The sequence below is a fragment of the Streptomyces sp. NPDC060064 genome, assembly GCF_042736455.1.
Taxonomy (GTDB): domain Bacteria; phylum Actinomycetota; class Actinomycetes; order Streptomycetales; family Streptomycetaceae; genus Streptomyces.
The window spans coordinates 54,869-112,410 of the sequence record NZ_JBHWWF010000017.1 but is presented as its reverse complement, the minus strand read 5'-3'; the positions used below and the strand labels follow the sequence as shown (position 1 = coordinate 112,410).

The 57,542-nt window shown below is 69.4% G+C and carries 51 protein-coding genes and 1 pseudogene (2 of these 52 running past the window's edge); 37 read left to right on the top strand and 15 right to left on the bottom strand.

Translation table 11 applies throughout. The annotated features are described in order from the left end of the window. From ACFWDI_RS21305 to ACFWDI_RS21295, 3 genes are all read left to right on the top strand, one after another. Nucleotides 1-463: the 3' portion of a menaquinone biosynthesis decarboxylase gene (locus ACFWDI_RS21305; RefSeq protein ID WP_385305988.1), read on the top strand. It extends 989 nt beyond the left edge of the window; 463 of the gene's 1,452 nt are visible here — the last part of the coding sequence; its start codon lies beyond the left edge, outside the window; the stop codon is at nt 461-463. Next, a complete protein-coding gene (mqnP, locus tag ACFWDI_RS21300; RefSeq protein ID WP_385305987.1) occupies nt 460-1,362 on the top strand; it encodes a menaquinone biosynthesis prenyltransferase MqnP in 903 nt (300 codons plus the stop codon). The genes ACFWDI_RS21305 and mqnP overlap by 4 nt, the downstream gene beginning before the upstream one ends. A 68-nt stretch (nt 1,363-1,430) precedes the next feature. Further along, a complete protein-coding gene (locus ACFWDI_RS21295) occupies nt 1,431-2,090 on the top strand; it encodes a UbiX family flavin prenyltransferase (protein ID WP_385306091.1) in 660 nt (219 codons plus the stop codon). Nucleotides 2,091-2,096: 6 nt separating this feature from the next. Here ACFWDI_RS21295 and ACFWDI_RS21290 read toward each other — a convergent pair whose 3' ends face one another. Then, on the bottom strand, nt 2,097-2,231 hold the full coding sequence (locus ACFWDI_RS21290) for a hypothetical protein (protein ID WP_385305985.1): 135 nt from the start codon (nt 2,229-2,231) through the stop codon (nt 2,097-2,099). Nucleotides 2,232-2,360: 129 nt separating this feature from the next. Between ACFWDI_RS21290 and ACFWDI_RS21285 the strand changes: the two genes are divergently transcribed. The 5 genes from ACFWDI_RS21285 to ACFWDI_RS21265 all read left to right on the top strand — a co-directional run bounded on the left by ACFWDI_RS21285 (nt 2,361) and on the right by ACFWDI_RS21265 (nt 6,788). After that, the gene (locus tag ACFWDI_RS21285) at nt 2,361-2,816 is read left to right on the top strand and encodes an Lrp/AsnC family transcriptional regulator (RefSeq protein ID WP_327325384.1); all 456 of its coding nucleotides are present in this window, start codon (nt 2,361-2,363) and stop codon (nt 2,814-2,816) included. Between the two features lie 94 nt (nt 2,817-2,910). Continuing rightward, the gene (mqnE, locus tag ACFWDI_RS21280; protein ID WP_327328444.1) at nt 2,911-4,077 is read left to right on the top strand and encodes an aminofutalosine synthase MqnE; all 1,167 of its coding nucleotides are present in this window, start codon (nt 2,911-2,913) and stop codon (nt 4,075-4,077) included. Nucleotides 4,078-4,187: 110 nt separating this feature from the next. Then, nucleotides 4,188-4,712: a GNAT family N-acetyltransferase gene (locus ACFWDI_RS21275; protein ID WP_327325385.1), complete on the top strand. Its 525-nt coding sequence runs from the start codon at nt 4,188-4,190 to the stop codon at nt 4,710-4,712. A 77-nt stretch (nt 4,713-4,789) separates the two neighbouring features. Then, complete coding sequence (locus ACFWDI_RS21270) at nt 4,790-5,086, top strand: DUF4229 domain-containing protein (RefSeq protein WP_385305983.1); 297 nt, start codon at nt 4,790-4,792, stop codon at nt 5,084-5,086. A gap of 352 nt (nt 5,087-5,438) precedes the next feature. Continuing rightward, the gene (locus tag ACFWDI_RS21265) at nt 5,439-6,788 is read left to right on the top strand and encodes a dicarboxylate/amino acid:cation symporter (RefSeq protein ID WP_385305981.1); all 1,350 of its coding nucleotides are present in this window, start codon (nt 5,439-5,441) and stop codon (nt 6,786-6,788) included. Between the two features lie 110 nt (nt 6,789-6,898). Here the strand turns inward: ACFWDI_RS21265 and ACFWDI_RS21260 are convergent, their stop codons facing one another. After that, on the bottom strand, nt 6,899-8,029 hold the full coding sequence (locus ACFWDI_RS21260; protein WP_385305979.1) for a glycosyltransferase: 1,131 nt from the start codon (nt 8,027-8,029) through the stop codon (nt 6,899-6,901). 1,198 nt (nt 8,030-9,227) lie between these two features. On the opposite strand from ACFWDI_RS21260, the gene ACFWDI_RS21255 reads away from it, so the two are divergent. Together ACFWDI_RS21255 and ACFWDI_RS21250 are read left to right on the top strand one after the other, a co-directional pair. Further along, on the top strand, nt 9,228-9,560 hold the full coding sequence (locus tag ACFWDI_RS21255) for a hypothetical protein (RefSeq protein ID WP_385305977.1): 333 nt from the start codon (nt 9,228-9,230) through the stop codon (nt 9,558-9,560). Nucleotides 9,561-9,764: 204 nt separating this feature from the next. Further along, complete coding sequence (locus ACFWDI_RS21250) at nt 9,765-10,412, top strand: TetR/AcrR family transcriptional regulator (RefSeq protein ID WP_385305976.1); 648 nt, start codon at nt 9,765-9,767, stop codon at nt 10,410-10,412. Here the strand turns inward: ACFWDI_RS21250 and ACFWDI_RS21245 are convergent. After that, nucleotides 10,381-11,202 carry a MaoC family dehydratase gene (locus tag ACFWDI_RS21245; protein ID WP_385306089.1) on the bottom strand — a complete coding sequence of 274 codons (822 nt, stop codon included), beginning with the start codon at nt 11,200-11,202 and terminating at the stop codon, nt 10,381-10,383. The two genes, ACFWDI_RS21250 and ACFWDI_RS21245, sit on opposite strands and share 32 nt — an antisense overlap. 789 nt (nt 11,203-11,991) lie before the next feature. Between ACFWDI_RS21245 and ACFWDI_RS21240 the strand changes: the two genes are divergently transcribed. Together ACFWDI_RS21240 and ACFWDI_RS21235 are read left to right on the top strand one after the other, a co-directional pair. Beyond that, nucleotides 11,992-16,353: a Pls/PosA family non-ribosomal peptide synthetase gene (locus ACFWDI_RS21240; RefSeq protein ID WP_385305974.1), complete on the top strand. Its 4,362-nt coding sequence runs from the start codon at nt 11,992-11,994 to the stop codon at nt 16,351-16,353. An 83-nt stretch (nt 16,354-16,436) separates the two neighbouring features. Next, nucleotides 16,437-17,744, top strand: coding sequence for a M1 family metallopeptidase (locus ACFWDI_RS21235; RefSeq protein WP_385305972.1), 1,308 nt, complete (start codon nt 16,437-16,439; stop codon nt 17,742-17,744). Nucleotides 17,745-17,854: 110 nt separating this feature from the next. Here ACFWDI_RS21235 and ACFWDI_RS21230 read toward each other — a convergent pair whose 3' ends face one another. Beyond that, nucleotides 17,855-18,253: a DUF1992 domain-containing protein gene (locus tag ACFWDI_RS21230; RefSeq protein WP_385305970.1), complete on the bottom strand. Its 399-nt coding sequence runs from the start codon at nt 18,251-18,253 to the stop codon at nt 17,855-17,857. Between the two features lie 161 nt (nt 18,254-18,414). Beyond that, nucleotides 18,415-18,618 (bottom strand): cold-shock protein, encoded by a 204-nt coding sequence (locus ACFWDI_RS21225; protein ID WP_003967102.1) that lies wholly within the window; start codon nt 18,616-18,618, stop codon nt 18,415-18,417. Between the two features lie 298 nt (nt 18,619-18,916). Here ACFWDI_RS21225 and ACFWDI_RS21220 point away from each other — a divergent pair, with 298 nt between their 5' ends. Further along, a complete protein-coding gene (locus ACFWDI_RS21220) occupies nt 18,917-19,789 on the top strand; it encodes a menaquinone biosynthetic enzyme MqnA/MqnD family protein (RefSeq protein WP_385305968.1) in 873 nt (290 codons plus the stop codon). A 47-nt stretch (nt 19,790-19,836) separates the two neighbouring features. Here the strand turns inward: ACFWDI_RS21220 and ACFWDI_RS21215 are convergent, their stop codons facing one another. After that, complete coding sequence (locus tag ACFWDI_RS21215) at nt 19,837-20,889, bottom strand: alpha/beta hydrolase (RefSeq protein ID WP_385305966.1); 1,053 nt, start codon at nt 20,887-20,889, stop codon at nt 19,837-19,839. A 203-nt stretch (nt 20,890-21,092) separates the two neighbouring features. Here ACFWDI_RS21215 and ACFWDI_RS21210 point away from each other — a divergent pair, with 203 nt between their 5' ends. The 6 genes from ACFWDI_RS21210 (at nt 21,093) to ACFWDI_RS21185 (ending at nt 29,116) form a co-directional block, all read left to right on the top strand. Continuing rightward, the gene (locus ACFWDI_RS21210) at nt 21,093-22,727 is read left to right on the top strand and encodes a serine/threonine-protein kinase (RefSeq protein ID WP_385305965.1); all 1,635 of its coding nucleotides are present in this window, start codon (nt 21,093-21,095) and stop codon (nt 22,725-22,727) included. A gap of 139 nt (nt 22,728-22,866) precedes the next feature. After that, nucleotides 22,867-24,066 (top strand): cyclic dehypoxanthinyl futalosine synthase, encoded by a 1,200-nt coding sequence (mqnC, locus tag ACFWDI_RS21205; RefSeq protein WP_327325397.1) that lies wholly within the window; start codon nt 22,867-22,869, stop codon nt 24,064-24,066. Between the two features lie 7 nt (nt 24,067-24,073). Beyond that, entirely contained in the window at nt 24,074-24,721 is a 648-nt protein-coding gene (locus ACFWDI_RS21200; RefSeq protein WP_385305962.1) for a hypothetical protein, read from the top strand. Between the two features lie 122 nt (nt 24,722-24,843). Next, nucleotides 24,844-25,581: a demethylmenaquinone methyltransferase gene (locus tag ACFWDI_RS21195; protein ID WP_385305960.1), complete on the top strand. Its 738-nt coding sequence runs from the start codon at nt 24,844-24,846 to the stop codon at nt 25,579-25,581. 6 nt (nt 25,582-25,587) lie between these two features. Continuing rightward, nucleotides 25,588-26,499: a glutaminase gene (locus tag ACFWDI_RS21190; protein ID WP_385305958.1), complete on the top strand. Its 912-nt coding sequence runs from the start codon at nt 25,588-25,590 to the stop codon at nt 26,497-26,499. Between the two features lie 154 nt (nt 26,500-26,653). Then, entirely contained in the window at nt 26,654-29,116 is a 2,463-nt protein-coding gene (locus ACFWDI_RS21185; protein WP_385305956.1) for a zinc ribbon domain-containing protein, read from the top strand. Nucleotides 29,117-29,125: 9 nt separating this feature from the next. Here the strand turns inward: ACFWDI_RS21185 and ACFWDI_RS21180 are convergent, their stop codons facing one another. Beyond that, the gene (locus ACFWDI_RS21180; RefSeq protein WP_327325401.1) at nt 29,126-29,644 is read right to left on the bottom strand and encodes a GNAT family N-acetyltransferase; all 519 of its coding nucleotides are present in this window, start codon (nt 29,642-29,644) and stop codon (nt 29,126-29,128) included. A 99-nt stretch (nt 29,645-29,743) separates the two neighbouring features. On the opposite strand from ACFWDI_RS21180, the gene ACFWDI_RS21175 reads away from it, so the two are divergent. After that, entirely contained in the window at nt 29,744-31,027 is a 1,284-nt protein-coding gene (locus ACFWDI_RS21175; RefSeq protein WP_385305954.1) for a geranylgeranyl reductase family protein, read from the top strand. Nucleotides 31,028-31,158: 131 nt separating this feature from the next. Here ACFWDI_RS21175 and ACFWDI_RS21170 read toward each other — a convergent pair whose 3' ends face one another. Next, nucleotides 31,159-31,953 (bottom strand): C40 family peptidase, encoded by a 795-nt coding sequence (locus ACFWDI_RS21170; protein WP_385305953.1) that lies wholly within the window; start codon nt 31,951-31,953, stop codon nt 31,159-31,161. A gap of 692 nt (nt 31,954-32,645) precedes the next feature. On the opposite strand from ACFWDI_RS21170, the gene ACFWDI_RS21165 reads away from it, so the two are divergent. From ACFWDI_RS21165 to nuoN, 14 genes are all read left to right on the top strand, one after another. Further along, on the top strand, nt 32,646-33,005 hold the full coding sequence (locus ACFWDI_RS21165) for an NADH-quinone oxidoreductase subunit A (protein WP_030494815.1): 360 nt from the start codon (nt 32,646-32,648) through the stop codon (nt 33,003-33,005). A gap of 19 nt (nt 33,006-33,024) precedes the next feature. Then, nucleotides 33,025-33,579 (top strand): NuoB/complex I 20 kDa subunit family protein, encoded by a 555-nt coding sequence (locus ACFWDI_RS21160; RefSeq protein WP_385305951.1) that lies wholly within the window; start codon nt 33,025-33,027, stop codon nt 33,577-33,579. After that, nucleotides 33,576-34,292, top strand: coding sequence for an NADH-quinone oxidoreductase subunit C (locus ACFWDI_RS21155; protein WP_385305949.1), 717 nt, complete (start codon nt 33,576-33,578; stop codon nt 34,290-34,292). The genes ACFWDI_RS21160 and ACFWDI_RS21155 overlap by 4 nt, the downstream gene beginning before the upstream one ends. Next, nucleotides 34,292-35,626 carry an NADH-quinone oxidoreductase subunit D gene (locus ACFWDI_RS21150; protein WP_385305948.1) on the top strand — a complete coding sequence of 445 codons (1,335 nt, stop codon included), beginning with the start codon at nt 34,292-34,294 and terminating at the stop codon, nt 35,624-35,626. Before ACFWDI_RS21155 ends, ACFWDI_RS21150 begins: the two co-directional genes overlap by 1 nt. Before the next feature lie 17 nt (nt 35,627-35,643). Beyond that, on the top strand, nt 35,644-36,456 hold the full coding sequence (nuoE, locus tag ACFWDI_RS21145) for an NADH-quinone oxidoreductase subunit NuoE (RefSeq protein ID WP_385306088.1): 813 nt from the start codon (nt 35,644-35,646) through the stop codon (nt 36,454-36,456). After that, entirely contained in the window at nt 36,456-37,805 is a 1,350-nt protein-coding gene (nuoF, locus tag ACFWDI_RS21140) for an NADH-quinone oxidoreductase subunit NuoF (RefSeq protein ID WP_327325414.1), read from the top strand. Before nuoE ends, nuoF begins: the two co-directional genes overlap by 1 nt. A gap of 97 nt (nt 37,806-37,902) precedes the next feature. After that, nucleotides 37,903-40,404: an NADH-quinone oxidoreductase subunit G gene (locus tag ACFWDI_RS21135; protein ID WP_385305947.1), complete on the top strand. Its 2,502-nt coding sequence runs from the start codon at nt 37,903-37,905 to the stop codon at nt 40,402-40,404. 112 nt (nt 40,405-40,516) lie between these two features. Beyond that, the gene (gene nuoH, locus ACFWDI_RS21130; RefSeq protein ID WP_385305945.1) at nt 40,517-41,914 is read left to right on the top strand and encodes an NADH-quinone oxidoreductase subunit NuoH; all 1,398 of its coding nucleotides are present in this window, start codon (nt 40,517-40,519) and stop codon (nt 41,912-41,914) included. Then, nucleotides 41,907-42,494 carry an NADH-quinone oxidoreductase subunit NuoI gene (nuoI, locus tag ACFWDI_RS21125; protein ID WP_385305944.1) on the top strand — a complete coding sequence of 196 codons (588 nt, stop codon included), beginning with the start codon at nt 41,907-41,909 and terminating at the stop codon, nt 42,492-42,494. The genes nuoH and nuoI overlap by 8 nt, the downstream gene beginning before the upstream one ends. Beyond that, nucleotides 42,491-43,345: an NADH-quinone oxidoreductase subunit J gene (locus ACFWDI_RS21120; RefSeq protein WP_385305942.1), complete on the top strand. Its 855-nt coding sequence runs from the start codon at nt 42,491-42,493 to the stop codon at nt 43,343-43,345. The genes nuoI and ACFWDI_RS21120 overlap by 4 nt, the downstream gene beginning before the upstream one ends. Further along, complete coding sequence (nuoK, locus tag ACFWDI_RS21115; protein ID WP_069927518.1) at nt 43,342-43,641, top strand: NADH-quinone oxidoreductase subunit NuoK; 300 nt, start codon at nt 43,342-43,344, stop codon at nt 43,639-43,641. The genes ACFWDI_RS21120 and nuoK overlap by 4 nt, the downstream gene beginning before the upstream one ends. Nucleotides 43,642-43,655: 14 nt before the next feature. Then, nucleotides 43,656-45,551 carry an NADH-quinone oxidoreductase subunit L gene (nuoL, locus tag ACFWDI_RS21110; protein WP_385305940.1) on the top strand — a complete coding sequence of 632 codons (1,896 nt, stop codon included), beginning with the start codon at nt 43,656-43,658 and terminating at the stop codon, nt 45,549-45,551. A gap of 1 nt (nt 45,552) precedes the next feature. Continuing rightward, nucleotides 45,553-47,124, top strand: coding sequence for an NADH-quinone oxidoreductase subunit M (locus ACFWDI_RS21105; RefSeq protein WP_385305938.1), 1,572 nt, complete (start codon nt 45,553-45,555; stop codon nt 47,122-47,124). After that, nucleotides 47,121-48,770 (top strand): NADH-quinone oxidoreductase subunit NuoN, encoded by a 1,650-nt coding sequence (gene nuoN, locus ACFWDI_RS21100; protein WP_385305936.1) that lies wholly within the window; start codon nt 47,121-47,123, stop codon nt 48,768-48,770. Before ACFWDI_RS21105 ends, nuoN begins: the two co-directional genes overlap by 4 nt. A 62-nt stretch (nt 48,771-48,832) precedes the next feature. Here nuoN and ACFWDI_RS21095 read toward each other — a convergent pair whose 3' ends face one another. Further along, nucleotides 48,833-49,696 carry a helix-turn-helix domain-containing protein gene (locus ACFWDI_RS21095; RefSeq protein ID WP_385305934.1) on the bottom strand — a complete coding sequence of 288 codons (864 nt, stop codon included), beginning with the start codon at nt 49,694-49,696 and terminating at the stop codon, nt 48,833-48,835. A 274-nt stretch (nt 49,697-49,970) separates the two neighbouring features. Then, a complete protein-coding gene (locus tag ACFWDI_RS21090) occupies nt 49,971-50,384 on the bottom strand; it encodes an ATP-binding protein (protein WP_385305933.1) in 414 nt (137 codons plus the stop codon). Between the two features lie 125 nt (nt 50,385-50,509). Here ACFWDI_RS21090 and ACFWDI_RS21085 point away from each other — a divergent pair. Continuing rightward, a pseudogene (locus ACFWDI_RS21085) lies at nt 50,510-51,384 on the top strand (helix-turn-helix domain-containing protein). Beyond that, entirely contained in the window at nt 51,381-51,602 is a 222-nt protein-coding gene (locus tag ACFWDI_RS21080) for a DUF397 domain-containing protein (RefSeq protein WP_385305931.1), read from the top strand. The pseudogene ACFWDI_RS21085 and the gene ACFWDI_RS21080 overlap by 4 nt, the downstream one beginning before the upstream one ends. A gap of 89 nt (nt 51,603-51,691) precedes the next feature. Here the strand turns inward: ACFWDI_RS21080 and ACFWDI_RS21075 are convergent, their stop codons facing one another. Together ACFWDI_RS21075 and ACFWDI_RS21070 are read right to left on the bottom strand one after the other, a co-directional pair. Next, nucleotides 51,692-52,060 carry a helix-turn-helix domain-containing protein gene (locus ACFWDI_RS21075; RefSeq protein WP_385305930.1) on the bottom strand — a complete coding sequence of 123 codons (369 nt, stop codon included), beginning with the start codon at nt 52,058-52,060 and terminating at the stop codon, nt 51,692-51,694. Between the two features lie 108 nt (nt 52,061-52,168). Then, the gene (locus tag ACFWDI_RS21070) at nt 52,169-52,777 is read right to left on the bottom strand and encodes a Uma2 family endonuclease (protein ID WP_385305928.1); all 609 of its coding nucleotides are present in this window, start codon (nt 52,775-52,777) and stop codon (nt 52,169-52,171) included. 78 nt (nt 52,778-52,855) lie between these two features. On the opposite strand from ACFWDI_RS21070, the gene ACFWDI_RS21065 reads away from it, so the two are divergent. Beyond that, the gene (locus ACFWDI_RS21065; protein ID WP_385305926.1) at nt 52,856-53,413 is read left to right on the top strand and encodes a hypothetical protein; all 558 of its coding nucleotides are present in this window, start codon (nt 52,856-52,858) and stop codon (nt 53,411-53,413) included. Here the strand turns inward: ACFWDI_RS21065 and ACFWDI_RS21060 are convergent. From ACFWDI_RS21060 to ACFWDI_RS21050, 3 genes are all read right to left on the bottom strand, one after another. Beyond that, on the bottom strand, nt 53,400-56,093 hold the full coding sequence (locus ACFWDI_RS21060) for a fumarate reductase/succinate dehydrogenase flavoprotein subunit (protein ID WP_385305924.1): 2,694 nt from the start codon (nt 56,091-56,093) through the stop codon (nt 53,400-53,402). The two genes, ACFWDI_RS21065 and ACFWDI_RS21060, sit on opposite strands and share 14 nt — an antisense overlap. A gap of 11 nt (nt 56,094-56,104) precedes the next feature. Continuing rightward, nucleotides 56,105-56,887 carry an ATP-binding cassette domain-containing protein gene (locus ACFWDI_RS21055; protein WP_385305922.1) on the bottom strand — a complete coding sequence of 261 codons (783 nt, stop codon included), beginning with the start codon at nt 56,885-56,887 and terminating at the stop codon, nt 56,105-56,107. 145 nt (nt 56,888-57,032) lie between these two features. Continuing rightward, nucleotides 57,033-57,542: the 3' portion of an ABC transporter permease gene (locus ACFWDI_RS21050; RefSeq protein WP_385305920.1), read on the bottom strand. Its footprint extends 363 nt past the window's final position; the window shows 510 of its 873 coding nt (coding positions 364-873); its start codon lies beyond the right edge, outside the window — the gene reads right to left on this strand; the stop codon is at nt 57,033-57,035.

The following is a 57,542-nucleotide window of genomic DNA, read 5'->3' as shown; positions in this document are numbered from 1 at the left end:
GTTCTTCCTGCCCCTGCTCAAGATCATCGTGCCGGACATCGTGGACTACCACCTGCCCGAGTCCGGCGGCTTCCACAACTGCGCGATCGTCTCGATCGACAAGAAGTACCCGAAGCACGCGCAGAAGGTCATGCACGCCATCTGGGGCGCGCACATGATGTCGCTGACGAAACTGATCGTCGTCGTGGACGCCGACTGTGACGTCCACGATCTGCACGAGGTCTCGTGGCGGGCGCTCGGCAACACCGACTACGCCCGTGACCTGACCGTCGTCGAGGGCCCGGTCGACCACCTCGACCACGCCTCGTACCAGCAGTTCTGGGGCGGCAAGGCGGGCATCGACGCGACGAAGAAGCTCCCCGAGGAGGGGTACGTACGGGACGGCGGCTGGCCGAACATGGTCGAGTCCGACCCGGAGACGGCGGCGAAGGTCGACCGCCGTTGGAAGGAGTACGGCCTGTGAGCAGTGCCGCCGCCGCAGTCCCGCAACCCGGTGGGACCAAGGCCTTTCTCCGGCTGGTGATGATCGAGCACTCGGTCTTCGCGCTCCCTTTCGCCTACATCGCCTCGCTGACCGCGATGTTCCAGCTGGACGGGAACGTCCACTGGGGGCGGCTGCTGCTGGTGACGATCGCGATGGTGGGTCTGCGCACCTTCGCGATGGCCTGCAACCGCATCATCGACCGCGAGATCGACGCCCGTAATCCGCGTACCGCGGGACGCGAGCTGGTGACCGGCGCGGTGTCGGTGAGGTCGGCCTGGACCGGCGCACTGGTCGCCGTGGTCGTCTTCCTCGGGGCGGCCGCCGCGCTGAACCCGCTGTGCCTCGCGCTCGCCCCCATCGCGGTGATCCCGATGGTGGTCTATCCGTACGGCAAGCGGTTCACGAACTTCCCGCACGCCATCCTCGGACTCGCCCAGGCGATGGGGCCGGTCGGCGCATGGATCGCGATCACCGGCCAGTGGTCCTGGGACGCGGTGATCCTCGGTCTCGCGGTCGGCGTCTGGATCGGCGGCTTCGACCTGATCTTCGGCTGCCAGGACGTCCAGGCGGACCGTGCGCACGGCGTGATGTCCGTCCCGGCCCGCTTCGGCATCCCGGCCGCGCTGTACGGCGCGCGCGTCTCGCATGTCGTCACCACGGTCCTGCTGGTCTGGTACGCGCTGGCCACGGACGTGGGCGGGTTCTTCTGGCTGGGCCTGGTGATCGTCGCGGCGGCGTTCCTGTACGAGCACACGATCGTGACGCCGCACGACCTGTCCCGTCTCAACCGTGCGTTCTTCACGGTCAACGGCTTCATCGGGATCGCTCTCTTCGCGTGCGCGCTGCTCGATCTGCTGGTGCGCGGCCTGACCGTGTAGCCATGGCGCACGTGACGGCTGAAGACCGCGAGCCGCCGGATATGGTCAGAGGTGTGGAGCCTGTGGAAGTGAAGAGCCGTCAGCCGTGGGTGGTGGGGGTCTCCGGCGCGTCCGGGACGCCGTATGCCGCCGCTGTACTGCGCGGGCTGCTGGCCGCGGGCGAGAGTGTGGACCTGGTGGTCAGCCGCGCCTCGCGGCTGACGCTGCTCGACGAGACCGGGATCGCCTTCCGCGACGCGTACTGGCGCGAGGATCTGCGGGAGTGGCTGGCGCGCGGGGCCGACGGGAAGCCGGGCACCTTCCGGGTCGATGTCGATGCCGTACGGCACTGGGCCGCGGGGGATCTGGCCGCCGGGCCTTCGTCCGGTTCGTATCCGGTGAAGGGGATGCTGATCGTGCCGGCGTCCACGGCGTGTGTGGCCGGGGTGGCGCTCGGGCTCTCGAAGGATCTGCTGCAGCGCGCGGCGAGCGTGACGCTCAAGGAGCGGCGGAAGCTCGTGGTCGCGGTGCGGGAGACCCCGCTGAACGGGCAGACCCTCAAGCATCTGGTGACACTGGACGAGGCGGGCGCCGTGGTGCTGCCCGCCTCTCCGGCGTTCTACGCGGGGGCGACGCACATCCAGGATCTGGTGGACTTCGTCGCTGGGCGGGTGCTGGACGCGGCAGGGGTGCCGCATCAGTTGTACCGCCGTTGGGAGGGAGAGCTGGGTGGCTCTCGTACGGATTAGCCCGGGTTAGCGCTTCTTGGCGCGGCCAGCCGTGCGGGTCTTGTCGATCCGGTGGGCGGCAGCGGGCTGATGGGCACGCGAGCGGTTGGCCAGCTCCTGCAGCTGTCGCATGTGGGCGTAGGCCATCTCGATCGAGTACACGGTGTCACTCCTGAAGTTTCGAAGGATCATTGCTGATCATCTGAAAGATTTGCAGGGTGTTGACCCTGCATGCCTTAGATTCTATACGTAAACTTGCGAGATCGCTGAACAATGGAAGGGTCCAGGCATATGGACGCGGTGGACAGGCAGCTCATCCAGGCGCTCAGGGAGAACGGCCGGGCTTCGTACGCCGAGCTCGGCCGGCTCGTCGGGCTCTCGGGGCCCTCCGTCACCGACCGCATCAACCGCCTCGAGGCGGCAGGCGTCATCACCGGCTACCGGGCCACCGTCGACGCCGCCTCGCTCGGTCTCGGTGTCACGGCACTGATCGGGATCTCGCTCTCCGACGCGGCCGACCATGAGGATGTGGCGCGCCGGCTGAAGGACCTCGCCGAGATCGAGGACTGCTGGTTCATCGCGGGCGACGACTCGTACATGCTCAAGGTGCGGGCCGACAACGTGGACGGTCTGGAGAAGACGATCCGCCGGCTCTCCGGCACGAGGGGCGTCTCCCGTACGCGTACCACGATCGTGCTTTCCACCAAGTGGGAGAACCGGGTCGGCGATCTGCCCGAGGAGGGCTAGGCGTACGGTGGTGGAGCCTCCGGGGGGTCCCGGGGGTGTCCCCTCGGGACAGCACGGCGCAGACATATGGGAGGCGGCCTAAGTGACTGCATCTATTCAAGATGTGGGCCTCAAGCGCGAGCTGGAGGAGAAGGTCAGGGCCGGGGAGCGGCTGACCCGCGAGGACGGCATCGCCCTCTACGAGTCGGACGACCTGGCGTGGCTCGGCGGACTCGCGCACGAGGTGCGGACGCGCAAGAACGGTGACGTCGTCCACTTCAACGTCAACCGCCACCTCAATATGACGAATGTGTGCACCGCGTCGTGTGCGTACTGCTCGTTCCAGCGCAAGCCGGGCGAGAAGGACGCGTACACCATGCGTATCGAGGAGGCCGTCCGTCTCGCCAAGGCGATGGAGGGCGAGAACCTCACCGAGCTGCACATCGTCAACGGGCTCCACCCCAACCTGCCGTGGCGGTACTACCCGCGCTCGCTCAGTGAGCTCAAGAAGGCTCTGCCGAACGTCTCCCTGAAGGCCTTCACCGCCACCGAGATCCACCACTTCGAGACCATCTCCGGGATGTCCGCCTCCGACATCCTCGACGAGCTGATCGAGGCCGGTCTGGAGTCGCTGACCGGCGGCGGCGCGGAGATCTTCGACTGGGAGGTCCGGCAGCACATCGTCGACCACCGCACCCACTGGGAAGACTGGTCGCGCATCCACCGCCTCGCGCACTCCAAGGGGCTCAAGACCCCGAGCACGATGCTGTACGGCCATATCGAGGAGCCCCGCCACCGCGTCGACCATGTCCTGCGGCTGCGTGAGCTGCAGGACGAGACCGGCGGTTTCCAGGTCTTCATCCCGCTGCGCTACCAGCACGACTTCGTGGACATGCAGGACGGCAAGGTCCGCAACCGGCTGCAGGCACGGACGACGATGGCGACCGGTGCCGAGGCGCTGAAGACCTTCGCGGTCTCGCGGCTGCTGTTCGACAACGTGCCGCACGTCAAGGTGTTCTGGGTGATGCACGGTGTGCAGACCGCGCAGCTCGCGCTGCAGCACGGCGCGGACGACATGGACGGCTCGGTCGTCGAGTACAAGATCACGCACGACGCGGACAACTACGGCACGCCGAACAAGCTGACCCGCGACGATCTGCTGGACCTGATCCGCGATGCGGGCTTCCGTCCGGTGGAGCGGAACACGCGCTACGAGATCATCCGCGAGTACCCGGGCCCGGACGCGGATCGGCGCGAGTCGCCGCAGCCGATGCGGGTCTGACTCCCGCTCCCAACTCTCCAACTCATCGGGAAGCCCCGGCCGCAGGCCGGGGTTTCTCGCGTTCTGGACACGGCTTGAGCATCGCCACTTGTAATGGCTAGCCTCGCCCCATGGGCCTTACCTTTGAGCTGGATCCACCGATCGACCGTCCCCTGCGGGACGGGGTCGTCTCGCTCTGGGCCGACGTGTCCAACACCGGCGGCGCCGTCGGCTTTGTGCCGCCGGTGACCGACGACGCCGTGCGGCCCGAGTTCGTGAAGCATCTCGTCGCGATGGCCGAGGGCCGCACCCGGCTGCTCGTCGGCTACGACGACGAGGGCGCCGTCGCGGCCACCGCCTTCTTCACGTACAACACGCACCGGCTGATGCTGCACTGGGTCTGGCTCTACACGGTGATGGTGCACCCCAAGCACCAGGGCAAGGGATACGGGCGCGAGCTGATGGCCGCGGCCGCCGAAGCCGCCCGGAGCTTCGACGGTATCGAGGCGATACGGCTCACCTGCCGCGGCGGCACCGGAGCCGACCACTTCTACGCCGCCTGCGGCTACAAGGAGGTCGGACGCGTGCCCGGCGGGATCCGGGTCGCCGAGGGCGACGACCGCGACGACATCGTGATGCTGCTGCCGCTGATCTGAACCCCCTTGAATCGGACAGGACGGGGCGTGCTTCACTGGACGGGCACGACCTGCCGTACGAAGAGAGAAGGCCCGCCGTGTCCGCTGCCAAGTCGAGCGCCGCGATCCGGTACACCACGCTGCGCCTCGCCATCTTCATCGGTTGCTTCGTCCTCGTGGGCACCCTGGTCCAGGTCGGCGTACTGCCCAAGGGGCTTGGCGACTCCAACTTCGTCTGGGTGATCCTGCTCGCGCTCGTCGTGTCCGCGCCGCTCAGCTTCATCCTGCTGCGCAAGCAGCGTGACGCCATGTCCGAGCAGATCGTCGGCAAGGTCGACCAGGCCAAGGCCAGGCTCGAGGCCAACCGATCGCAGGAGGACGGCGCCGTCCAGTAGACGCCGCGTCAGCTTCTTCACACTCAACCCGCGCCCCGGCAGGAGCAGTCGCTCCACTGCCGGGGCGTCGGCGTTCCCGGTGTGCCAGGCCTGCCCCGGACCCAAAGGGGAGCTTTGAGGTTCTCAAAGTTCAAGTGTTAACGTGTTCGATGTGAAGACAGCAGTGCGCCACCACGACGCCGTGAGCATCCCGCTCGTGGCGCGCCTGCATGTCGATCTGTGCCGCTGTATGTCCGCGGTCTGTTGCCGCTCGGTCTGATCCCGGCATCACAGCGGCGCTGCGCACTGCGCATGGGCGCCGCACCCCCGTCCCCGTATGTCCTCGATACGCCATATCTGGAGTGTGTCCTCCGTGTCCGCGAACACCGCGTCCACCACGGCCGGAAAGCCCTCGGGCTCCGGTTTCCGTATACCCAAGGTCCCCTTCTGGGCCCAGATCGCCGCCGGTCTGGCGCTCGGCGTCCTGCTCGGCTGGCTCGCCCGCAGTCAGGACATCGGCTGGCTGAAGGACACGCTCGACCAGGTCGGCTCGATCTTCGTCCAGCTGCTGAAGCTGGCCGTCGCACCGCTCGTCTTCTTCGCGATCCTGGTGTCGATCACCAACCTCCGTAAGGTCAACAACGCCGCCAGGCTGGCCACCCGCACCCTTCTCTGGTTCATGATCACGTCGCTGATCGCGGTGGCCATCGGCCTCGCGATCGGCCTGCTCACCAACCCGGGCGCGGGCACCGGGCTTACGCCGAAGGACGGCAAGGCCCCCGAGCACCACGGGACCTGGATCGACTTCCTCACCGGAATCATCCCCACGGACATCGTCACGCCGTTCGCCACGCTCGAGGTTCTCCAGATCGTCTTCCTGGCCGTCGTCGCCGGTATCGCCGCGCTGGCGCTCGGCGAGAAGGCCAAGCCCATCCTCACGCTCAGCGAGGCCGTGCTCGAGCTGCTGCAGAAGGCGCTGTGGTGGGTCATCCGACTGGCGCCCATCGGTACCGTCGGCCTCATCGGCTTCGCCATCGCCGACTACGGCTGGAACCTGATCAGCAAGTACGCGACGTTCACCGCGGACGTCTACATCGGCTGCGCGCTGGTGCTGTTCGGCGTCTACCCGCTGCTGCTGGCGACCGTCGCCAAGGTCAACCCGGTCCAGTTCTTCAAGGGCGCCTGGCCGGCCATCCAGCTGGCGTTCGTCTCCCGCTCCTCGGTCGGCACGATGCCGGTCACCCAGAAGGTCACCGAACGTCTCGGCGTGCCGAAGGAGTACACCTCGTTCGCCGTTCCGTTCGGCGCGACGACCAAGATGGACGGCTGCGCCGCGATCTATCCGGCGCTCGCCGCGATCTTCATCGCGCAGATCTTCGATGTGCAGCTCGGTGTCCAGGACTACCTGCTGATCGCCTTCGTCTCGGTCGTCGGCTCGGCGGCCACCGCCGGACTGACCGGCGCGACGGTCATGCTGACGCTGACCCTCTCCACGCTGGGTCTGCCGCTGGAGGGTGTGGGTCTGCTGATGGCGATCGACCCGATTCTGGACATGATGAGGACCGCCACGAACGTCGCAGGCCAAGCGCTGGTTCCGGTCATCGTCGCGGCCCGCGAGAAGATCCTCGACCACGACGCGTACAACTCGGCGACGTCCTCGCCGATCGACGAGTACGACGTCCGCGAGGCCGAGCAGAAGGTGGCCGTGCCAGTCGCCGCGTAGGTCACAACGGTCTGAGACACCTGTGCCCGCACCCGGACCTCCGGGTGCGGGCACAGCCGCTGTCGCGGGGCCGCCGTTCCGCAACGCGGGCTTTCGGCCGTTCTGGCCTTTCAGTCTTCCTTCGGGCCCGCCCGCAGTGCCTTTGGCATCTGAACCGCAGCGGTCGGTTCAGGGATCGTGGCCACCCGCTTCGCGGCGAATTTGCGGTTGGCGACCGTCTGCTTGCGATAGGCGTCGGGAAGGTCGGGCATCGCCAGAAGGCGGTCGCACGCCTGGAGCGAGCCGGCGTAGTCGCCCACCCAGTAGGCAGTGATCGAGAACTCGAACAGCAGTCCCCAGCGGTACACCCACGGCTGGATGAACAGCAGGTCGTCCGGCGGCTCCTGGCCCAGCCCGGCACGGACGATCGCGTGCGCGGCATGATGGCGGCCCAGTTTGCGCAGCCGCGCGGAGAGTTCGTAAGACGCTTCGAGCCGCTGTGGACGCGACTCCCAGGCGCGGGAGAAGGCGTCCATCGCTCCCGGCCAGTCGTCGGAACCGTCCTTGAGAATCCCGACCTGCAACAGCGAGTAGTACACCTCTTCGACCCAGCCCCCCATCGCGGCGCGGCGCTCGTACAGGGTGATCGCCTCGTCGGTGTTGCCCATGTCGCGCATGGTCTGTGCCAGGTAGAAGACCGTGCGGGTATTGGCGGGGTCGCGCTCCATCTCGGCGCTCAGCAGGCGCGCGTCGCGCTCGAACTTGTCGTGCCGTGAGCCTCCGTCGTGGAAGTCCTCGATGACGAGCGCGTCGAGATTTTCCTGGTCGTGCCGCTGGTCGGCGGTGAGGTACTCGTGGGTGACGCCTTCGTACCGCCAGGCGATGTCGCCGCGGACCAGGCGTCTGATGCGGTACTCGGTCGCGCCTTCGTGACGCAGCATGTAGGCGTCGGCGGTAAGCCGGGGCAGCGGGCCGTCCCTGCGGATCACGAGGTCGGCGTCGAGGAGGAGTAGATAGTCGGCCTTGCGGTGGGCGTGCCTGATGTTCAGGGTCCGGTTGTGGCCGAAGTTGACCCAGGGCTCCTCGTGCAACTCGCCCGGGATGCCGTGCATTGCCGTACGGATCAACTCCTGGGTTCCGTCGGTCGAACCGGTGTCGGAGATCACCCAGGTGTCCACCAGGTCACGCACTGAGGCGAGGCATCGTTCGATGACTTTCGACTCGTTCTTGACGATCATGCACAGGCACACGGACGGCTTCACTGCATCACCACTTCCGGCGGGTCGGTCCGGCGGCGACCCTATGCAGCGGACTCAGCGGCGCGGAGACGGCACGCCGACGGCCGTGCCGGTTCGCTGCCGCGTACGCACCCATTGGTGTGTCGCTCATAGGCCATTGCGTTGATAACTCTGGAAGGCTCTCAAGGCGTTGCGTCCGCGAACCGATGATGCCGAAGGAAGCCCGAACTCGCTTCCGGAGCGTCACTCGAACTGGTTCAAAAAGGAGCAGTGTATGAGTCCTGAACACAGGACCAAGTCCCCGCTGGGCCCGCTTCCAAGGCGGCGTGCCTGGCTGACCGGCGGCACGATCGCGTCGATCGCGCTCGTGCTTACCGGGATGGCGAATCCCGCGATTGCCGCCGCGCAGGCCACCAAGGCGAACTCCGACGTCGTCGTGGCCGGCCAATCGGACAGGGATAGATGCGATAACAGAACGAAGGCGCTGCCCCGGGCGGAGACAGCGCCGCAGGCAGTGGGCGGCAAGGACAAGTGCAAGGTGGGCCCCACCGGGCCTACGGGTCCCAGGGGGCGCAAGGGGGCCACCGGGCCCACCGGGCCCACGGGGGACCCGGGTCCCACGGGTCCGACCGGGGCCGATGGTGTGGACGGTGCCACGGGTGACACCGGGCCGACCGGTGCCACGGGCGACACGGGTCCGACCGGGCCCCCTGGTCTGGACGGTCTGGACGGTGCCACGGGTCCGACCGGGCCCACGGGCGACACCGGGGCGAGGGGTGACACGGGTCCGACCGGGCCGACCGGGGCGAGGGGTGACACGGGTCCGACCGGGCCGACCGGGCCGACCGGGGCGAGGGGTGACACGGGTCCGACCGGGCCGACCGGGGCGAGGGGTGACACGGGTCCGACCGGGCCGACCGGGGCGACGGGTGACACCGGGCCGACCGGGCCGACCGGGCCGACCGGGGCGACGGGTAACACCGGGCCGACCGGGCCGACCGGGAACACCGGGAACACCGGGAACACCGGGAACACCGGGGCGACGGGTAACACCGGGGCGACGGGTAATACCGGGCCGACCGGGCCGACCGGGCCGACCGGGCCGACCGGGCCCAGGGGTAACACCGGGCCGACCGGGCCCACCGGTCCCAAGGGACACTGCAGTGACACCGAGGGCTACACCGTCACGCTCACGGCAGGTGGCACGGTCCAGCACCACGTCGTGCTCGTCGACGGGGTTTTGTACGACCTGAATGTCGCGACAGGGCTCTATGCCAACATCAGCGCCCCCCCCATCCTCGGCTTCCCGCTGGATGTCTGCGGCGTCGACGTCGAGGTGAACGGCCTCATTGTCACCGTCAGGGTGGTGGCCGGGGACGGGAGCGTTTGGACGATCACCGGCACCGTCGACCCGATCACGGGTAGCGTGACCTTCGTTGGCCCGTGGGTCCAGGTGACTGCGCCGCCGCCGCTTTTCCGGACGACCGAGTTGAAGGGTCCCCTGCGTGCCGACGCCGAGATGAACTATGGCCTGATGGGTATGGACCGACCCTGACCCCGTCGGGATCGTGACGACGCGTGCTGTGCCCGTTCTCGGGTACAGCACGCGTCTTCTTGTGCTGCTCCAACTGAACCTACGCCCAGGGCAAGCGCTCACAGCGTTGCTCCCGGCCTTGCTCACCGCTCCGCGTCACCGCCGCTGTGAAGGGGCCGTAGGCTTACCGCGGAGTTGGGGTGTGGGGCGGGGAGGATGTCTGACATGGGTGCTGTGAACGGCATGAAGAGCAAACGCATGCCGCGCGCCGTGCGCGAGCGGCAGATGATGGACGCGGCCGTGCGGACCTTCGGGCAGCGCGGCTACCGGGCAGCCTCGATGGATGAGATCGCGGAGCTGGCCGGGGTCTCCAAGCCGCTGGTCTATCTGTACTTGAACTCCAAGGAAGAGCTCTTCACGGCGTGCATCCGGCGCGAGGCGGAGGCGCTGATCGTCGCCGTGCGAGCGGGAGCCGAGCCGGGGCTCGCGGCGGACCGTCAGCTGTGGTCGGGGCTCGCGGCGTTCTTCACGCACACCGCAGAGAACCCGGACGGCTGGGCGATCCTGCACCGGCAGGCGCGCACGCACGGAGAGCCGTTCGCCGCTGAAGTGGCGGCCATGCGGGACGAGATAGTGACCTTTGTGACCGGGCTGATCGGGGCCGCGGCACGCGAGAGGAAACACAACCCGGAGCTGGCCGGCCGGGATGTCGGGGGGCTGGCGCAGGCGCTGGTGGGCGCGGCGGAGTCGCTCGCGGGGTGGGCGAACGAGACCGAGGGCGTCTCGGCGAAGGAAGCGGCGGGGACGCTGATGAACTTCGCCTGGATGGGGCTCGGGGACCTTATGCAGGGTCAGCGCTGGTCTCCCCGGTGAGGTGGACGCGGTCGCCACTGCGGAGTTGGAACGCCGAGCCGTCGGCCGCGTATGTCACGGTCGCGGGGAGCGGTACGGGTGCCTTGAACTCCGCGCGTACGTACGTTACTTGATCCGGATCGACCTCGGCGAGGCAGCGGGCGAGGGTCCACATGCCGTGCGCGATCGCGCGGGGAAAGCCGAAGAGCTTCGCCGTCAGCGGATGAAGATGGATGGGGTTGCGGTCGCCGGACACCGCGCCGTAGCGGCGACCCAGGCCGGCGGGCACCCGCCACTCGGCGACCGGGGGCAGGGCCGGTACGGGAGTGGCCTCGCGAGGAGCGTCGGGACGGTCGTACGTGGTGCTGTGCCGGGCGAGATAGCCGCTCCGTGACTCCCACACCAGCTCGCCGTCCAGCCGCGCCTCCGTCACCATGGTGACTTCGTTGCCGCGCGGGTGTGGCGTCAACTCCTCGGCGTACACGGTCAGTTCGTGGCTTTCCTTGGCATGTGTCGCTCGGTGCCGGCTGATTTCGATGCGTGTGTGGACCAGGCCGAGGAGAGGCAGCGGGAAGCGCCGGTCCGCCATCAGCCGCATCGCGAGCGGGAATCCGAGTATGTGCGGATAGGGGAGGGGCAGCGGGTCCGTCTGCCGGAAACCGCAGATCTCTGCGTACGCGACGAGGCGGGCCGGACTGATCCGTACACCCCGCTCCACCAGCCGGGTCGCGGGCAGCCGGGCCTCCGCCTGGACGTTCCGCTTCAATGGCGAGGTCAGTGCCCCGCGGGCCAGGGTCAGCGCCAGGGTCAGCGTCGGCAACGGCCCGTCCAGGGACGGGTGTTCCGGGCTCCAGAGGTGCAGCGGTGCCTGCCCCGGCCGCCGGTTCGGGAAACGGCCGGATGCTGTGCGAGAGAAGTGCGGCTGGCGGTCGGCCATTGTCCAGGCTCCCTGCGCGGTCGTGGATTTACTCCGAAGTAAGGTTACTCGGGAGTCAGGAACTGGTCGAGATGGTGAGCGCGGTCGGCGAGTTCGAGGCAGGGCCGCGCCGTCCTGAAGCACGGTCGGGACGTCAACCTCGCCCGGGAGGCGACGGGGAATCAAGCTGCGCGGCGCGCCGCAACGGGCGGTCGACGCGGGCAACCGCCCGGTGTCACGGGCTCAAGAGGGCAGCGGTCACACGGGACTTCGCGGCGGAGATCGAGGCGATGCACGCGAGGCCGGCCCGGTGACCTTCTGAGAAGGCCCGGTTGCCCAGAGTGCGGACGAACGGGGCGGCCGACGAGTGCGGTTCGCCACAATCGGGCCTCCGGGGCCGGGTCGTACGGTGGTAGTGAGGACGGCTCCGGCGACGGTCCTGAGCAGGATCGATGCGATTCGACCAGGAGCCACGCGGGCTGATGCGGTCCGGTGGGCTGTGCCGCGTACAACAGGCGAGTTGGGTCAACGCTGGATAAACTCCTCGTTTGCCGTGCGCGGGATGGGGATTCGGCGCGCACTCCACACGATCGACGGAGAGTGAGAGATGCGTACGAGCCAGCCTGGCATCCACCGGAGCCAACCCGCATGGAGCGACCTGTCGGCCGACGATCGGTGCGCTGTATGACTATGGCCCCGGAGTCCCCGGCACTCCTCGATCCGCTGCTCGACGAGGCACCGGCGCCCGCACTCTTCACCGCGGGAGGTGCCGCCTCCGAGCGCACTCTGCTCGACATCCTCGACGAGACCGCACACCGTCACCCGGACGCACCAGCCGTCGACGACGGTGACGCGCCGCTCACGTACCGCGCGCTGCTGGACGAGGTCGAGTCGCTGCGACGGCGCCTCGCCGCCGCCGGGATAGGCATCGGCGACCGGGTCGGCGTACGCGTGCCGTCAGGAACCGCCGACCTGTATGTCGCGATCCTCGCGGTGCTGGCGGCGGGCGCCGCGTATGTACCGGTCGACGCCGAGGACCCCGACGAGCGGGCAGAGCTGGTCTTCACCGAGGCGGCGGTGAGCGCCGTGATAGGCGCGGGCCGGGCCATCGAGCCGTGCGGCACTGCGGGAATCGGCCCGGGGCCGGCGGGTGCCCCTGGTGGTGCCGCCGGCAGTCGGCCGGGCCCGGACGACGACGCGTGGATCATCTTCACCTCGGGCTCCACCGGCAAGCCCAAGGGCGTCGCCGTCAGCCACCGCAGTGCTGCCGCCTTCGTCGACGCCGAGGCCCGGATCTTCCTGGCGAAAGAGCCTCTCGGCCCGGACGACCGGGTCCTCGCCGGGCTCTCCGTCGCCTTCGACGCCTCCTGCGAGGAGATGTGGCTCGCCTGGCGGCACGGCGCCTGCCTCGTCCCCGCACCCCGCTCCCTCGTACGCACCGGCCTCGACCTCGGCCCCTGGCTGGTCGAGCAGCGCATCACTGTCGTGTCGACGGTCCCCACGCTCGCGGCCCTCTGGCCCGCCGAGGCGCTGGACGACGTACGACTGCTGATCTTCGGCGGTGAGGCCTGCCCGCCCGAGCTTGCCGAGCGGATGGCCGTCACGGGCCGTGAGGTCTGGAATACGTACGGCCCGACCGAGGCCACGGTCGTCGCCTGCGCGGCACCGCTGACCGGCGAAGGGCCGGTACGGATCGGGCTGCCGCTGGACGGTTGGGAGCTCGCCGTCGTGGACGGTGCCGGCGACCTCGTCCCCATGGGCGAGACCGGCGAGCTCGTCATCGGCGGCGTCGGCCTCGCCCGCTACCTGGATGCCGACAAGGACGCCGAGAAGTACGCGCCACTGCCCGCGCTCGGCTGGGCGCGCGCCTACCGCAGCGGTGACCTGGTCCGGGCGGAGGAGGACGGCCTGCTCTTCGTGGGCCGGGCGGACGAGCAGATCAAGCTCGGCGGCCGCCGTATCGAACTCGGTGAGATCGACGCGGCGCTGCAGGCGCTGCCGGGCGTCGCGGGAGCCGCGGCTGCGGTACGTACGACGGCCGGCGGGCATCAGCTGCTGGTCGGCTATGTGGTGCCGAGCGAGCCGGCCGCCGGCGACCTGGCGATCGCGGACACCGCGGACAGCGCGGACAGCGCGGGCTCTGCGGCCCCTGGCCTCGTCGACGGCCCGGCCTCCGCCCCGGTGGCCGACGCCGACGTACCCGGCGCCCCCGGCATCGGTGCCGTTGCAGACCGCGCCGACAGCGCACATGCCTCCAGCGACGGGGGCGTGGGTGCTGCGCCCAGCCCGTCCGGCCTTGTGCCCGAGGTGGGCACGGACGCCGTGTCCGGCGTCGGCGTGCCGGATGGCGCGGGTTTTGCGGCTCGCAGTTTCGTCGGCGAAGCGGCCGCCGGCCCGTCGGCGGACTCTGGTGCCCCCGGCCCTGTGTCCGAGGTGGGCACGGACGCCGATGCCGGCGCGGCCTCCGCCGCCGCAGGCGGCACCCGCGCCGCCGACGCACCCGACGTCGTCGCCGACGCGCTGCCCCTCGACGCGGATTCCTTCGACCAGGCCGACGCCCTCGCGCGCCTGCGCAAGGAGCTGCCCGCCGCTCTCGTGCCGCTGCTCGCCGTCGTGGACACCCTCCCGACCCGTACCTCGGGCAAGGTGGACCGGGCCGCGCTGCCGTGGCCGCTGCCCGCTCTGGACATTCCGGCCACCGGTCAGGCCGAGCTCACGGCCACCGAGGCCTGGCTGGCCGAGCAGTGGACCGATCTTCTCGGGGCGCCGGTGAACAGCCCCGACGCGGACTTCTTCGCGAGCGGCGGCGGCAGTCTGGCCGCCGCGCAGCTGGTGTCCCGGATCCGGGAGCGGTACGCCGCCGGATCGGTCGGCGACATCTACCAGAACCCGACGCTCGGCGCGCTCGCCCGGACGCTGGAGGCGCCCTCCGCGGGCGCGGCGCCGGAGCGGGATGTGCGGCCGGTGCCGCGCCTGACCGGTGTCGCGCAGGTGCTGCTGATGCTGCCGCTGCTCGGCGTCGCCGGGCTGCGCTGGGGCGTGGTCGCGGCCGCGGTCAGCAATGTCATCGGGCTGCCGTGGGCGCCGACGGTGTCCTGGTGGTGGGTGGCGCTCGGCTGGCTGCTGCTCGTCAGCCCGCCCGGACGGATCGTGATCGCGGCGGGCGGTGCGCGGCTGCTGCTGCGCGGGCTGCGCCCCGGCACGTATCGGAGAGGCGGCAGCGCGCACCTGCGGCTGTGGACGGCGGAACGTCTCGCCGAGCTGAGCGGCGCGACCAGCCTCGCCGGGGCGTGGCTCACGTACTACGCACGGGCGCTGGGCGTCCGTATCGGCGAGGGTGTCGATCTGCACGCCCTGCCGCCGGTGACCGGCATGCTGCGGCTCGGCAAGGGCTGCGCGGTCGAGCCCGAGGTGGATCTGTCCGGGCACTGGCTCGACGGCGACCGGCTGCACATCGGTGCCGTCCGTATCGGTGCCGGAGCCACCGTCGGCGCCCGCAGCACGCTCTTCCCCGGCGCGCGGATCGGCAAGCGGGCCGAGATCGCCCCCGGGTCGGGTGTGACGGGCGCGGTTCCGGCCGGCGAGCGCTGGGCCGGCGTGCCGGCGGCCCGCAAGGGCAAGGCCAACCGCCGTCTGCCCGACGGCCGCCCGCTGCGCAAGCGCCGCTGGACGGCGGTCTACACGCTCACCTCGCTGGTCCTCGGGCTGCTGCCCGCACTCGCGGCGCTGCCCGGCCTGCTGGTGGTCGGCCTGTTCGTGCACGGCCGGACCGGCCTCGGCCAGGCGCTGACGGCCGCGCTGACCGCCGTACCGCTCGCGACGGTCGTCTCCATGATCACGTACGCGCTGATCGTTCTCGCCGGTGTGCGCCTGCTCAGCATCGGGCTGCGCGAGGGCTACCACCCCGTCCACGGCCGGATCGCCTGGCAGGCGTGGGCGACCGAGCGGCTGATGGACATGGCCCGGGTGCACCTCTTCCCGCTGTACGCGAGCCTGTTCACGCCCGTGTGGCTGCGGGCGCTGGGCATGAAGGTGGGCCGCGGCGTCGAGGCGTCGACCGTGCTGGCGCTGCCCGCGATGACGACGGTCGGCGACGGCGCGTTCCTCGCCGACGACACGATGGTCGCCTCGTACGAACTCGGCGGCGGCTGGCTGCGGATCGCCGAGGCGCGGGTGGGCAAGCGGGCCTTCCTCGGCAACTCCGGTATGACGGCCGCGGGCCGCTCCGTGCCCAAGCGCGGCCTGGTCGGCGTGCTGTCGTCGACCCCGAAGCGGGCGAAGGCGGGCAGCTCCTGGCTCGGTATGCCGCCGATGAAGCTGCCGCGGGCGGCCGAGGGAGGCGATCAGAGCCGTACCTTCGACCCGCCGAAGCGGCTGAAGTGGGCACGCGCGACCGTCGAGATCTGCCGGATCGTGCCGGTCATGTGCAGCGTGGCGCTCGCCGTACTCGCGCTCGCCGCCTTCGAGCTGCTGGCCGACCGCCTCGGCTTCGCGCTCGCGGTGCTGAGCGGCGGCGCGGTGCTGCTCGCCGGCGGAGTGGTGGCCTGTGTCGTCGCGATCGCGGCGAAGTGGCTGCTCGTCGGCCGCTTCCAGGCGGTGGAGCACCCGTTGTGGTCGTCCTTCGTATGGCGCAACGAGCTCGCGGACACCTTCGTGGAGGTGCTCGCCGTGCCGTGGCTGGTCGGCGCGACCGCCGGCACACCGCTGATGAACCTGTGGCTGCGCGGGCTCGGCGCCCGCATCGGCCGCGGAGCCTGGTGCGAGACGTACTGGCTGCCGGAGGCCGACCTGGTCACCGTCGGAGGCGGTGCGAGCGTCAATCGCGGCTGTGTTGTGCAGACGCACCTCTTCCACGACCGGATCATGCGCATGGACAATGTCGTTCTCGGAACGGGCGCGACGCTCGGTCCGCACGGAATCGCGCTGCCCGGCGCGGTCATCGGCGCCCGGGCCGCGGTCGGTCCGGCGTCGCTCGTGATGCGTGGGGAGCGGGTGCCCGCGGGCACCCGCTGGCTGGGCAATCCGATCGCGGCGTGGAAGCCGTAGCACGTAGAACACGCGCAAGACAGGCACGACGGGCGAGACCGGCAAAACGAGCACGACGAGCAAGACGCAGAGGACACACAAGGGTGACGGATTCGTACCTGCCGCAGCACGGCGACAGCGGCTACCGGACGACGGAGTACGACCTGGAGCTGGACTACCGCCCGCACGCCGGCCGGCTCTCCGGCCGGGCCAGGATCACCGCCGTCGCCAAGCGCCCACTGTCCGAAGTCGTCCTGGATCTGGGCCCGTTCCGGATCAACCGCGTCACGGTGGACGGCGCCCGCCCGGCCCGGTACACGCACCGCGCCGACAAGCTGCGCGTACGGCCCGCCAGGCCGCTGCGCGCCGGGGCGCCCTTCACCGTCGAGGTGCGCTACACCGGCGTCCCCCGCCCCGTCCGCACGCGCGACTGGGGCGACCTCGGCTGGGAGCAGCTGGAGGAGGGGGCGCTGGTGGCCTCCCAGCCGAGCGGTGCCCGGTCCTGGTTCCCGTGCAACGACCGCCCGGACGACAAGGCCGTCTACCGGATCGCGGTGACCACTCCGTCGCCGTACACCGTGGTCGCCAACGGCTCCCTCGTCTCCCGGACGATCAGTGCCTCCACCACCACCTGGGTGTACGAGCAGCCGGCGCCGATGGCCAGCTATCTCGCGACCGTTCAGATCGGCCCGTACGAACTGGTCGACGTGGCGCATGCCGGGCGGGTGCCGCAGCCGGCCGCCGTGCCCCGCGGGCTGCTCGATCGCTTCGAGTACGACTTCGCCCGGCAGCCGCAGATGATGACGGCCTTCACGGACCTCTTCGGCCCCTACCCCTTCGACGACTACGCGGTCGTGGTGGTGGACGAGGAACTGGACGTGCCCGTCGAGGCGCAGGGCCTGTCGATCTTCGGCGCCAACCATGTGGACGGGCGGCGCGGCAGCGAGCGTCTGGTCGCGCACGAGCTGGCCCACCAGTGGTTCGGCAACAGTCTGACCGTCGCCGACTGGCGGGACATCTGGCTCAACGAGGGCTTCGCGAAGTACGCGGAGTGGCTGTGGTCCGAGGTGTCGGGCGGGCCGTCGGCGGCGGCTCTCGCGGCCAAGTCCAGGGCCCGACTCGCCCTGATGCGGCAGGACATCAAGATCGGCGATCCCGGCCTGCGGCGGCTGTTCGACGACCAGGTCTACGAGCGCGGCGGCCTCACGCTGCACGCGCTGCGTACGGTGATCGGGCACGCGGCCTTCGTGGCGGTGCTGCGCGAGTGGACCGCGACCCACCGGCACGGCACCGTGACCACCGAGGAGTTCATTGCCCTCGCGCAGCGGCACTCGGCGCATCCGCTCGACGGGCTCTTCAGGATGTGGCTGTACGACGAGAAGCTCCCGGCCCTGCCGCAGCCGCGGCGCTGAGGGGTTGGGCGGTCCGGGTCGCCCTGCCGCGGGCCACCGGGCCCTGTGTGCCGGCGGGGTAAATCAGCCTTGTCGGCGATTGAGGCGCGGGGTCCGGGGCGGAGCCCCGGTTACGGACGGGCCGCGCGCCAGTCGCGTACGACAGCCTCGACGTCGAAGGGCTTGAGCCCCAGCGGCGGGCCCGGCGGCGGGCGGCGGATCGCCGCCTCGATCTTCTCGTTGACCTCGATGAGGATGCGCCGTACCCGGTCTTCCGTCGCGGCGCTGTCGACCGCCTCCCGCGCATCCTCGGCCTCCTTGCGCAGGGCGAGCGTCGGAGGCAGGACGGAGACGCCCTCGCGGTGCAACTTGCCCTTGACCCACCACAGTTCGTCGTACGGGGCGGTGTCGTCCGGCAGCGGTTTTCCGAAGCCGGCCAGGGACGAGAAGTCGCCGCGGTCGGTCGCTTCCCGGATCTGCCTGTCCACCCACGACTCGAAGCTGACGCCGGGGGGTTTGCGCTCGGTCACGGTCGGCTCCTCACGTCTCGTCCTTCCATCGTAGGAGCGGAGCGTGCGGTGACCGGAAAGGCCGCCCCGGTATACCCGGGCACAAAGGCAGGAGCCCCGATCCATACGGAACGGGGCTCCTTGGTACTGCTGAGTCGTGCGCGATCGCCGACCCTGGCTGACTAGGCCGGGGTGACGTTCTCCGCCTGCGGGCCCTTCGGGCCCTGGGTGACGTCGAAGTTCACGACCTGGTTCTCCTCGAGAGAGCGGAAACCAGACGCGTTGATCGCGGAGTAGTGGACGAAGACATCCGGGCCGCCGCCGTCCTGGGCGATGAAGCCGAAGCCCTTTTCAGCGTTGAACCACTTGACGGTTCCGGTAGCCATAAGCCCTCCTTGGGCCAAAGGGTTGCCCTGCTCCAGAACCTGCAAGAAGTCTGAAAACTACAAAAGCCTGCGGGTTACATGCTCCGCAGGCTCTGTACTGCAAGGGAAACCAAACTGCAACTTGCGTCGAGCCTAGCACGCAGCGTGTGCGCAGCGGTAGAGGGAAAGATCACGTCACCCGTGAGTTTGATGGGACCCAAATCGGCTGACGGTGCAGCTCGGACGGGGGCATGAAGTCGTACGGCGTCGGCCCGGCCCCGGCGCAGTCAACGGCGGGCCACGGGTCTAGCCTCGCGATGTGGACAGTCTTGGAGAAAGCACAGCAACCGACCACCGTCGCAGCCGGCCACGTGTCGGCCACATCCAGTTCCTGAACTGTCTGCCCCTCTACTGGGGGCTGGCGCGGACCGGAACTCTCCTCGATTTCGAGCTGACGAAGGACACCCCGGAGAAGCTCAGCGAGAAGCTGGTGCGAGGCGAGCTCGACATCGCGCCGATCACCCTTGTGGAATTCCTGCGCAACGCCGATCAGCTGGTCGCGTTCCCCGACCTCGCGGTCGGCTGCGACGGGCCTGTCATGTCCTGCGTGATCGTGTCCCAGGTGCCGCTGGATCAGCTGGACGGGGCGCGGGTGGCGCTCGGTTCCACCTCGCGCACGTCGGTACGGCTGGCGCAGCTGCTGCTCGCCGAGCAGTACGAGGTGACGCCCGACTACTACTCGTGTCCGCCCGACCTCGGCCTGATGATGCAGGAGGCGGAGGCGGCCGTGCTGATCGGGGACGCCGCGCTGCGCGCTTCGCTGCACGACGCCCCGAAACTCGGCCTCCAGGTCCACGACCTGGGGCTGATGTGGAAGGAGTGGACGGGACTGCCCTTCGTGTTCGCGGTGTGGGCGGCGCGCAAGGACTATCTGGCGCGCGAGCCCTTCGTCGTACAGAAGGTGCACGAGGCCTTCCTCGCCTCGCGGGACCTGTCCCTGGAGGAGGTCGCCAAGGTCGCGGAGCAGGCGGCGCGCTGGGAGATCTTCGACGCGGAGCTGCTGGAGCGCTACTTCACGACGCTGGACTTCCGCTTCGGGGCCGAGCAGCTCGCCGGCGTACGGGAATTCGCGCGCCGGACCGGGCCGACGACCGGGTTCGCGGCGGATGTGACGGTCGAGCTGCTCGGCTGACGGTCTGCGGGGTGGGACCGTCCACGGGTGGAACCGGGCCGGGCGGTCTACGAGGCGGGGATGGGCGCCTGCATGTGCTCGCTGATCCACTGGATCGTCCCGTCCTCCATGCCCTTCACATAGGTCTTGGCGTTGTGCTCGCCGCCCTGGATGATCTGCAGACGGGTCTTCACCGGGCCTTTGCCGTAGTTCCGGATGAAGTGCTTGAGGTTGTTCATCCCGCGCTCCTTGGTTCCTATCTGGAATGCGAGACAGACGTCCTTGTCCTTGCCTGCGGGCGTGGTGGAAAGGGCCTTCGCGAGCTTCTCCGGGTTGTTGGCCGCCTTCTCCTTCGTGTGACTGCCCCAGAGCGGGGAGTCGGGCACGGTGTCCGGGCCGGAAGCGATCACGGCCTTGAACTTGTCCGGGTGCTGCAGTACGGACTTCAGGCCGACGAACGCGCCGGACGACGATCCCATGAAGGCCCAGCCGTCGCGGGACTTGAAGGTACGGAAATTGGCCTTCACGAAGTCGGGGACGTCCTCGCTCATCCAGGTACCCATTTTCGGCTGCCCCGGTATGTCGCTGCCGTCGTAGTAGTACTTGGCGTCCGGATTGAGTACCGGCATCACCACGATGAACGGGAGGCTCTTGCCTTCCTTCGACCACTTGCTGATGCTGCTCTGCAGCTTGAGGTCGGTGCCCATCCAGTAGTTCTTCGGATAGCCGTTGCCGCCGGGCAGGGCTATCAGTACGGGGAAACCGCTGTTCGCGTACTGAGGGTCGAAGTACTGCTTCGGCGCCCACACCCATACCTTGCCCGTGAAACCGGACTTGGCGCCTTCCAGCGTGGTGACGCCGATCTTCGTGCCGTCGTCCAGGGTGTTCTGCGTGGTGAACGAGGCCTTCGGGCCGGTCGGCATCAGGGTCTTCGCGGAGGCTTCGTTCGCCGCTGTGCCGCCGTTGCTGTCCTGTGCGCCGCCGCCCGACTGACCGGCGGCGGGGGCCTTGGCGCTGGGGCCGTCGAAGGAGACCGGATCGCCTTCGTCCGAGCAGCCGGCGACGAGCGCGACAGAGCCGATGGCGACGGCGGCTATGAGGGCCTTGGACAGGCGTTTCATGGAAGGCTCCGAGGGTTCTGGCACCGTCGGCACGGACGGTTTCGGACAACACGTGTGAATTACGCCCAGGGAGACGGCGGTTGGCTCTGTTCGGTTGGCTCCGCGGCGGCGGGAATCCTCGTGATGCGACACACGGCGGGCCCTAGGCTGAAGCGCAGCACGCGCAATACAAGGCTGAACGCGAGGTAATCGGGGGAGTGCAGATGCAGCCGCTGGACCCGGGCGATCCGCAGAACATTGGTGCCTACCGGCTGCTCGGCAGGCTCGGAGCGGGCGGAATGGGCCGCGTCTATCTGGGTCGCAGCGCCGGTGGCCGTACGGTCGCGGTGAAGGTCGTCCATCCGCATTTCGCGCTCGACGAGGAGTTCCGGGCGCGGTTCAGGCGTGAGGTGGAGGCGGCGCGGCGGGTCGGCGGGGAGTGGACGGCGCCGGTGCTGGACGCCGACCCGGAGGCGTCCGTGCCATGGGTCGCCACCGGCTATGTGGCCGGTCCGGCCCTGTCCCAGGCGGTGACCTCGCACGGTCCGCTGCCCATCCGCTCGGTACGGGTGCTGGGTGCCGGACTCGCGCAGGCGCTGGCGGCCGTGCATGCGCTGGAGCTGGTGCACCGGGATGTGAAGCCGTCCAATGTGCTGCTCACGCTGGACGGTCCGCGGCTGATCGACTTCGGGATCGCCCGGGCCACCGACGGCACCGCCTCGCTCACCTCCACCGGGGTCTCGGTCGGCTCGCCCGGCTATATGTCGCCGGAGCAGATCCTCGGCAAGGGCGTCACGGCAGCGGCCGATGTCTTCTCCCTGGGCGCGGTCCTGGCGTACGCGGCGACGGGCGAGGCACCCTTCCCGGGCGACTCCTCGGCCGCGCTGCTCTACAAGGTGGTGCACGAGGAGCCCGAACTGGGTTCACTCGAGGGCGACTTGCGGGAGCTGGTCGCCGACTGCCTCGCCAAGGAGCCGACGGCGCGGCCCGCGCCGGCCGAGATCGCGAGCAGGATCGCGCCCGGTGGGGCGGCCGGACCGGTCGGGGCCGGGTGGCTGCCCGGACCGCTGGTGGAGCAGGTCAGCAGGGCGGCGGTGACGCTGCTGAACCTGGAGCCTTCGGCGGACCCGGTGGTGTCGGGGCCGGTGGCGTTCAGCAGCCCGGCGGTCGGGGTCTTCGGCCCGCCGGTGGAGCCGCCCCAGGACGCTCCGCCGAAGACGGGGGGCGCCTCCAACGGGCGGCTGTCCCTGTCGGTGACGGCCGACTCCGTACCGACGGAATCCGCTGCTCCGGGCGCTCGCCGGGGCCGGAAGGTGAGCTGCACGGTGGCCCTGGCGGTGGCGGGTGCGCTCGCCGGCGTGACGGTGGGCGGCGCGGTGCTGTTCGATCTGCTCCCGGGCGAGAACGACAAGGGCAGCGACACGGCGGCCCGACCGCCGGCCAGTAGCCCGTCGGCGCCGGACGGTTCGTCGGCGGAGCCGGGTGAGCCGGGCGTGAAGGAGGTGCCGAAGGCCTTCATCGGCGCCTGGAAGGGGCCGTTCGACGTCGACCTCGCCGGCAGCAAGATCAGCGCCGGGACCTTCAGGGTCGTGATCGGCACCGGGAAGGCGGGCGCGAAGGTCGGCACGGTCACCCAGTTCGACGTCCTGGGGAACTTCGCCTGCGAGGACAACCTGGTGCTGCGGAGGGCGACCGCGACGGAACTGGTCGCCGACGGCAAGTCCAGCGGCAAGGCGGGAAACCACTGCACGCCGGGCACGCACACGGTGAAGCTGCGACTCACCGGAGCCCGCCTGCAGTACACGTCCCAGGAACCACGGGCGGGCGACCCGCGCGCGCTGCTGGACCGGGAGCAGTGACCGGGAGGGCCGGCCGGCCGGCCCCGGAGCGGTGACCGGCTGCCGTGCCTCCCGACCGCGCCCGCGGATCGCGACAACGGCTGGCGTACGCTGGATCGGCCCGCTGATGCTCTGAAACACCGCCGAAAGGTGACGCCCGGTGACCGAGAAGGCCGACCTTCAGTCCGTGCTGGACCGTGCTGCCGAGGGGGGCCGGATCACCCCGGAGGAGGCGCTCGACCTCTACCGTTCCGCGCCGCTGCACGCGCTGGGCGCTGCGGCGGACGCCGTACGGCGGCGGCGGTACGCCGGTACGGAGCACATCGCGACGTACATCATCGAGCGCAACATCAACTACACCAATGTGTGCGTCACGGCGTGCAAGTTCTGCGCCTTCTACGCCCCGCCGAAGGATGTCGAGAAGGGCTGGACGCGCGACCTCGACGACATTCTGCGGCGCTGCGCCGAGACCGTGGAGCTCGGCGGCACGCAGATCATGTTCCAGGGCGGGCATCACCCGGACTACGGCGTCGAGTACTACGAGAAGCACTTCGCCGCGATCAAGAAGGCGTACCCGCAGCTGGTCATCCACTCCCTCGGGGCCTCCGAGGTCGAGCACATGGCCCGTATCTCCAAGGTCTCCGTCGAGGAGGCGATCCAGCGCATCCACGCCGCCGGACTCGACTCCTTCGCGGGCGCCGGCGCCGAGTTGCTGCCCGAGCGGCCTCGCAAGGCGATCGCGCCCCTCAAGGAGTCCGGCGAGCGCTGGCTGGAGATCATGGAGGCCGCGCACCGTCTCGGCGTCGAGTCCACGTCCACCATGCTCATGGGAACCGGCGAGACCAACGCCGAGCGGATCGAGCATCTGCGGATGATCCGCGAGGTGCAGGACCGGACGGGCGGCTTCCGGGCCTTCATCCCGTACACGTACCAGCCGGAGAACAACCACCTCAAGGGCCGTACGCAGGCGACGCTCTTCGAGTACCTGCGCATGATCGCGATCGCGCGGCTCTTCCTCGACAATGTCGCGCACATCCAGGGCTCGTGGCTGACCACGGGCAAGGAGGTCGGCCAGCTGTCGCTGCACTACGGCGCGGACGACCTGGGCTCGATCATGCTCGAGGAGAATGTGGTCTCCTCGGCGGGCGCGAAGCACCGGTCGAACCGGATGGAGATCATCGACCTGATCCGTAAGTCGGGCCGTGTCCCGGCGCAGCGGACGACGACGTACGAGCACATCGTGGTGCACGACGACCCGGCGAACGACCCGGTCGACGAGCGCGTCGCCTCGCACATCTCGTCGACGGCGATCGCGGGCGGTACGGCACATCCCGAGCTGAAGCTGCTCGCGTCCAACTGAGGCTGTTTTGATGACTATTCATGCCGCGTCGCTGGTTCTTCCGGTCGGCGCGGCGCCGGTGCCGGACGGTGCGGTCGTCGTCGACGGCAACCGGATCGCGGCCATCGGCCCGTACGAGGAGCTGGCGGCGGACCGTCCGCAGGCCCGCGTCCGGCGCTGGCCCGGCGTTCTGACGCCCGGCTTGCGTCAGTGGCACGGCACCTGGCTGCTGAAGCGCTGCTACCACCCCGATCCGCGGGAGGCCGGCGAGCTCGGTGAACTGCCGCTGTCCGGAGCGGAGCTGGAGGCGCTGGAGCTGGACGGTGTCCGCTGGGCGGGCAGCGTGCGCCGCGGTCTGCAGCGGATGCTGCGGCACGGCACCACGGCGCTGGCGGTCACGCTGAACGACCCGGTCGTACGGACCGCGGTCGTCCGCTCCGGGCTGACCGTCGTCTCCGCGGTGGGCGCCCCGGGAATCCTCGCCGAGGGTCCGGATCTCGACCCCTTCGTGGCGGGGTATGACCTCGCGGGCTCCGTGCACGCCCCACTGGCCGTCGGCGCCCGGGCCGACTTCGCCGTGTTCGACGTGGCGGACGAGGCCGCTCTGCAGGCCACCGGCGCCGGGAGTTGCGTGGCCACCGTCCTCGACGGGCGGCTCGTCCACCGGGCGCGCTGACTGATCACCGAGGACAACGGGATGTTCCCGCCCGCAGAGGGCCGGGCCGTCGACCGGGTGAAGGACGTGGACCTGGCCGCCCTGCTCGAACCCTGATCCCGCCCGACCGGCACAATGGAGCCGTGACCCGAGCATCCCTGGACAAGCAGCCGCACGAAGTCGCCTCGATGTTCGACGACGTGGCGGCGAACTACGACCTCACCAACGATGTGCTCTCGCTCGGCCTGGACAGGCTGTGGCGCAGGGAGGTCGCGAAGGCGGTGGACGCCCGCCCGGCGCAGAAGGTCCTCGACCTGGCCGCCGGCACCGGAACCTCTTCGCTGCCGTTCACCGTCACCGGCGCGTATGTCGTGCCGTGCGACTTCTCCCTCGGCATGCTGCGCGAGGGCAAGAAGCGCAACCCCTGGCTGCCGCTCACCGCGGGCGATGCGACGAAGCTGCCGTTCCGCGACGATGTCTTCGACGCCGTGACGATCTCCTTCGGGCTGCGCAATGTGCAGGACACGGACACGGCGCTGCGCGAGCTGTACCGGGTGACCAAGCCGGGCGGGCGGGTCGTGATCTGTGAGTTCTCGCAGCCGACCTGGGCGCCGTTCCGGACCGTGTACACCGAGTATCTGATGCGGGCGCTGCCGCCGGTGGCGCGGGCGGTCTCGTCCAACCCCGACGCGTACGTCTATCTCGCCGAGTCCATCCGCGCCTGGCCCGACCAGGCGGGACTGGCGAAGCGGCTGCAGCAGGCCGGCTGGTCCAAGGTCGCATGGCGGAATCTGACGGGTGGGGTGGTGGCACTGCACCGCGGCACCAAGCCCGCGCCCCCGTCCTCGTCCGAGCCCGCGACCCCGTCCGCGTCCCAGTAAGCCTCGATGAACTACCAGTCCGTCCTGGAACGGATCGCCGAGGACGTCACACAACAGGTCGGCAGCGGCAGACCCGCCGAGTACATCCCGGCACTCGCCTCCGTCGACCGGCACCGCTTCGGCATGGCCCTCGCGGATGTGGACGGCAAGGTGTACGGAGTCGGGGACTGGCAGCGCCCCTTCTCCGCCCAGTCGATCACCAAGGTCTTCACCCTCGCGCTGGCGCTGGCCCAGGGCGGCGACAGTCTCTGGGAGCGGGTCGGCCGTGAGCCCTCCGGCAACCCCTTCAACTCGCTGGTGCAGCTGGAGTACGAGAACGGGATCCCGCGCAATCCCTTCATCAACGCGGGCGCGCTCGTCGTCACCGACCGCCTGCAGACCCTGACCGGCGACGCGAGCAGCGAGCTCCTGGAATTCCTGCGACAGGAGAGCGGGAACCCGGAGCTGGCCTTCGACGCGGAGGTCGCCGAGTCGGAGTCCGCGTTCGGTGACCGCAACGCCGCCCTGGCCCACTTCATGGCCTCCTACGGCAACATCACCAACCCCGTCCCCACCCTCCTCGAGCACTACTTCTGGCAGTGCGCGATCGAGATGAGCTGCGCCGATCTGGCCCTGGCGGCCCGCTTCCTGGCCCGCCACGGGCTGCGCGCCGACGGCTCCCGCCTGCTGACCCTCAGCGAGGCCAAGCAGATCAATGCCGTGATGCTCACCTGCGGCACGTACGACGCGGCCGGAGAGTTCGCTTACCGGGTCGGACTGCCGGGCAAGAGCGGCGTGGGCGGCGGGATCGTCGCGGTCGTGCCGGGGCGCTGCACGCTGTCGGTATGGAGCCCGGGCCTCGACGAACGCGGCAACTCGGTGGTGGGCGTGGCGGCGCTGGACCGCTTCACGACGCTGACCGGGCTCTCGGTCTTCTAGGGCGCAGCGGAGAAGGACCGGAGACCGAGGCTCGTGCCCCGAATCGGCGTGTACGAGCCGCGAGTTGACGGGAACCGGCGGGCGGGGAAGATGAGTCAGTTGTTTACGGCTTTCTTATCTCCCCGTCCCCGCTTGTCACTTCGGAGTGCTCCCCATGGCGTCGTACTGCCCGCATTGCGGAAACCCATCCCCGGATGAGGCGCGCTTCTGTATGAAATGCGGGCGTGAGCGGCTGCCGGAAGCCCCGGCTGCGCCACCGCCCGCGATGCCTCCGGCGGCCGCGCCCGCCGCGCTTCCGGCTCTTCCCCCGGCCCTGCCCGCCGCTCAGCCGGCCGCGCCCGCCTACGCGCCGGCGCCCGCCCAGCCATCGCCCGTCGGGGCGTTCCTCGGCCGGGCGTTCCGCGGTGACTGGCTCGCCTCGGCGAAGGCCGCCGCCTGGCCGGCCGGACTGCTGCTGGCGCTCGCGGTGGCGCTCGCCATCCCCTCGTACGGTCAGGACGACGAGGTCGTCGTCGGCTGGAGCGACCGGCTGCGGATCGCGCTCGCGATGCTGCTGCAGGCGTTCGGCGGCGGCTTCGAGGTGAAGGCCACGGACAGCTCCTCGCCGTTCGGCTCCGGCGGTTCGGGCTCCGGGTCCTTCGGCGGCGGTTCCTCGGACGGGATGTACGGCGACGGTTCCGGATTCCCCGGCACCTCCGGCTCCGGCTCCCCGGGATTCTCCGATTCAGGCATGGACGCGATCGCGCAGGGCAGCGCCTCGCTCTCGCTGGTGCCGCTGACGGTGACCGTGCTGTGGATCGGCGCGCTCTTCCTGGGTGCGCGGATGCTGCGTACGAGGGGTGCCGGGCTGGAAGCGGCCGTCCGGATCTCGGTGTTGGCCACCGGCGTGGTGCTGGTACTCGGCCTGTTCGCGCAGCCGGACATCGAGGGCGTGGAGATCTCCTCGTCCCCGCTGCTTGCCGCGCTCGGCGCGCTGGCGATCTCGCTCGCGGTGACCGCCGGGGTGCTCCAGCGCGACGACCTCGCCGCGTGGCTGGCGCAGCGGCCCGCCGCCCGGTCGACGGTGCGCGCCCTGGGGACGGCGGTGCGGGCGCTCGGCGTGGTCGTGGCCCTCTGCTCGCTGGTCGGCTTCATCGCGTACGCCAACGCGGACGGTGTGGACGGTACGGGCCTGCTCATCGCGCTGCCCATCCTGCCGAACATCGGTTTGGCGGTGCTCGGGCTGAGCTGGGGCGTACCGGTGAAGTACGACGTCCAGGGCCGGTTCAGCCTGATCGGCTCCGGCACGGAGCACGGCAGCTTCGGTCTTCCGGAGATCAGCGATGTGTGGGGCGGTGGCGCGGTCGCCGGGGCGGTGGCTCTCGGTGTGGTCTGCGCGCTCACGCTCGGCGTCTGGGCGGCCCGCCGCTCGGCGGACCGTCGCGAACAGCTGCTGGCCGGAGGCTTCTCGCTGGGCCTCGTGCTGCTGTTCACGAGCGTGAGCGGGGTCTCCGCCGACATGGCGGGCGGTATGTCGGACTGGGGCGGCCAGGGCACTTCGGAGTTCGCCCCGAGCGTTCCGGATGCGTTGCTGTTCGGCCTGCTGTGGGTGGGTGCGGCGACGTTCCTCGGCCCGTATGTGCTGCGGATGATGGGTCAGCAGGCGCCGGCGGTGCCGCTGCCGGCGTACGGGCCGGGCCCGGCGTACATGCCCGGCGCCCCGGCCGCTCCCGCTGCCCCGGCCACCCCGTTCGTGGCCGAGGCGCCCGCCCCGCCCGCGCCCTCTCCGTACGTCCCGCAGCCCCAAGTCCCCGGCGCGTACGACCCGCACACCGTGCACCTCTCCGCTTCACCGTCCGCTGCCGCGGCAGCCTCACCGGCAGTCGCCGCCCACGATCCCGCCGCCGCGGCAGCCGCCGCGGAACGCAAGCGCAAGGTCCTCGTGTGGACGGCCACCCTCACCGCCGCGTTCGTCATCGGCGGTGGCGCGACGGCCGGGGCGCTGCTGCTGAAGAACAAAGACGCGTCCGACGAGGCGAAGAACAAGCAGCCGGCCGCATCGCAGTCCCCTTCCCCGAAGCAGGACCCACAGGCCCCGGCGTCCCCTTCCGCAACCCCGTCCGGCAGCCCCTCCGCCACCCCCTCCACGAGCCCGTCGACACCTCCGCCGGGCGGTGCCACGGTCCCGGAAGGCTTTGTGCTGAAGCAGGACCCCGCCGGGTTCACCGTCGCGGTGATGGACGGCTGGAAGCGCCGGCAGTCGGGCAGCCAGGTCTTCTACGAAGCCCCCACAGGCGGTTCGTATGTCCAGATCGGCATCATCAAGAACACGCCGACGACCTCGTACGAGAACTTCCTCACCCTGGAGAAGAAGCACCTGGAGACTCCCGAGACCCAGTACGGGCGCACGCAGCTGATCCAGAACACGTATCAGGGACGGCCGGGCGCGCTCTGGGAGTTCACCCATATCCCCGAGCCGGACGAGGGCAGCCTGAAGCGCCATGTCATCGACCAGGCGTTCGTCGCGGCGGACGGCACGGAGTACGCGGTCCTTGCCGCCGGCCGCGCCGATCTCTGGGACCCGGCCAAGGACGTGGTCTTCTCGACCGCCCTCAACACCTTCAAAGTGAGCCAGTGAGCCACTGAGCTAGGGCTGCTGGAGCTCCAGCCGGAAGCGGTATCCCTTCTGCTGGGACACCGGCGTCGTGAACGTCTCCGCCAGCTCCATCCCCAGCCGCCGGATCACCGCGATCGAACGCTCATTGCGCGCGTTCACCATCGCCACCACCCGCTCCACCCCGGCCGCCCGTACCCGCTCCAGCGTGGTGCGGGCGGCGGCGGTCGCATACCCCTTGCCCCATGCGGCCCGCGCCAGCCGCCAGCCGATCTCGATCTCGCCGACCGGGCCGAAGGTCTCGTGCGGCCAGGGCTGCGCCCCGGTGAAGCCGATGACCTCGCCGTCCTCGTCGAGCATGGTCCAGAAGCAGAAGCCGTGCTCGGCGTCGTGTCTGCGCTGCCGGGCGGTCAGCTCCTCGTAGACGGACAGCTCCGCCGCCTTCCCGCCGTGGAACTCCATCACCTCCGGATCGTTGAAGACCCGGTGCCAGGCCAGGGCGTCCTCGTCGGTGGGCACACGCAGCTGTACGGCGGGGAGCGGCCTGCTCATAGGGGGGAGCCCTTCAGTTTGTGGATCAGTACGCCCCCATAGACTGCACATGTCCTGTGCCATTCGGTACGCAATATCGAGTCTTCGGGAGAACCCGCCGTGACCGAGCCCCTCTCGGAACAGACTGCCGATGTGATCGTCGTCGGGGCAGGCCCGGCCGGCTCCACGACCGCGTACTACCTGGCCAAGGCGGGGCTCGACGTCCTTCTCCTCGAGAAGACGGCCTTCCCGCGCGAGAAGGTCTGCGGTGACGGCCTCACCCCGCGTGCCACGAAGCAGCTGGTGGCGATGGGTATCGACATCTCCGAGGAAGCCGGCTGGCTGCGCAACAAGGGCCTGCGGATCATCGGCGGCGGCGTGCGGCTCCAGCTCGACTGGCCGGATCTCGCCTCTTTCCCGGACTACGGACTCGTACGCAAGCGCGACGACTTCGACGAGCAGCTCGCCAGGCAGGCGCAGAAGGCGGGCGCGCGGCTGTACGAGCGGTGCAATGTCGGGGCCCCGATCATCGACGAGCGGACCGGCCGCATCACCGGCGTCAACGCCAAGCTGGGCGAGGAGAAGACCCCGGTCACCTTCCACGCGCCGCTCGTCGTCGCCGCCGACGGCAATTCGACCCGGCTCTCCCTCGCCATGGGGCTGCACCGCCGCGAGGACCGTCCGATGGGTGTCGCCGTACGGACGTACTTCACCTCGCCGCGCCACGACGACGACTATCTGGAGTCCTGGCTGGAGCTCTGGGACCGCCGCGGCCCGCAGGACCGGCTCCTCCCCGGCTACGGCTGGATCTTCGGCATGGGCGACGGCACCTCGAACGTCGGCCTCGGCGTACTGAACACCTCCGCCGCCTTCAAGGAGCTGGACTGGCGCGAGGTGCTGAAGGCCTGGTGTGCCTCGATGCCGGAGGACTGGGGCTACACCGAGGAGAACATGACGATGCCGATCCGCGGCGCCGCGCTCCCGATGGCGTTCAACCGTCAGCCGCACTACACCAAGGGCCTGCTGCTGGTCGGCGACGCGGGCGGCCTGGTCAACCCGTTCAACGGCGAGGGCATCGCGTACGCCATGGAGTCCGGCCAGATCGCCGCCGACGTGATCGTGCAGGCGCATGCCCGGCAGACCCCGGCGCAGCGGGAGCTGGCGCTGCACCGCTACCCGAAGATCCTCAAGGACACGTACGGCGGCTACTACACCCTGGGCCGCGCCTTCGTGAAGCTCATCGGCAACCCGAAGGTCATGAAGATCGCGACGCAGCGCGGTCTGACGCACCCGCTGCTGATGAAGTTCACGCTGAAGATGCTGGCCAACCTCACCGACCCGACGGGCGGCGACGCGATGGACCGGATCATCAACGGGCTCTCGAAGGTGGCCCCGAAGGCCTGATACGGCCCACTGCCGGTCGCGGCATGCTGCGACCGGCGGCGCATACCCGGGTGAACGGACGAAGGGCCGCGGCTCCACCCCCGAGCGGGGGAGCCGCGGCCCTTCGAAGCGTGCCGCCAGTGCGTGGGCGGTCAGAGAACGCGGACCGCGCCGCTCGCCGGGTAGCCCGACAGGTCCTGGATCACGACGCCCTTGCCGGGGTTGGCGGCGTCGAGGTACTGGCCGTCGCCGATGTAGACACCGACGTGGTACGCGGAACCGGCGCCGCCCCAGTAGAGGATGTCGCCGATCTGGAGGTTGCTGGTGCCCACCTGGGTGCCGGCCACCGACTGGTCCTGGGAGACGCGGGGCAGGTCGACGCCGACCTGCCGGAAGGCGGCCTGGACGAGGCTGGAGCAGTCCCACGAGTTGGGTCCGGTGGCGCCCATGACGTAGGCGTCGCCGAGCTGTGCCTTGAGGAAGGCGACGACGGTCGCGGCGGAGCCCGTGGCGTTCGAGGTGTTGGAGGACGCGGAGAGCGTGGTGCGCTCGGACGACCGGGAGGCGCGCTGTGCCTCGGCGTCGGCGCGCTTCTTCGCCTCGGACTTCTCCTTGGCCTCGGCCTTGCGGTCCGCCTCGGCCTTGGCCTTCTTGGCGGCCTGCGCGGCCTTGACGGCGGCGGCGTTCTCCTGGGCCTGCAACTCGAGGTCGAGCGCGATCTCCTGAGTGGCCTCGGCGGACTGCGAGACGGCGGCGGAGAGCGAGGGGCCGGACGTGAGCGTCGGCATCTCGATGGTCTCGGTCACCGGCTCGGCGTTCGCCGGCCCGGCAGCTCCGGCCACCGCGATGGTGCTGAGGACGCCACCGGCAACTCCGGCCCGAAGCGCCAACTTCGAGGCACTGCGGCGGGGCTTCCGGTGGCTGGGTATGTGAGCGGTGTGGGACATGAGTACAACCGGTATCAAGTACTCACGGTTCCCTTCAAGAAACGTGTGTTGCGCCACAGTTGCGACCGGAACGTCTGAATCCGCTCTGCTCCGGCCTTTATTGACGCCGTAACGGGCAATTCGGGCACGCAAGATCACGGCTGTGATCATGGGCTTTCCGTAAAAGGTCCGAATTGCCTGGCACTTACCATCCCTTCACGCCGATGGCCAAGCCCCCTTTTATTGATGAATGACGTGAGTGGTGCAGGTCACAGAAAGGTCAACGTCCTGGCGTCCGGCAGCTCGTGAATGCGAGCACGCGTCCACCCGGATCCGCGCGGGTCCCTCGGGTGGGTGACGCGGAGTCCACTATCACCCGATGCGGCCCATTGCCAATTTGCCTGTACGGGCCACCACTTGATAGGGCGCATGCCCTCCGACCAGCGGTAACACCACCGGATGTCACGTCTGGTAACCACTCGGGCGCTTCGCGTATGAAGATCACCGCTCATCCGACTTCATGATCGTTCGCCGGGTGGTGGAGATCACAAAGACGTTGTCGTACCCCGTGTCGCAGATCACAGACCGGCAGGCATAGGATGCGGAGCAGTCGGGCTTGTGAACTGCCTCACATGTACACGATCTTCGCGAGGCAGCGAGACGGATGCCCGGTGCGGTCCAACGGTCAAGGACGACTGGAAGGAGCGAGGAGGGTGAATGCTTACGCGCCCATCCTTGTGCTCGGCGCCCTCGGGGCAGGGTTTGCGATCTTCTCCGTGGTCATGGCCACGCTTATCGGCCCAAAGCGCTACAACCGGGCAAAACTAGAGGCGTACGAGTGCGGCATCGAGCCGACCCCTACGCCGGCCGGAGGCGGCCGCTTTCCCATCAAGTACTACCTGACGGCGATGCTCTTCATCGTCTTCGACATCGAGATCGTCTTCCTCTACCCCTGGGCGGTCACCTTCGACGCCCTGGGGCTTTTCGGGCTCGTGGAGATGCTGCTCTTCGTGCTCACCGTCTTCGTCGCCTACGCGTATGTATGGCGGCGCGGCGGCCTGGAATGGGACTGAGGGGCTGAGGGGCACACCAATGGGAATCGAAGAGAAGCTGCCGAGCGGTTTTCTGCTGACCACCGTCGAACAGGCCGCGGGCTGGGTGCGCAAATCATCCGTCTTCCCGGCGACCTTCGGTCTGGCCTGCTGCGCCATCGAGATGATGACGACCGGCGCCGGCCGCTACGACCTGGCCCGCTTCGGCATGGAGGTCTTCCGCGGATCGCCGCGCCAGGCCGACCTGATGATCGTCGCCGGCCGGGTGAGCCAGAAGATGGCGCCCGTCCTGCGGCAGGTCTACGACCAGATGCCCAATCCCAAGTGGGTCATTTCCATGGGCGTTTGCGCCTCATCGGGCGGAATGTTCAACAATTACGCGATTGTGCAGGGTGTTGATCACATTGTCCCTGTCGACATCTATTTGCCTGGCTGCCCGCCGCGTCCCGAGATGCTGATCGACGCGATTCTCAAGCTGCACCACAAGATCCAGACCTCCAAGCTCGGCGTGAACGCGGAGGAAGCGGCCCGCGAGGCGGAGGAGGCGGCCCTCAAGGCGCTCCCCACCATCGAGATGAAGGGGCTGCTCCAGTGAGTGAGAGCAAGAACACCAACGGTAACAACGTCCCTGCGCCACGGGACGAGTCCGGCGACGTCATCGGCGTACGCAAGGGCATGTTCGGCGCAGGCAACGGCGGCGATACGAGTGGCTACGGCGGTCTCGTCAGGACGGTGACCCTGCCGGGCGCCTCCCACCGCCCCTACGGCGGCTACTTCGACGAGGTCGCCGACGAGCTCGAAGGCGCACTGGAGGAGCAGGGCCTCGTCCCCGAGAACGCCATCGAGAAGACGGTCGTCGACCGCGGCGAGCTCACCTTCCACATCGCCCGCGAGCATCTGCTCACCGTGGCGCAGACCCTGCGCGACGACCCGGCCCTGCGCTTCGAGCTCTGTACGGGCGTCTGTGGCGTCCACTACCTCGAGGACAAGGGCCGCGAGCTGCACGCCGTCTACCATCTGCGCTCGCTCACCCACGGCCGGCTGATCCGCCTCGAGGTCTCCGCACCGGACAGCGACCCGCATGTGCCGTCCCTGGTCACGGTCTATCCGACCAACGACTGGCACGAGCGCGAGATGTACGACTTCTTCGGGCTCGTCTTCGACGGCCACCCCGCCCTCACCCGGATCATGATGCCGGACGACTGGCAGGGCTTCCCGCAGCGCAAGGACTATCCGCTCGGCGGCATCGCCGTCGAGTACAAGGGCGCCCAGATCCCGGCTCCGGACCAGCGGAGGTCGTACAGCTGATGTCTGCTTCACAGGGAACTTCCCCCGCTTCCGCCCGCGAGACCACCGAGGGGACCGTATATACGGTCACCGGCGGCGACTGGGACGAGGTCGTCCAGTCCGCGGCCAAGGCCGACGACGAGCGGATCGTCGTCAACATGGGCCCGCAGCACCCCTCCACGCACGGTGTGCTCCGGCTGATCCTGGAGATCGACGGCGAGACGGTCACCGAGGCCCGCTGCGGCATCGGCTATCTGCACACCGGCATCGAGAAAAACCTCGAGTACCGGACCTGGGTGCAGGGCACCACCTTCGTCACGCGCATGGATTATCTGACGCCGTTCTTCAACGAGGCGGCGTACTGCCTGGGCGTGGAGAAGCTGCTCGGCATCACCGACGAGATCCCGGACCGGGCGACGATCATCCGCGTCCTGCTGATGGAGCTCAACCGGCTCTCCTCCCACCTGGTGTGCATCGCCACAGGAGGTATGGAGCTCGGCGCCACCACGATCATGATCTACGGATTCCGGGATCGTGAACTGATTCTCGACATCTATGAGTTGATCACCGGCCTGCGGATGAACCACGCCTTCATCCGGCCCGGCGGACTCGCGCAGGACCTGCCGCCCGGCGCCATCGACCAGCTTCGCGAGTTCGTGAAGACGATGAAGAAGAACCTGCCGGAGTACGACAAGCTCGCCACCGGCAACCCCATCTTCAAGGCCCGTATGCAGGACATCGGCTATCTCGATCTGACCGGCTGCCTGGCGCTCGGCGCGACCGGACCGATCCTGCGCTCCGCCGGTCTCGCCCACGATCTGCGCAAGACCGACCCCTACTGCGGTTACGAGACGTACGAGTTCGACGTCCCGACCGCCGACAGCTGCGACGCGTACGGCCGCTTCCTGATCCGCCTGGAGGAGATGCGGCAGTCGCTGCGCATCGTCGAGCAGTGCCTGGACCGGCTCGAGCCGGGACCGGTGATGGTCGCCGACAAGAAGATCGCCTGGCCCGCGCAGCTCGCCCTCGGCCCCGACGGGCTCGGCAACTCCCTCGACCACATCAAGAAGATCATGGGCACCTCCATGGAGGCCCTGATCCATCACTTCAAGCTGGTGACCGAGGGCTTCCGGGTCCCGGCCGGACAGGCGTACGCCGCGGTCGAATCGCCCAAGGGCGAACTCGGCGTCCATGTCGTGAGCGACGGCGGCACCCGCCCCTACCGGGTCCACTTCCGGGACCCGTCCTTCACCAATCTGCAGGCCATGGCGGCGATGTGCGAGGGCGGCCAGGTCGCCGACGTCATCGTCGCCGTCGCGTCCATCGACCCCGTGATGGGAGGCGTCGACCGGTGACAGACATCAGCCTGGGGATGCCACAGCTCCCCGCCCCCGACTACCCGGCCGATGTGCGTGCCAGGCTCGAAGCGGACGCGAAGGAGATCATCGCCCGCTACCCCGACAGCCGGTCCGCCCTGCTGCCGCTGCTGCATCTGGTGCAGGCGGAGGAGGGGTACGTCACCCGCACCGGCGTCCGGTTCTGCGCCGAGATGCTGGAGTTGACCACTGCCGAGGTCACCGCGGTGTCCACCTTCTACTCGATGTACCGGCGCAAGCCCTCCGGCGACTACCAGGTCGGGGTCTGCACCAACACGCTCTGCGCGGTGATGGGCGGCGACGCCATTTTCGAGGAGCTCAAGGAGCACCTCGGCGTCGGCAACAACGAGACGACCGGGGACGGCAAGGTCACCCTCGAGCACATCGAGTGCAACGCGGCCTGCGACTTCGCCCCTGTGGTGATGGTCAACTGGGAGTTCTTCGACAACCAGACGCCGGAGACAGCCAAGCGGCTCGTCGACGATCTGCGTGCGGGACGGCAGGTGCAGCCCACCCGCGGCGCTCCCCTCTGTACGTACAAGGAGACCGCGCGGATCCTCGCGGGCTTCCCCGACCGGCGCCCCGGCGCCGTCGAGGCGACCGGCGGGGCCGGACCCGCCTCGCTGATCGGCCTGCGCCTCGCCAAGGGCGAGCAGCCGGCCGCCCGGGTGGTCGCCCCGCGCGGTGAGGTCGCCCACGATGCCCCGCAGCCCGGGTCGGAGCACCTGAGCTCGCACGACGCGCCACAGCAGACCTCGGACTCCGACCCCGCGCACCCGGCGGGGCCCGCAGCCGAGGAGGGGGAGTGATGACCTTGGCACCCGAGCTCAACGAGACGAGCCCCGAGAAGCTCCTCGCGCCGGTCCTCTCCGCCTTCTGGGACGAGGCGGAGCCCTGGACGCTGGACACCTACCGGCGGCACGAGGGGTACGAGGGGCTGCGCAAGGCGCTGGCCATGTCGCCCGACGACCTCATCGCGTACGTCAAGGACTCCGGACTGCGCGGCCGCGGCGGCGCCGGCTTCCCCACCGGAATGAAGTGGCAGTTCATTCCGCAGGGCGACGGAAAGCCGCACTATCTTGTTGTCAACGCCGACGAGTCGGAGCCCGGGACCTGCAAGGACATCCCGCTCCTCTTCGCCAACCCGCACTCCCTCATCGAGGGGATCGTGATCGCCTGCTATGCGATCCGGTCGAATCACGCGTTCATCTATCTGCGCGGTGAAGTCGTCCCCGTACTGCGACGGCTGCACGAAGCCGTGCGCGAGGCGTACGAGGCGGGCTACCTCGGCAAGAACGTTCTCGGCAGCGGACTCGACCTCGAACTCACCGTGCACGCGGGCGCGGGCGCGTACATCTGCGGTGAGGAGACCGCGCTGCTGGACTCCCTGGAGGGCCGTCGCGGCCAGCCCCGGCTGCGACCTCCCTTCCCCGCGGTCGCCGGTCTCTACGCGTGCCCCACTGTGGTGAACAACGTCGAGTCCATCGCCTCCGTTCCCGCGATCCTCCAACGCGGCAAGGACTGGTTCAAGTCGATGGGCAGCGAGAAGTCCCCGGGCTTCACGCTTTACTCGCTCAGCGGCCATGTCACCAACCCCGGCCAGTACGAGGCCCCGCTCGGCATCACGCTGCGCCAGCTGCTCGACATGAGCGGCGGGATCAGGGCCGGGCACCGCCTCAAGTTCTGGACGCCGGGCGGCTCTTCGACCCCGATGTTCACCGACGAGCACCTCGATGTCCCGCTGGACTACGAGGGCGTCGGCGCGGCCGGTTCGATGCTCGGCACCAAGGCGCTGCAGTGCTTCGACGAGACCACGTGTGTCGTACGGGCCGTGACGCGGTGGACCGAGTTCTACGCCCACGAGTCCTGCGGCAAGTGCACTCCTTGCCGCGAAGGCACGTACTGGCTGGTGCAACTGCTGCGCGACATCGAGGCCGGCAAGGGCGTCATGTCCGATCTCGACAAGCTCAACGACATCGCCGACAACATCAACGGCAAGTCCTTCTGCGCGCTGGGCGACGGTGCCGCGTCCCCCATCTTCTCCTCGCTCAAGTACTTCCGCGAGGAGTACGAGCAGCACATCACCGGCAAGGGCTGCCCCTTCGACCCTGCCAAGTCGACCGTCTGGGCCGACAAGCACCTGGAGGTGAACGCATGACTGAGGCGTATGCGTCGAGCCCCGGCCGCGGCTTCGCCGCCCACCGCCCTGCGGGCGAAGCACCGCAGTCCGACTCACCTCGTGCGGAGGTACGGGCATGACCGTCACGACGTCCAACCCCGCCGGAGGCGGCAGCGCGGCCGTTCCGCCGGAAGATCTTGTCTCGCTGACGATCGACGGCATCGAGATCTCCGTCCCCAAGGGCACGCTGGTCATCCGGGCCGCCGAACTGCTGGGCATCGAGATCCCGCGGTTCTGCGACCACCCCCTCCTCGACCCGGTCGGCGCCTGCCGCCAGTGCATCGTCGAGGTCGAGGGCCAGCGCAAGCCGATGGCGTCCTGCACCATCACCTGCACCGACGGCATGGTCGTCAAGTCGCAGCTCACCTCGCCGGTCGCCGAGAAGGCCCAGCGCGGTGTGATGGAGCTGCTGCTGATCAACCACCCGCTGGACTGCCCGGTCTGCGACAAGGGCGGCGAATGCCCCCTGCAGAACCAGGCCATGCAGGTGGGCGACCCGGACACCCGCTTCGAGGGCCGCAAGCGCACATACGAGAAGCCCGTGCCGATCTCCACACAGGTGCTGCTCGACCGTGAGCGGTGCGTGCTCTGCGCCCGCTGCACCCGCTTCTCCAACCAGGTCGCGGGCGACCCGATGATCGAGCTGATCGAGCGGGGCGCCCTCCAGCAGGTCGGCACGGGTGAGGGTGACCCCTTCGAGTCGTACTTCTCCGGCAACACCATCCAGATCTGCCCGGTGGGCGCGCTGACCTCGGCGGCGTACCGATTCCGCTCCCGCCCCTTCGACCTGGTCTCGTCGCCGAGCGTGTGCGAGCACTGCGCCGGCGGCTGCGCGACCCGCACCGACCACCGGCGCGGCAAGGTCATGCGGCGCCTCGCGGCGGATGACCCCGAGGTCAACGAGGAGTGGCTCTGCGACAAGGGGCGCTTCGGCTTCCGTTACGCGCAGAAGCCGGACCGGCTCACCACCCCTCTCGTACGCAATGACGAAGGCGTCCTGGAACCGGCGAGCTGGCCGGAGGCGCTGGAGGCGGCGGCCCGCGGGCTGAGCGGGGCCCGCGGCCGGGCCGGTGTCCTCGTGGGCGGCCGGCTCACCGTCGAGGACTCCTATGCGTACGCCAAGTTCGCGCGGGTCGCCCTCGACACCAATGACGTCGACTTCCGGGCGCGCGTGCACAGCAGCGAGGAGGCCGACTTCCTGGCCGCCCGCGTCGCCGGGCAGGGCCGCGATCTGGACGGCAGCGGCGTCACCTACACCTCCCTGGAGAAGGCCCCGGCCGTACTGCTGGCCGGGTTCGAGTCCGAGGAGGAGGCGCCCGGCGTCTTCCTGCGGCTGCGCAAGGCGCATCGCAAGCACGGCCAGCGCACCTTCGCCCTGGCCACGCACGCCACCCGGGGTCTGGCGAAGGCGGGCGGCACGCTGCTGGCCGCCGCCCCCGGCACCGAGACCGAGTGGCTGAACGCGCTGGCGGCCGGCACCGGTCTGGAGGGCGACGGCGCGAAGGCGGCCGAGGCGCTGCGCTCCGCAGGCGCGGTGATCGTGGTCGGCGAGCGGCTCGCGGCCGTGCCAGGCGGACTCACCGCCGCCGCACGGGCCGCCACCGCGACCGGTGCCCAGCTGGTGTGGATCCCGCGCAGGGCGGGTGAGCGCGGCGCCATCGAGGCGGGCGCGATCCCCTCGCTGCTGCCCGGCGGCCGCCCGGCCACCGACCCGCGGGCCCGTGAGGAGACCGCGGCGGCCTGGCGCGTACGCGAACTCCCGCACCGCTACGGCCGCGACACCGGCCAGATCGTCGAGGCCGCGGCCACCGGCGAACTGGGCGCGCTGCTGGTGGCGGGCGTCGAGGTCGCGGACCTGCCCGACCCGGCACGCGCACGCGCGGCACTCGACGCGGTCGGCTTCCTGGTCTCTCTGGAGCTGCGGCCGAGCGAGGTCACCGAGCGGGCGGACGTGGTCTTCCCGGTCGCGGCCGTCGCCGAGAAGCCGGGCACGTTCCTCAACTGGGAGGGCAGGGCGAGGCTGTTCGAGGCCGCGCTCAAGCCCGAGCAGATGACCCGCCGCCTGGCGCCGACCGACGCGCGGGTGCTGCACATGCTCGCGGACGCGCTCGACGTCAGCTTCGGGCTGCCGGACCTCAAGTCCGTACGCACGGAGCTCGACCGGCTCGGCAGCTGGCAGGGCCCCCGGGCCACCGAGCCGACGGAGTCCGCGCAGTCCCTGCCCCGACCGGGCGAGGGCGAGGCGGTCCTCGCGGGACACCGGCTGCTGCTCGACCAGGGTCTGCTGCAGCAGGGCGACGAGGCGCTGGCGGGCACTCGCCATGCGGCGGTCGCCCGGCTCTCCGCGGCGACAGCGGCCGAGACGGGTGTCAAGGACGGCGACGTCCTGGCCGTCAGCGGCCCGGCCGGCTCGGTCCGGCTCCCGCTCCAGGTGAGCGAGATGCCCGACCGGGTGGTGTGGCTGCCGCTGAACTCCGTGGGCGGCGGCGTCACTTCGGACACCGGCGCCGTCCCCGGACAGCTCGTCCGCATCGGCCCGGCGGCCGCCGCGAACGACGCAGCGGAGGTCCAGTCATGACCGCCCTCACCGCGGTCGCGGGCCGCGGGCCGCGCAACGCGGTCGCCCGGCCCCGTACCCACGTCGTCAGGCCGGGCGCAGCCCTGGCCGTCCCCGCAACGGAGGTGCGAGCGTGACTGCCCTCGCCCATATCGCGGAAGCCCAGCGGAGCGTCCTCGCCGCCGAGGATCTCTCGATGTTCGGGCACGACCCCTGGTGGCTCGTCGTCATCAAGGCAGTGTTCTGCTTCGCCTTCCTGATGATCACCGTGCTCTTCTCCATCGTGTGGGAGCGCAAGGTCGTCGCCTGGATGCAGCTGCGCATCGGCCCCAACCGGCACGGGCCCTGGGGCATGCTCCAGTCCCTCGCCGACGGCATCAAGCTGATGCTGAAGGAAGACGTCATCGTCAAGCGCGCGGACAAGGTCGTCTATGTCCTCGCGCCGATCGTCGCCGCGATCCCGGCCTTCATGGCGATCGCCGTGATCCCCTTCGGTCCGGCCGGCAACGAGATCTCGATCCTCGGCCACCGCACCACGATGCAGCTCACCGACCTGCCGATCGCGATGCTCTACATCCTCGCGGTCGCCTCGGTCGGCATCTACGGCATCGTCCTCGCCGGCTGGTCGTCGGGCTCGACGTACCCGCTGCTCGGCGGACTCCGCTCCTGCGCGCAGATGATCTCGTACGAGATCGCCATGGGCGCGGCCTTCGCCTCCGTCTTCCTCTACTCCGGGTCGATGTCGACCTCGAAGATCGTCGAGGCGCAGGCGGACCGCTGGTACATCATCCTGCTGCCGGTCTCCTTCATCATCTACATCGTCACGATGGTGGCCGAGACCAACCGCGCCCCCTTCGACATGCCGGAGTCCGAGGGCGACCTCGTCGGCGGCTTCAACACCGAGTACAGCTCGATCAAGTTCGCGATGTTCATGCTGGCCGAGTACGTCAACATGGTCACCGTCTCGGCGGTCTCGGTCACCCTCTTCCTGGGCGGCTGGCGGGTCCCGTACCCGGTCTCCACTTTCTGGGAGGGCGCGAACCACGGCTGGTGGCCGATGCTCTGGTTCGTCATCAAGGTCCAGCTGCTGCTGTTCTTCTTCATCTGGCTGCGCGGCACGCTGCCCCGGGTCCGCTACGACCAGCTGATGAAGCTCGGCTGGAAGGTCCTGATCCCGGTATCGGTGGTCTGGCTGATGCTGGTGGCGACCGTACGGGCGCTGCGGAACGAGAACTACGACTTCCAGCAGATCGTGCTGTACGTCGGCGGCGCGGTGATCGCGGTGCTGCTGCTCTCCTTCGTCGCCGACATGTTCCGCGGCAAGAAGGAGAAGGAGGCGGAGGCCGCCAAGGGCGAGCCGCCGGCCTTCGACCCGATGGCGGGCGGTTTCCCCGTACCGCCGCTGCCGGGACAGACCCTCCCGCCCGTGCCCCGTCGACGGCCGCGCCGTGAGCGCGAGTTGATTGTCAGTGGTGGATCAGATACTGCGAGTGACGGTCCTGGTGACGGAAAGGAGGCTGACGGTGTCTGAGGAATCCGAGAACAAGTTCGAGAATCCGGTTGCCGGCTTCGGCGTGACCTTCAAGGCCATGTTCAAGAAGCGGCTGACCGAGCAGTACCCGGAGCAGCAGAAGATCACGGCGCCGCGCTTCCACGGCCGGCACCAGCTCAACCGCCATCCCGACGGGCTCGAGAAGTGCATCGGATGCGAGCTGTGCGCCTGGGCCTGTCCGGCGGACGCGATCTATGTGGAGGGCGCGGAGAACACCGACGAGGAGCGCTACTCCCCGGGAGAGCGCTACGGCCGCGTCTACCAGATCAACTACGCCCGCTGCATTCTGTGCGGACTGTGCATCGAAGCCTGCCCGACCCGGGCGCTGACGATGACCAACGAGTTCGAACTGGCCGACAGCAGCCGGGAAAACCTCATCTATACGAAGGAGCAGCTGCTCGCCGGACTCGACGAGGGCATGGTCGACTCCCCGCACTCGATCTTCCCGGGCACGGACGAGCAGGACTACTACCGGGGCCTGGTCACCGAAGCCGCTCCCGGCACGGTCCAGCAGGTCGCCGTCTCCAAGGGGGAGAAGGGCGAGGAGGTGGACGTATGAACACGCTTGCCGCCTCCACCACTTCGACGGGTGAGGCATTCCAGTTCTGGGTCCTCGGCACCATCGCCGTCCTCGGGGCGCTCGGCACGATCCTGATGAAGCGGGCCGTGCACAGTGCGCTGAGTCTCGCCGGAACCATGATCATCCTGGCGGTCTTCTACCTCGCCAACGGCGCGTACTTCCTCGGTGTCGTCCAGATCATCGTCTACACCGGCGCGATCATGATGCTGTTCCTCTTCGTTGTCATGCTGGTCGGTGTCACCGCCGCCGACTCGCTCAAGGAGACGCTGAAGGGCCAGCGCTGGTGGGCCGCTGCCTGCGGGCTCGGCTTCGGTGTGCTGCTGATCGCCGGAATCGGCAATGCCTCGCTGAAGACCTTCAACGGGCTCGGTCCGGCCAACAGCGCACACGGCGGCAATGTCGAGGGACTCGCCCGGCTCATCTTCACCAAGTACGTCTTCGCCTTCGAGATCACCGGCGCGCTGCTGATCACGGCGGCCGTCGGCGCGATGGTGCTCACGCACCGGGAGCGCACCGAGCGTGCCAAGACACAGCGGGAGATGTCCGAGGAGCGCGTACGCGGCAAGCAACTGCCGCCGCTGCCCGCGCCCGGTGTCTACGCCCGGCACAACGCCGTGGACATCCCCGGTCTGCTGCCGGACGGCACCACGTCCGCGCTCACCGTCAGCAAGACGCTGCGGGAGCGCGGCCAGATCCGCGATGTGTCGAGCGACGCGCTGAACGACCTCAAGGCGCTGGAGCAGCGCTCGGAGGAGCGGCTCGGACGGGACCAGGAATCGCCGGGATCGCAGCAGTCGCAGCCATCGCACAAAGGGGAGGTCGCGAAGTGAATCCCGTCAACTATCTGTATCTCGCGGCGCTGTTGTTCACCATCGGCGCCGCCGGGGTGCTGATCCGGCGGAACGCGATTGTCGTCTTCATGTGCGTCGAGCTGATGCTCAACGCCTGCAACCTCGCGTTCGTCGCCTTTTCCCGGATGCACGGCAATCTCGACGGCCAGATCATCGCCTTCTTCACGATGGTCGTCGCCGCCGCGGAGGTCGTGGTCGGGCTCGCGATCATCGTGTCGCTGTTCCGCTCCCGCCACTCGGCCTCGGTCGACGACGCCAGCCTGATGAAGCTGTAAGGGGTCGCTGAATCGTGGAGAATCTGATTGCGCTGCTTGTCGCGGCGCCCTTGCTCGGAGCGGCGGTCCTGCTGTGCGGCGGGCGGCGGCTCGACCGCAGCGGCCACTGGATCGGCACGCTGCTCGCGGCCGCGTCGTTCGTGATCGGCGTGGTGCTCTTCGTCAACATGCTGGGCAAGGGCGCGGAGGAACGCACCCTGCACAGCACGCTGTTCAGCTGGATCCCGGTCGGGAGTTTCCAGGCCGACGTCGCCTTCCAGCTCGACCAGCTGTCGATGACGTTCGTCCTGCTGATCACCGGTGTGGGCTCGCTGATCCACCTCTACTCCATCGGGTACATGGAGCACGACGAACGGCGACGCCGCTTCTTCGGCTATCTGAACCTCTTCCTCGCGGCGATGCTGCTGCTGGTCCTCGCCGACAACTACCTTCTGCTGTACGTCGGCTGGGAAGGTGTCGGTCTCGCCTCGTATCTGCTGATCGGCTTCTGGCAGCACAAGCCCAGCGCGGCGACCGCGGCGAAGAAGGCATTCCTCGTCAACCGCGTCGGCGATATGGGCCTGTCGATCGCGATCATGCTGATGTTCACCACCTTCGGGACCTTCACCTTCGGGCCGGTCTTCGGGGCGGCGGGGGACACCTCGGAGGGCAAGCTCACCGCGATCGGTCTGATGCTGCTGCTCGCCGCCTGCGGCAAGTCGGCCCAGGTGCCGCTGCAGTCCTGGCTCGGGGACGCGATGGAGGGCCCGACCCCGGTCTCGGCCCTGATCCACGCGGCGACCATGGTGACCGCCGGCGTGTATCTCATCGTCCGCTCCGCCGCGATCTTCAACGCGGCCCCGGACGCTCAGCTGGTGGTCGTGGTCGTCGGCGCCGTGACGCTCCTCTTCGGTGCGATCGTCGGTTGCGCGAAGGACGACATCAAGAAGGCGCTGGCCGGTTCGACGATGTCCCAGATCGGCTACATGATCCTGGCGGCGGGCCTCGGTCCGATCGGCTACGTCTTCGCGATCATGCACCTGGTGACGCACGGCTTCTTCAAGGCGGGGCTCTTCCTCGGTGCCGGATCGGTCATGCACGGCATGAACGACGAGGTCGACATGCGCAAGTACGGCGGCCTGCGGAAGTACATGCCGATCACGTATGTCACCTTCGGTCTCGGCTATCTGGCCATCATCGGCTTCCCGGGCCTGTCCGGCTTCTTCTCCAAGGACAAGATCATCGAGGCGGCCTTCGCCAAGGGCGGCACGGAGGGCTGGATCCTCGGTGGCGTTGCCCTGCTGGGCGCGGCCATCACCGCGTTCTACATGACCCGCGTGATGCTGCTGACCTTCTTCGGTGAGAAGCGCTGGCAGCCCGACGCGGAAGGCAATGAACCGCATCCGCACGAGTCCCCGAAGTCGATGACCATCCCCATGATCGTCCTGGCCTTCGGATCGGTCTTCGCCGGCGGATTCTTCAGCATCGGCGACAGGTTCCTGAACTGGCTGGAGCCCGTCACCGGGCACGCGCACGGAGACTCGCCGCTGAGCGTGGCCACGATCACCGGAGCGACCATGGTCTGTCTGGTCATCGGCGTCGCCATCGCCTGGGGGATGTACGGACGCCGGCCGGTACCGGTACTCGCGCCCCGCGGCTCGCTGCTCACCCGGGCCGCCCGCCGCGATCTCTACCAGGACGACTTCAACCATGTGGTCCTGGTCCGCGGCGGCGAACACCTCACCCGCTCCCTGGTCTACGTCGACCACACCCTGGTCGACGGCGTGGTCAACGGAACGGCCGCCTCGTTCGGCGGCCTTTCGGGCCGGCTGCGCAAGCTGCAGAACGGCTACGCCCGCTCCTACGCGATCTCGATGTTCGGCGGTACGGCGATCGTCATCGCCGCGACCCTGCTGATGAGGGCGGTCTGAGATGTCCTTCCCGATCCTGACGGCCACGGCGGCGATCCCGGCGATCGGCGCCATCGCCACCGCCGCCGTGCCGGCCGCGAGGCGCACCGCCGCCAAGTGGCTGGCGCTGCTCTTCTCGCTCGCCACGCTCGTACTGGCCGCGGTCGTGCTCGTACGATTCGAGCCCGGCGGCGCCCGCTATCAGCTCACCGAATCCCACACCTGGATCAAGGACTTCGGCGTCCGGTACGAACTGGGCGTGGACGGCATCGGGGTGGCGCTCCTGGCGCTGACCGCGCTGCTGATCCCCTTTGTGATCCTGGCCGGCTGGCACGACGCCGACCCGCTGGAGACAAAGAGTTCACGCTGGCGGCCGACCCAGGGCTTCTTCGCCATGATCCTCGCCGTCGAGGCGATGGTGATCCTCTCCTTCGAGGCCACCGACGTCTTCCTCTTCTACATCCTGTTCGAAGCCATGCTCATCCCGATGTACTTCCTCATCGGCGGCTTCGGGGACCGGGCGCACGCGGGCGGCGACGAGGCGGCGGCGACCCAACGGTCGTACGCGGCCGTGAAGTTCCTGCTCTACAACCTGGTCGGCGGCCTGATCATGCTGGCCGCGGTCATCGGGCTCAATGTCGTCGCCGGGAGCTTCTCGCTCACCGAGATCGCCGCGGCGCGGGCGAACGGCTCGCTGGACATGGCGACCAACACCGAGCGGCTGCTCTTCCTCGGCTTCTTCTTCGCCTTCGCGATCAAGGCGCCGCTGTGGCCGCTGCACACCTGGCTGCCCAACGCCATGGGTGAGGCGACCGCGCCGGTCGCGGTGCTGATCACCGCGGTCGTCGACAAGGTCGGCACCTTCGCGATGCTGCGCTTCTGCCTCCAGCTGTTCCCGGAGGCGTCGAAGTGGGCGACGCCGGTGATCCTGGTGCTCGCGCTGATCAGCATCGTCTACGGAGCGCTGCTGGCGGTCGGCCAGCGCGATATCAAGCGGCTGGTCGCCTACGCCTCGATCTCGCACTTCGGCTTCATCGTCCTGGGCATCTTCGCGATGACCACCCAGGGGCAGTCGGGCGCGACGCTCTACATGGTCAACCACGGGATCTCGACCGCCGCGCTGATGCTGGTGGCCGGCTTCCTGATCTCCCGGCGCGGCTCGCGACTCATCGCGGACTACGGCGGAGTGCAGAAGGTCGCCCCGGTGCTCGCCGGCACCTTCCTGATCGGCGGTCTGGCGACGCTCTCCCTGCCGGGCCTCGCGCCTTTCGTGAGTGAATTCCTGGTCCTGGTCGGCACGTTCGCGCGCTATCCGGTGGCCGGGATCGTCGCCACCACCGGCATCGTGCTCGCCGCGCTCTACACCCTCGTCCTCTACCAGCGGACGATGACGGGCCCGGTGAAGGCCGAGGTGTCGAAGATGCCGGACCTCAGGGCCCGTGAGCTGGTGGTGGTCGCGCCACTGATCGCGCTGCTGCTCTTCCTCGGCGTCTTCCCGAAGCCGCTGACGGACATCATCAACCCGGCGGTGGAGCACACGATGTCCGACGTACAGAAGAAGGACCCCCAGCCCGAGGTGGAGGCGGCCAAGTGAGCGCAACAGTTGTCCACAGCCTGTGGACGACGGCGGCCGAGCCGATCGACAAGATCCCGGCCCCGAGTGTCGAGTACGCCCAACTGGCACCCGCGCTGATCGTTGTCGGCGCCGCTGTCGTGGGTGTGCTCGTGGAGGCCTTCGTCCCGCGCAAGGCCCGCTACTACGTGCAGGTGTTCCTCACCGTCGTCGCCCTGGCCGCCGCTTTCGCCGCGGTCGTCGGGCTCGCGGCCGGCGGATACGGCACCACCAAGGCGCATATCGCGGCGATGGGCGCGATCGCGATCGACGGGCCGGCGCTCTTCCTGCAGGGCACCATCCTGCTGGCGTCGCTGGTCGCCGTCTTCACCTTCGCGGAGCGCCGCCTCGACCCGGCGGCGCACGGCAACCGCATCGACTCGTTCGCCGCGCAGGCAGCGTCCGTACCCGGCAGCGACAGCGAAAAGGCCGCGGTCAAGGCAGGGTTCACCACCACCGAGGTCTTCCCGCTGGCGCTCTTCGCGATCACCGGCATGCTGGTCTTCCCGGCCGCCAACGATCTGCTGACGCTGTTCGTGGCACTGGAAGTCTTCTCGCTCCCGCTCTACCTCCTGTGCGCCGTCGCCCGCCGCAAGCGGCTGATGTCGCAGGAGGCCGCGGTGAAGTACTTTCTGCTCGGTGCCTTCTCGTCGGCCTTCCTGCTGTTCGGTATCGCGTTGATGTACGGGTACGCGGGCTCCGTCTCGTACGCGAAGATCGCGGGCGTCGTCGACGGCAGCGTCCGCTCCATCGACCCGGCGCTCGCCGACACCATGGGGAACGACGCGCTGCTGCTGATCGGCGGCGCGATGATCCTGACCGGGCTGCTCTTCAAGGTCGGCGCGGTGCCGTTCCACATGTGGACGCCGGACGTCTACCAGGGCGCGCCGACTCCGGTCACCGGCTTCATGGCCGCGGCCACCAAGGTGGCTGCCTTCGGCGCGCTGCTGCGGTTGCTGTACGTCGTGCTGCCGGGGCTGAGCTGGGACTGGCGGCCGGTCATGTGGGCCATCGCGATCGTCACCATGCTGGGCGGTGCGATCGTCGCGATCACCCAGACCGACATCAAGCGGCTCCTCGCGTACTCCTCGATCGCGCACGCCGGCTTCATCCTCGCCGGTGTCATCGCGACGACACCCGAAGGCGTCTCGTCCGTCCTCTTCTACCTGGGCGCGTACTCCTTTGTGACGATCGGCGCGTTCGCGGTGGTCACGCTGGTGCGGGACGCGGGCGGCGAGGCGACGCATCTGTCCAAGTGGGCGGGGCTGGGCCGCCGTTCACCGCTGGTGGCGGCCGTGTTCGCGGTCTTCCTGCTGGCCTTCGCCGGTATTCCGCTGACCTCAGGTTTCACCGGAAAGTTCGCGGTCTTCAAGGCGGCGGCGGAGGGCGGCGCGGGTGCGCTGGTCGTGGTCGGTGTGATCTCATCCGCGATCGCGGCGTTCTTCTACATCCGGGTCATCGTGCTGATGTTCTTCAGCGAGCCGAAGGCGGACGGCCCCACGGTCGCCGTGCCGTCGCCGCTGACGATGACGACGATCGGGGTGGGTGTGGCGGTGACGCTGGTGCTCGGTGTGGCGCCGCAGTACTTCCTGGACCTGGCGAGCCAGGCGAGCGTGTTTGTGCGGTAGTCGGGCTGCTGAGCGCTCGCCGTGGTGTCTTCGTTTTCGACGACGCCACGGCGAGCGCTTTTTCATGCCGCGAGGAGTGCGCCGGGTCTCGCGCAGCCGCGGCAGCGGCCCGGCTCGGCGGCCCGGAAGGCGCGGTCGCAGGATTCGCAGTTCTGGAGCGGTACCGGTCCACGGGGCCCTGCGGGCAGAGGTGGTGGCAGGAGTTCGGCGAGGCGATGGGCGAGCAGGGCTGCCGGGTGGCGCAGGTCGGGCGGGAGGCTCACGGTGAGGGTGCGGCGTACGGCCTCGGGAGCGGCCCCGCGTTCCAGCCAGGCGGTGACGGCCGGGGCGAGGCGGTGTACGTCCCGCCCCGAGAGCAGCAGCCGGGGGTCATCGCGCCGCAGCTCTGCGAGGAGGGCGGCGGCGGGACGGTGGTCTTCGAGGTCGTGGGGGTCGCCGGCTTCGGGGGCCGGAGGCGGCGGCACGGGCCGAGGTGTGGGCGCCGGAGGTACGTCGACGGGGGAGCTCTCCCTGACCGCGGCCGGGGCCTCCGGCGCCGAAGCAGGGCTCACCCCCGGCTGGTTGTACGACACGGTGTGCGTGACGATCTGGCCGCCGGGGAGTCGTTTCCGGGTGCGCTCCAGGTAGCCGAATGCCTCAAGTTCCCGTAACGCAGCGGCGATCCGGACCTCGCCCTCCGGGAAGCGGGCGGTGAGGGTCTTGATGTCGACGCGGGCTCCGGCGGGCACCGACTGGATGTGGACGGCCAGTCCGATCGCGGTGAGGCTGAGCTCACGGTGCTGGGCGAGGTGGTTGCCGATGACCGTGTAGCGGCTGGTGTGCCGGGTGTTGACGTGGACGACGCCGGGCCGGGACACGGTCGTGTCAAAGGCCCCGGGAACGGGGGACGAAGCGCGCGAGGGCGCGCTAGGGTTCTGCGTATCCATCGGGAAGCTCCTACTTCCTCGGTGGTCAGGCCCTCGATCGGGATTGCTACTCCCGGCCGGGGGCCGTCGCATGTGTGCAGTTGTTGCGGCGAGCATATGCCCGCCAACCCGTCACAAATCCAGCCCAGTTGGAAACCTTCACCCTTGCGAGTGATGGGGAGGCTGGAGGGGATGGGTAGGGTTCTTGCCCCGGTGAATTGAAAGCTTTTGATGTCGTGCCGCACCGACGGGTGGCTGACCGAGACGTGCGGCCCCGCGCTCCGGTGGGGCCGGGTCAGGGTGCGAGATCAAACTCGGCCCACACCGTTTTGCAGGGCGCCGGGCCCGGGGTGACGCCCCAACGGTCGGCGAAGGCGTCGACGAGGATGAGTCCGCGGCCCGACTCGTCGTCTCCGGGGTGCCGGGCGACGGGGAGACGGTCACCGCGGGTGTCGGTCACCTCGATACGCAGAGTCCCCTCGGCGGTGGTGAGGGCGAGGCGGAAGTCCCGTCCGGGCACGCGGCCGTGCAGCGCGGCGTTGGCGGCGAGTTCGGCGACGACATGGGCCGCCGACTCGAACGGCAGCCCCCAGGAGCGGAGTTGCTCCGTCGCCAGCAGGCGAGCGAGACGCGCACCTCTGCGGGTGGAGGAGAGCTGGACGCTGAACTGGCGGACGGTGGTGCTGGTTTGGGCGTTTTCTGGATTCACGTCACTCAGCGTGGCCGTGCGTGAGTAGCCTGAACAGTGATGATGCCGATGCGTACGGTGACTGTCAGGGGGCTGTCCAGGCCTGTACAGGCTGTCCACCGTGACATTCTCGGAGGTGGGCTCGGATGAGCGTGGGCGGGGAACATGCGGAGCACGCGGCGGAAGGGGCGGACGAGCCCGGCTGGGACGTCGATCCGGAGAACGACTCGGCGGCGGTGGTCGCGGCACTCGGCCACCAACTCAGGCTCTGGCGTGAGGCGGCGGGGCTGCGGCCGGCCGAGTTCGGGGCGGCCATCGGGTACGGCGAGAACCTGATCTACAAGGTGGAGAGCGGCAAGCGCATCCCGAGGCCGGAGTTCCTGGACAAAGCTGATGAGGCACTCGGAGCGGGCGGAAAGATCGCCGCGATGAAGAAGGACATCGCGGAGGCGCGGTACCCGAAGAAGGTCCGTGACCTGGCGAAGCTGGAGGCGCAGGCGGTCGAGGTCGGAGCGTACGGAAACCACAACCTGCACGGCCTACTCCAGACCGAGGAGTACGCGCGGGCACTGATCGAGACGTGGCGGCCCGCGTACTCGAAGGACGAGGTGGAGCGAATGGTCGCTGCGCGTATGGCGCGTCGGCCGATCTTCGACCGGTCCCCAGCTCCCGCGCTCACATTCGTCCAAGAAGAGGTGACCATCCGCCGTCCAATCGGAGGCAGAATGGTCCTACGCAAGCAGCTCGAACGCCTGTTGGAGGTAGGCCAGTTGCGGAACGTCGAGATCCAGGTGATGCCGACCGACCGCGACGACCACGCCGGAATGGGCGGTCGGATCCAGGTGCTGAAGTTCAAGGACGGTTCGGCGGTGGGCCACGACGAAGGCCAGCTCACCAGCCGTCCGATCTCCGATCCGAGGGAGCTCCGGATCCTTGAGTGCGGTATGGGATCATCCGGGCCCAGGCTCTCACGCCACGGGAGTCACTGGCCTTCATCGAGAAAGCGCTGGGAGACACATGACCAACAAGCCCTCCGCTGTGGACGGCACCGGGCTGGACTGGTTCAAGAGCAGCTACAGCGACAGCAGTAACGGCAACGATTGCGTCGAGGTCGCAGCCACCCCCGGCACGGTCCACGTCCGCGACTCAAAGAACACCCAGGGCCCCCGACTCGCGTTCACCGAAGCCCAGTGGGCGACCTTCGTGACGTACACGTCCAGGAACATTGAGGTGCGATAGGGACGGGGCCGTCCGTATCGTCCACATCGACCTCGATGCAGAGATCCATTACCGTCCTCCCCGTCCGCAGTCGACGCCGGTAGCCCAGGTCAAGCCGCCGAGGAACGCCCATCCGGCGATGCCTCATCAGGCTGGTGGGTGTCGTGCGCGGTGAAGGCAAATGCCGAGGCGTCGCCGTCCAGGTCAATGGTCAGCGACGCGTCCAGGGCCTTGGCCAAGCGCGTCAGTAGAGGCAGTGTCGGTACGGAGTCGCCGCCCTCGATGTTGGAGATCTGCGGCTGCGTCATCTCGGCACGTCGGGCCAGTTCGGTCTGTGACAGGCCGAGCTCAGTTCTCCGGTAGTAGACGGCCTGCCCAAGTGCGAACGCATACCCGGCCTCGATGTAAGCCGGGGACTCCTCGACCGTCTCGCCCAGGAGCTTCCTGCTCCGGCGGGTCTTCCACTCGGAGTGGTTCACGGGCTCTCCTCACAGCAGCGTCGGCACGAGCTGGTCCGGCTACACGGCCATCGGATGACCCACGGCCCGGCACCTCGGTGAGGTGCCGGGCCCTTCACATGCGACCGGCTACTTATCGGTGGCCTGCCCCCGGCGTGGCCTGATCTGGGTGAGGTCGAGATCGACGGGGAAGGGGACGGAGACCTTCATCCGGTCGTGGAAGATGCCGGTGCTGGTGTAGGCGCCGGTCGTCGGCTCCAGCTCGAAGACGTAGACCACGGCCTGACCCTGGTTGTCTTCCACTCGCCAGTAGTGCGGGATCTTGGCCCGCGCGTACTTCACCGGCTTGGTTTCGCGATCCCGGGTCACAGAATCGGTGGAGACGATCTCGATGGCCAGCATCACGGAATCGGCTGGTAGCCGGGTCTGCTCCCAGTCCGCGATGACCTCCCCGCGCACGACGATCACATCGGGCTCTGGGCGGTTCCAGCGGTCGATGTCGATAGTGAATCGCGCGACGACTTCCAGATCCTGCGGCGAGACCGACTCCAGTTGCCTGCTGAAGAAGCCGATCGCGCGTTCATGAAAGAGGGTCTGCGGAGTCGGGAAGACGAGGCTCGCGTCGATGAGTTCCGTATGCATAGGCAGATTCGGAAGCCGGTCCAGGTCGTCGGCGGTCCAGCCGCCCAGGGGCGGGGTGGGCCAGCTGGGCTCCGGGGCCCCAGGGCTGCCGCTCATCGGTGTTCCCATGGGGCGGGAGTCTCGCGGGTCTGTCCCGCTGAACCTGGGGGAAGTTGATCAGGCTCCCGCACACAAGTGAAGGCGTCACGTCGCGTTGACGCGCCCGGCGTGTGGGCTAGCGTCGGCGGCCATGGACGACATCTGGCAGTTGCTGGAGTGCACTCACGCCCCCGTCTACGTCGCGCCGGAGACGGGGCCCGTCTATTCGGCCGCCGGGGACGGGCTCAACGGCTTCTGGATGGGTACTTCGCCTCCCGGGCGGCCGCCCTCGGGGCGGTGTCCCCGGACGTGGTGACGGCGGCCTTCTACAACTTCGCGCCGGCCAGGGTCGCCTGCGCTCTCCCAGATGCCTGGCATCGCTGCGCACCCGAGGCGGTCCTGGCCGCCCGGCTCGAGGTGGCCGACCAGGCCCGTCTGCGTGAGCGTGGCGTGCTGGCCGAGGACGGCAGCCTCACCGACGCGGGCCACCTTGAGCGGCATGCGATCGAGGCCACCACCGATCGGCTTGCCCGGCCCGTCCTCGCCCGCGCCCGGCTGGCTGACTGTCTGCGTCCGCTCGCCCGGCGGATCGTCGAGGCGGGCGGGGTGCCCTTCCCCAATGCGATGGGGCTCCCGCCGCTCAGGCCGGGGTAGCCGCCCGAGAAGCGTAGGCGCGGACGTCCGCGTCCGGGTCGGTGACCGCGGTGGCGAGCGCGGCGCGGGCGTCCTCGTGGGCGGAGTGCCTGAGCAGGGCCAGCACCGCCTGCTTCCGGACGTCGGCGTTCGTGTCGCCGAGGGCCTTGGCCAGGGCGGGCACGGCGAGTTCGGGATCCGCGCCGCCCAGAGCGGTGGCCGCTCCCGCGCGGACCTGCCAGGACGGATGGGCCAGCGCGGTGACGGCCGCGGCGGCGTACGGGGCGGGGCAGCCGGCGGTGGAGAGCGCGGCGAGTGCCGCCGCGCGGACGAGGATGTCCGGGTCCTGGACCAGCGGCTCCAGGGCCTCCGGGTCGTCCAGGCTGCGCGCCACGGCGACGCGGACCTCGCGGGCCGGGTCGGCGGTGGCGCGGGCGACGACATCGAGGGCGTCGACCGAGACCAGAGCGCGTACGGCCTCGATGCGGACCTCGATGTCCGGGTCGTCGAGCGTACGGGCGTAGGCGGCGGCGTCGCCCAGTCGGAGCGCGCGTAGGACGTCCAGAGCGGTGGAGCGGACCCGGGGGTCGTCGTTGTCGAGCGCCGCGGTGAGACCTCGGGACAACTCGGCTTCCGGGGGCAGGACTTCGACCAGCTCGCGCAGGGACGCCGCGGCCGCGGTACGGACGCCGGGGTCCGCGTCCGCGAGTGTCGCGGCGAGCGCCGGGCCGGTACCCGGCGGGACGGTCTCGGTGAGCGCGGCGACCGCGGCGCGGCGCACGGCGGGATCCGGATCAGTCAAGAAGGGACGCAGCTGCGGGAGTTCCGGCTCGTCCTCGGCGAGGCCGAGGAGCTCCAGGATGCGGGGCGAGTGGGAAGCGGCGGTGGCGTCCTGCCGGACCGTGGCGCGGACGCCGGAGCCGACCGGCGCGATGTCCCGAGGGCCCGCCGTGGCGACCTGCTCCGCGTGGACCTCGCCGATGTGGCGTGAGGCGCCGCCGGTGGGGGCGTACTCCTCGATGGGCACGAGGTAGGGAGCGACCGGCCGCGCCGTGAACTCCATCGTCCCGGACGGTGATTTGTGCAGGTCCAGGTGGTGCAGCCAGTCCTTGTCGTCGCGCTGCGGATGGTCCGTACGCTCGTGGTAGAGACCCCAGCGGGACTCCGTACGAGCGAGGGAGGAGCGGGCGGCCATCTCGGCGCAGTCGCGGATGAAGGTGACCTCGGCGCAGCGCATCAGCTCGTGCGCGGTCTCCGCGCCCATCTCCGCTATCTCGCCGCGCATCCGCTCGAAGTGGTCCACGGCGAGGGAGAGCCGGGCGCCGGACTTGGGCGGGGCGACGTAGTCGTTCACGAATCGGCGGAGTTTGTACTCGACCTGGGGCTGGGGCGGTCCTTCCGGGTTGTGGAGGGGCCGGTAGATCAGTTCGTGGGCGTCGCGGAGCTGGTCGGCGGGCAACTCGCCGCCGTACGCCCGGTACTGGGACGCGTCGGCACCCGCCAGATCGCCGAAGACGAAGGCGCCGATCATGTAGTTGTGCGGGACGCAGGCCAGATCACCGGCGGCGTACAGACCGGGCACGGTGGTGCGGGCGTGGTCGTCGACGCGTACGCCCGAGGCCGAGTGGCCGCCGCACAGGCCGATCTCCGAGATGTGCATCTCGACGTCGTGGGTGCGGTAGTCGTGGCCGCGGTTGGCATGGAAGGTGCCGCGGGTGGGGCGCTCGGTGGAGTGCAGGATGCCTTCCAGCGCGCTGATGGACTCCTCGGGGAGGTGGCTGAGCTTGAGGTAGACCGGGCCGCGGTCGGAGGCGAGTTCGTTCGCGAATTCGGCCATCATCTGGCCCGACCAGTAGTCGGAGTCGACGAAGCGCTCGCCGTGCCGGTTGACCTGGTAGCCGCCGAAGGGGTTGGCGACGTAGGCGCAGGCCGGACCGTTGTAGTCCTTGATCAACGGGTTGATCTGGAAGCACTCGATGCCGGTGAGCTCGGCGCCCGCGTGGTACGCCATGGCGTAGCCGTCACCGGCGTTGGTGGGGTTCTCGTATGTGCCGTAGAGATAGCCGGAGGCGGGCAGTCCGAGGCGGCCGCAGGCGCCGGTGGCGAGAATCACCGCGCCCGCCCGTACCTTCACGAACTCTCCCGTACGGGTGTTGAAGCCGGCGGCTCCGACGGCTTTTCCTTCCGCGGTGAGGACCCGTACCGGCATCACCCGGTTCTCGATCCGGATGCGTTCGCGCATCTCGCGGCGGCGCAGTTGCCGGTAGAGGACCTTTTTGACGTCCTTGCCCTCGGGCATGGGCAGTACGTACGAGCCGGAGCGGTGCACCTGGCGCACCGCGTACTCGCCGTGTTCGTCCTTCTCGAACTTCACGCCGTACGACTCGAGCCGCTGGACCATGCCGAAGCCGCGGGTCGCCGTCTGGCGGACGGTGGACTGGTCGACGATGCCGTCGTTGGCGCGGGTGATCTCGGCGACGTAGTCGTCGGGTTCGGCGCGGCCGGGGATCACGGCGTTGTTGACGCCGTCCATGCCCATGGCGAGAGCTCCGGAGTGGCGTACGTGCGCCTTCTCCAGGAGGAGGACGTCTGCGCCGTGCTCGGCCGCGGTGAGCGCCGCCATGGTGCCGGCCGTGCCGCCGCCGATGACGAGGACGTCGCAGGTGAGCTCCTCGGCGTCGGAGAGAGCGGGAATCTGCACGGTCGTGCCTTTCAGTCGGTGGTGGTGCTGCCGAGGGATTCGAGGACCTCGCGGCGCAGGGCGACGGTGGCGGGGTCGGAGTGCGCGGCGCGTTCGCGCGGCTTCGGTACGTCGAGGACTCGGCCGGTGCCCAGGAGCGCGACGCGGTCGCCGAGGAAGAGCGCCTCGTCCACGTCGTGCGTGACGAAGACGACGGTGGCGCCGGTGCCGCGCAGCACGTCGACGAGCAGCTGCTGCATCCCGGCCCGGGTCTGTGCGTCGAGCGCGCCGAAGGGCTCGTCCATGAGGACGGCGCGGGGCTCGGAGGCGAGGGCGCGGGCGAGCTGGACGCGCTGCCGCTGCCCGCCGGACATCCGGTGCGGGAGCTTGGGCCCGTGCCCGTCGAGCCCGACGCGCTCCAGCCATGCCTCGGCGCGGCGGCGACGCTCGGCACGCGGAACGCCTTTGATCGCGAGGGGCAGTTCGACATTGGCCCGGACGGTGCGCCAGGGCAGCAGCGCGTCGTCCTGGAAGACCAGGGCCCGTTCGGCGCGGGGGGCGGTGATGGGCTCGCTGTCCTGCTCGACCGCCCCTCCGAGCGGGGGAAGCAGCCCGGCGAGGGTGCGCAGGAGGGTCGACTTGCCGCACCCGGAAGGCCCGACGACGGTGAGGATCTCCCCGGGCGCGATGTCGAGATCCAGCCTGTCGAGGACGGTGGCTCCGGGGCGGCCGAGGGCTGCGCGGGAGAGGGTGAGACGGGCGCCGCGGGGTGGGGTTTTGGTGGCGGGGGAGAGCGTGTGGGAGGGGGTGGTCATGGGTTACGCCTCCTTGTGCGTGCGTGCGTGCGTGCGGGTGCGGGTGGGGGCGCCTGCGGCGGGCCACGGGGCTCCGCCCCGGACCCCGCGCCTCAATCGCCGGCGGGGCTGAATTTCGGGGCTCCGCCCCGGACCACCCCGCGCCTCAATCGCCGGCGGGGCTGGAATGTGCCGCCGGTCGGCCTGAACCCTCAGGCCGACCGGCGGAAATCAAGCCCCCCCGGGTCCGCCGGGCCGTGGGCCCGTGCTCCGTGCGCGGGAGCCATCGCGTCACCCGGCGCCCCGCCAGCTCCACCGCCGTCGACGTCAGCCAGCCCAGGACGCCGATCGTCGCCATGCCGACGAACACGCCCGGGTAGTCGACGACCGTGTAGTCCTGCCAGGTCCGGTACCCCACCCCGTACTCCCCGGAGATCATCTCCGCCGAGATCACACAGATCCACGAGACACCGATGCCCACCGAAAGACCCCCGAGGATCCCCGGCAGCGCGCCTGGCAGGACCACCGAGCCCAGTACCCGCCACCGGCCGCCGCCCATCGTGAGGACCGCCTCCTCCCAGACCGGGGTCAGGGCGCGTACCGCATGGCGGGTGGAGACCATGACCGGGAAGAAGGCCGCGGTGAAGGTGATGAAGACGATGCCTTGCTCATTGCT

Bases quoted from the DNA above. Each gene is read 5' to 3' on its own strand.
- ACFWDI_RS21105 (WP_385305938.1), top strand. From the start codon at position 45,553: ATGTCCTTCCCGATCCTGACGGCCACGGCGGCGATCCCGGCGATCGGC.
- ACFWDI_RS21150 (WP_385305948.1), top strand. From the start codon at position 34,292: ATGTCTGCTTCACAGGGAACTTCCCCCGCTTCCGCCCGCGAGACCACC.
- ACFWDI_RS21070 (WP_385305928.1), bottom strand. From the start codon at position 52,777: ATGAGCGGCAGCCCTGGGGCCCCGGAGCCCAGCTGGCCCACCCCGCCC.
- ACFWDI_RS21250 (WP_385305976.1), top strand. From the start codon at position 9,765: ATGGGTGCTGTGAACGGCATGAAGAGCAAACGCATGCCGCGCGCCGTG.
- ACFWDI_RS21285 (WP_327325384.1), top strand. From the start codon at position 2,361: ATGGACGCGGTGGACAGGCAGCTCATCCAGGCGCTCAGGGAGAACGGC.
- ACFWDI_RS21215 (WP_385305966.1), bottom strand. From the start codon at position 20,889: ATGAAACGCCTGTCCAAGGCCCTCATAGCCGCCGTCGCCATCGGCTCT.
- ACFWDI_RS21210 (WP_385305965.1), top strand. From the start codon at position 21,093: ATGCAGCCGCTGGACCCGGGCGATCCGCAGAACATTGGTGCCTACCGG.
- ACFWDI_RS21190 (WP_385305958.1), top strand. From the start codon at position 25,588: ATGAACTACCAGTCCGTCCTGGAACGGATCGCCGAGGACGTCACACAA.
- ACFWDI_RS21170 (WP_385305953.1), bottom strand. From the start codon at position 31,953: ATGTCCCACACCGCTCACATACCCAGCCACCGGAAGCCCCGCCGCAGT.
- ACFWDI_RS21180 (WP_327325401.1), bottom strand. From the start codon at position 29,644: ATGAGCAGGCCGCTCCCCGCCGTACAGCTGCGTGTGCCCACCGACGAG.
- ACFWDI_RS21185 (WP_385305956.1), top strand. From the start codon at position 26,654: ATGGCGTCGTACTGCCCGCATTGCGGAAACCCATCCCCGGATGAGGCG.
- nuoF (WP_327325414.1), top strand. From the start codon at position 36,456: ATGACCTTGGCACCCGAGCTCAACGAGACGAGCCCCGAGAAGCTCCTC.
- ACFWDI_RS21160 (WP_385305951.1), top strand. From the start codon at position 33,025: ATGGGAATCGAAGAGAAGCTGCCGAGCGGTTTTCTGCTGACCACCGTC.
- ACFWDI_RS21120 (WP_385305942.1), top strand. From the start codon at position 42,491: ATGAACACGCTTGCCGCCTCCACCACTTCGACGGGTGAGGCATTCCAG.
- ACFWDI_RS21055 (WP_385305922.1), bottom strand. From the start codon at position 56,887: ATGACCACCCCCTCCCACACGCTCTCCCCCGCCACCAAAACCCCACCC.
- ACFWDI_RS21225 (WP_003967102.1), bottom strand. From the start codon at position 18,618: ATGGCTACCGGAACCGTCAAGTGGTTCAACGCTGAAAAGGGCTTCGGC.
- ACFWDI_RS21080 (WP_385305931.1), top strand. From the start codon at position 51,381: ATGACCAACAAGCCCTCCGCTGTGGACGGCACCGGGCTGGACTGGTTC.
- ACFWDI_RS21240 (WP_385305974.1), top strand. From the start codon at position 11,992: ATGACTATGGCCCCGGAGTCCCCGGCACTCCTCGATCCGCTGCTCGAC.
- nuoE (WP_385306088.1), top strand. From the start codon at position 35,644: ATGCCACAGCTCCCCGCCCCCGACTACCCGGCCGATGTGCGTGCCAGG.
- ACFWDI_RS21275 (WP_327325385.1), top strand. From the start codon at position 4,188: ATGGGCCTTACCTTTGAGCTGGATCCACCGATCGACCGTCCCCTGCGG.
- ACFWDI_RS21135 (WP_385305947.1), top strand. From the start codon at position 37,903: ATGACCGTCACGACGTCCAACCCCGCCGGAGGCGGCAGCGCGGCCGTT.
- ACFWDI_RS21095 (WP_385305934.1), bottom strand. From the start codon at position 49,696: ATGGATACGCAGAACCCTAGCGCGCCCTCGCGCGCTTCGTCCCCCGTT.